Origin of the sequence: Photorhabdus heterorhabditis (genome assembly GCF_001280945.1) — a bacterium.
Taxonomy (GTDB): Bacteria; Pseudomonadota; Gammaproteobacteria; order Enterobacterales; family Enterobacteriaceae; genus Photorhabdus; species Photorhabdus heterorhabditis.
This window is the reverse complement of the sequence record NZ_LJCS01000036.1, coordinates 1-47907: the sequence shown is the minus strand read 5'-3', so window position 1 is coordinate 47907 and position 47907 is coordinate 1. Positions and strand designations below refer to the sequence as shown.

Genomic DNA, 47907 nt, shown 5'->3' with positions numbered 1-47907 from the left:
GGCATGGCTTAATATCACTGGTGGAACAGCAACGGCAGTTCCAGCGTTAACATGAACCGCCGTATGCGGAACCGCATGTACGGTGGTGTGAGAGGACGGCGGGAGTGATCCCGCCTCCTACTCGATCACAAAACTATTTAAGCAGGTGCATCATCAACATCAACTAGGAATTTTTGTCCAAAGTGTGCCACTGGTTGCCGTTTCTCGGGACTTTTCCAAACTCCTTGGAAACGCTCTGCATTACTGGCAGTATACCGCACAGTATGGCGAATATTGCTGTGTCCAAGATAGTCTTGTATCAGACGAGTGTCTGCTCCCCTGTCTGCAAGAGAAAAACCGCAGGCATGGCGCAGCATGTGTGGATGCGAATGAACAGAGATATTCGCTAACTTCCCTAGTTGTTTAATAATTTGATAGATACGCTGTCGTGTTAACGGCTTCCCCGAACGGGACAGAAATAACCAGTTGCTTTCTGCCCCTCTAAATGTTCTACGTACTTTGAGCCACGCTTGAATCGCATTGATTTCATATTCTAGGAGCGGCTGATTAGTACAAAGTCCACATTTTAAGCGCTGTACGTAAAGAGTTTTTGTTCCCAAATCTAGATCAGATAATCGTAAATGTCTGGCTTCGCTTACACGCAAACCGTGTATAAAACTCATATATACAAAACAATAATCCCGCTCCGGATTAGGCCCTTTTCTTGCCATTTCTAGCATTCGTTCTACTTCAAATTGCGTCAAATGTTTGCGTTGATCCATAATATAAGTTCCCCAAACCCCTGCCGAAATTAAATTCGGCAGGGGGAAAATAATGTTATACTGAGTAGCCGCGCACGCGTTCTAACGTGCGTAAGAATATCTCTAATTGATTGCCAGACATTGCCGGGATTCGTACAGACTGGCGTTTAGCGTGACGTTTTCTTAAATGTTTACTGAATGCGATGAGTCCAGATTGAGTCATAATTAACTCCGATTCATTTGTGAAAGCCATTGATTTAATAACTTTTCTACATCGGCTATATTAATATGAGATGGTACTTCTATATAAAATCGTCCTTGTGAGTCTTTGATGCAAATATCTTCCCCAATACTTTCAATATGTAATCCCTTGTAGTCAGCTCCCAGACCTAACGGAGCATCCCAATAATACGGACAATTTTTTCTAATTTTGGCTACATCATGTTCTAAAGCACCAGACAAACTTTTTTTACTGATGCTTGTTGTTTGTAATATTTCTTTAATAATTGATTTGTCATTCGTTTTTTCGGCAATATATACTAATCTGGCAACCACACTTTTATGATATTCACTCATGACATCTTCTTTCGTCTTGCCACTGTCACGTGATTTCAGAATTCCGTATTTTAATAAGTAGTATGTTTGTCCGATTATATTTTTTTCATTGATACTTGTTGCTGCATCATACATGTCACCGATTTTTTCAACTAAAGAGTGTTCTGCATCAGACTGAATTTTTCGGATGATGGTATTCGGATTAATACCTTGAAGTCTATAATCTTGATTATTCAATGTTGCTTTTTGAGTAATAACGCCGCAAAAAATATGGTTAATATCTTCATTCCAACCATCATCATTTGTACAGCGTCTATACACATTTATTTCATTATTTGCTGCTGTTATTGCTTCGTCATATGATGCATATATCTTAAGTCCAATTTCCGGGCTGTATGAAAAATACCCAACAGCTTCGCATGATCCGATAGCGGCATAATATTTAGATTTATATGTAGTGAATTGTTCTTGCAATTCTTCAATACTATCTGCTGTTTTACATAGAGCAACAGTAGTTGCGTTGTCATCATGATTAACTTTTTTTGCAAGTTCACAGAAATTATTAAATAACTCTTTTACTTTGTTAGCCATTACTTTACTCCTTCGTATTTTTATTTACTCAGAACGGTTGCCGCCGCTTTCTGAGTCTGTTTTGGTTAATAGTGATAACCAATGATTTAAGTATATTTAAAATCACTAATTTGTCAAATTTATGTCAAACTTAATTTTACATAAATTTGACAATTGTTAGGCATGGACTCAAATCCACAGTAGATTAGGAACTAAACAACAGAGCGGAGGTAAAATAAGTTGCGTCAGCAACTGGTTCGATTCTAAGACAGTTGGACTAGAGGAGCATTTAGTAATTGGGGTGGTGACCAGCTACCCGGTCACTACCCCTAATTGGTAGCTCTGGTAGGGTATGGAAGCTGTCAGGACTTGGCCGGGGGCCATTGCTGGGCAGCATGGAGCACACGCAGCACAACCACCGTACCACTGTCCTTGATGCGATAGACAATCACATAATTAGGCCGTACGACGATTTCACGTGTGCCACGCATGCGGCCGGGGCGGTACAGTTTAGGTTGCTGCACAGCGAGTTCGATTTTGGTATCAAAGTCTGCGTCAAGCTCAAGCGCGGCGTTGGGGTTGTTTTGTGCGATGTAATCAAAGATACGTTCCCGATCTGCTTCCGCGATCTTTCGCCAAATGATTTTCATGCGCGACCCTGTACAATGCGTTTACGCAAGGCTTCACGTTTGGCGGCAAATTTGGCCTTGACATCAGCGTGAGGGATACCAGGTCCCGTTTCGTCTATGGCTTGCTGCACTTGTTCACGAAACCACGCATCATATGCTGCGGCCTCGTGGGTACGCTTGAGCGCTTCGGCGCGATCTGGCCTTGAGGTATTGGGGGTGTCGGGGGAGTAGTTTGATGAATCTACGTCGAAGCGGGCAATGCCAATTTTTTTGAGGTAGGAAACCAGCGTCTCGAACTTGCGAAACAGCCGTACATTACGGCTGCGCTGTGCGGCCAGTTGTCGCTCATGCATTCCATAGCGCACCATCACGGCCCAGCCACCTGGCTGGCCTACGATGTGTGCTCCTCTGACGGCTCCGGCCTCCACAAGATGGGAAAGGGTGCCGTGGTCGATAGTTTCAGTCATGTTGTTACCTCGCAATTTCTGAATATTTCACAATAGGACTATTGTAATTTATAGTGCGAACTATAGTAAATTGCAAGGTATTTAATTATTAATTAACTCAATGGCTGAACATAACGCACGTTAGATGTAGCTTGAAGTGTTAAATAAAGTGAGTTTGATTTATACTAAGAGTGAGTATTTTACCCTTCGTAAAGTTTTAACTAGAAACCCGTACGTTGCCGCGTCGGATTTCTTCTCTATTTCAAAATGAAATAATTAGTAAAACGATAATTGACAATGATTTGACATGATGATGGATTTGAATATAATCCAGAATTTGTAAAGTACTTTAAGAGGTAAATGTGAAGATTAGACGTATTTCACAATCAGATTGGGATCTTATTTATCCAGCATTAGAACATTTGTCTATAAAAACCATTAAAACAGCACATGATATATTAGTGTGTGGCAAGACACTATCTGATGTGTCAAAAGAGCGCAATGTGACTCGACAGAATGTTCATGCTGCTGTAAAAAAAGTGACTACAATTATTGATGGACAAGAAATCAAGGGATTACAAGCCGTTAACGTTTGGTTGCCACCTGACATAGCTAAACAGGTCATAGAAATAGCCAAATATTATATGAAGAAAACAGAATAGCAAAATTGTCACTTAAAGTGAGCAATTGAGGCTTAACGTCGTCTAGCTACATTAAGATTGTTAAACGGGATATTAGGGATCGCCTCAGAATTCGGAAAATATAGCACTTTACATCAGTTGTTATTGTTGTAATGGTCTGAACTCTTTTGCGCTTGCGTCACACAATTTCCAATAAACTATATACATATGAAAGTATTTATCATTAATCTAGAAAAAGACACGCACAGACGAAAAAATATTCAGAAAGAAATTGAAAAATTTGAGTTATGTAATGTTGAATTCATGAATGCTGTTGATGGTTATGCAATGACTGATGAGCAACTCATGAATTCAGTATTTAACTACCCTGAGTGCCAATTAACAAAAGGTGAAGTCGGTTGTGCTTTAAGTCACTTAAAAATATATCGAAAAATTGTTGATGAAAAAATACCATTAACTCTTATTCTCGAAGATGACGCTTTGTTATCTCCAGAAATTAATGATACATTAAATGAAATAAAAAACTTAGATGATTGCTCCGCACCTAACATTTATTTATTGAATAAAGCTAAAAGTTATATAAAGAATAAAAAAATAGAATCAAAAAATCTTAATTTCTACTCTATTTACGAAGCTAGTTATGCTTATGGTTATGTTGTAAATTATCAGGCTGCTCAGAAATTGATTGAGAATATGTCACCAATTAGATTTGAGGTTGATATGTGGGGAATCTTTCGGATTCTTAATGTTGCTAACATTTATTGCCTGCCAAACCCTGTTATTTACAATGGAGATACGGCTTGTTTAACTTCATCAATTGAAGAAGATAGACAAAAAAATAATCGATTGAGGCCAAAACAACGCAGCAATGCGAAAAAAACTTATCGCTATTATCATCTTTACAAAATGAAAGAATTTTTGAATAAAAAATTTATATTTGATATTCAAAAAATATAGATAACAATAAAACTAATGTCCCATTATGGAGCATTTTTATGAGATTTTTCCTTTTCTTCATCGAAATTGGTAATAGTCGGCATCGAGCCGACACTACCAAACAAAGAGCGCGCAGCCTGCTATCTGGCACGCCATATGTGGCCTGATTTAGCGAATAGTCATGGTATTTTGCGCAGGGAAGTATCGATATGGCCGAAATTCGCTTGCTTGGCGAATCATGTCAAAGGAAGTCGCTTCGCTCCCTTTCTTATTCCTTTAGTAGATACCCTTTGTGGTGCATTCAGCCCACAAAGGCTTTGCGCCCGTCTGCGTTTGGCTCACGGCACAACGCCGTGACTCACAACCGTAACGGAGGAGATAAATTATGCCGAACTGGTGCGCTAATCGTTTGTATATTTCTGGCAATGAGGAACAAATCCGTCATGTTCGCGATTTGATGACAGGGAACGTGTATCCCCGCTGAGATCGTCACTGGCAACGCACTGACGATGCAGTTTAACCAAGTCAGATATACTCCTGCCTTTTATATCAATGGCTGGCGCGAGCGTCTGGCGTTCCGGCGACGCATCGAACGTATGCGAAAATTTTTACAATCAAAGGCTGCATAAGTTGGAGGGCAGGGAGAAATTCCTGTCTTTTTTATGCGCGGTCGGGCAGCGGCGGCATTGAGCCACCGCTGCCCGACGATAGCCCTGCTTGCAGCAGGCATTTTCCTGCGCTGTTCTCACTGGCCCGCAAGCTGGCCGATAAAACTGCCAGATAAATCTGGCTTCTTTCTGGTGTCTATCCTGATTTCTTGTTTCTGCACTGGATGTACTTCGCCGTGACAGACTTTGGCAGGGCCTGCCCACAAAACAAGGTAGGCTTTGCTGCCATCTTCATACGTTCGCGCGTGTTCCCTTTGGTCTCCCGCTTGCGCTGCGTCTTCGCTGGCACCCTTGTTTCGTGAGCTGATTGACCCTGCCGGTCTGTTGTCACAGCGCCAAACATCCCACGCTAGGCAAATCCTGAAAGGGATACACCAGAAAGAAACTAAAAGGAGAAACAGAATGATGCATATGTACCGTGGTTTTCGTCAGGCCAATATGCTCCGAAAAGAACGCCCATTGACTAATGATGAGCTTATGGCTGTTGTTCCAAGCATTTTTTCTGAAGAAAAACATGAGTCCCGTAGCGAACGTTATACCTATATTCCTACGATCATTTTGCTCGATAAACTTCGTAGCGAAGATTTTCAGCCTTTCTTTGCTTGCCAGACAAAAGTGAAGGACGAAGACCGCCGAGGTCATACCCGTCATATGCTGCGCCTGCGTCGTGATAGCTTCCGCGATACTGACGAAGTACCGGAAATTATTTTGCTCAATTCACATGACGGTTCGTCAAGCTATCAGATGATTCCTGGTATGTTTCGATTTGTCTGTCATAACGGTCTGGTCTGCGGCAAGACATTTGGTGACATTCGTGTTCCTCATAAAGGCGATGTTGTTGGTCAGGTGATCGAAGGGGCCTATGAGGTTCTCGGCTTTTTTGACAAGGTGATCGAATCGCGTGATGAGATGAAATCCATCACACTGGATGAAGACGAACAGCGCATTTATGCAAAACATGCACTTGGCTATAAATACGATGCATATGTGCCGGTGACACCTGAACAGGTGTTATTACCTAATCGACGTCAGGATGACAGAAATGATTTGTGGACGACTTATCAGCGTGTTCAGGAAAACTTGATCAAAGGCGGACTGATTGGAAGAACGGCGAAGGGACAGCGGACCCGTGCAGTTAATGGTATCACTGGTGACGTAAAGTTAAATAATGCGCTTTGGTCATTGGCTGAAGAAATGAAAGCACTTAAAAAGTGATGTCGTCACAGGGGGAATCATGAGTAAGAATATTGAATTTAAAAAATGTCTTGTTTGTTCGACAGGGCATATGACATCAGCTGATAACAGCTTACTTGAAAAACTGATAATCGATGAAAACTATTGGCTCTACTCATTCGAATATGGCTGGATTTTTAATTTGTTAGGAATTCGTAACAATATGAAGCATATAAAGAATCTTGGATTATCAAATGAACTGTATCGATTTGTCTTTAATATGTATCTGATTCATCACTGTGATTTGCTAATGTTTGACAGAGATGCTGATAGCATTGATGGTTATACCGTTTTTGATTGGTGAGTATTATTCATCCTGATCGTGCATAGAGCACGATCAGGATTAGTTTACATTAAAATTCTGTTTGCTGTCTGTTAGTCCTGATATCTTTTAATCTGGCTTCTAAAGTGTTTTATCTTGTGTAGAAGTACGGCGGATGACTTTCTTCTTATTGCCTTTTTGTGAACTCATAACGTCCTTTATTGCTCGCTCACTGACATTTATCTGACAGGTTTCAAGTGCAGATTTAATATCTTTAGCTGAGTATCCTTTTTTGGTTGCTAGCTTAAGTATCTGGGTTTTTAGGTTTTCAAGAACATCTTTCCCAGTCAGTCTTGTCTCAGTCAAGTCAGGCAACGCTTCGAGCTGATTTTTTGCCATCTCAATCTGTTCTTTTGTGTAGAAGGTGTTTGTCGCCATGTGCGAATTTCCTTGAACTAATTATGATTAGTTTGATGGCAATATTATATCTCAAATAGAAAATTTATTGCTATATAGCTCTTCCTTTCATGGTGTAATGACAAATCATGTTATGCAAGGCATAATAGACGAAAACTTGTTTAAAAGAAGGGACCAGATGTGTTTTGTAGCACCGCCTGCACGCAGTCATTGCTACAAAACTCTGGGTCAGGGCAAAGCCCCGACACCCCACGAGACTGCTATTGACGAAACCAAAGAGAAAACACACACAATGAGTAAAAGTGAAAGTCGGAACAGAACAGCCCTGCTTCCCAGTATTCGTTGTTTTCCAGAAGAGAAAGAAGCTGTCAGGATTAAGGCTGAAGCAGCAGGATTAAGTATCGGTGCTTTTATGTTGCGTAGTGCTCTCAGTCGTAGGATAGATGCAAGGTGTGATACTGAGTTAATTATGGAACTACGTCGTTTGGGGGGGCTTCAAAAACATTTGTTTAAAGAGGGCGGAGGAGTGCTAAGTAAAGAGTATTCTGAGGTTTTAGTTGCTATTCAGAAGGCCATTTTGAAAGTTGGTTTGGAGTGATTTTTTAACATGATTATTCGTATCCCGGAAAAGAGACGTGATGGTAAAAGTAGTTTTCTTCAACTTATTGCTTATTCCGTTATCCGTGATGAGGATAAACCTGATACACCAATTGATCCAGAGCATCCAGGCTGGCGTCGTCCTCGTTCTAAGGATGCGATCTTTAACCATTTAGTTAATTACATTAGCCGAAATGGTGAATCAGATATTCAACAAATCATGCATACAGATCTGAATGGATATACTCAGGTCTTGTTTGATGGTGTAATGTGCGAAACGAACTGTTTTAGCATTGCTACTGCGTCAGTAGAAATGAATGTTGTCGCGTTACAAAACATACGTTGTAAGGATCCTGTTTTTCATTATTTTCTGTCATGGCCAACAGAAGACAATCCATCAACAGAACAAATTTTCGAAAGCGTTCGTTACAGTTTAGGGACGCTTGGGATGGCTGAACACCAGTATGTCGCAGCCATTCATACGGATACCAATAATATTCATTGTCATATTGCGGTGAACCGTATTCATCCTGTGACGTATAAAACTGCAGATGATTCGTTTACTAAAATCCGTTTGCAACATACTGCCAGAGAGCTGGAACTTAAGTATAATTGGACGCATACGAACGGATTCTTTGTTGTTAACGAGGATAAAGAAATTGTACGTGCAAAACGTGATAATCAGCCTGTCCCTTCTGGAGCAAAAGCGCTTGAGTATTATGCGGATGTTGAGAGTCTTCATACTTATGCGACTACTGAATGTGGCTTCAAGATTGATGAGGCTATGTCAGATCCTAATATGTCCTGGAGTGATATTCATCGTATATTAGTTAAAGCTGGATTAGAGTTAAGACAAAAAGGGATAGGTCTGGCAGTATACTCCATTGATAATCCTGAATTGCCTCCGATCAAAGCAAGTAGCGTACATCCTGATTTGACATTGAATTGTCTTGAAAATGATCTTGGTCAATTTCAACCTCTGAATGAAGTGGGAACTTATACTAAAGATGATAGACATGTTGTGAAAGATGCTATTTTGCATGAGTTCCGTTATGAACCTACTCTGCATGCTCGCGATATAGGTGCTCGTTTGGAAAGAAGACTGGCAAGAGCTGTAGCAAGAGAGGATTTGAAAGCCCGTTATAGAGCTTATAAATCGGAATGGGTTAGACCAAAAATGGATAGAGAAGCGATTCGCTTACGTTATCAAAACGTATCTAAACGTTTTGCTTGGCAGAAAGCCCAGACTCGTATTGCTATCTCTGATCCGCTATTGCGTAAGCTGACATATCACATTATCGAAGTTGAGAGGATGAAAGCTATGGCCGCGTTGAGAATTGATCTTCGTAATGAGCGGATAGAGTTTAAGGCTGATCCTGCGAATCGTAGATTGTCATATCAGGAGTGGGTGTTGCAGCAAGCGTTGAAACAAGATCAGGCGGCGATTGCTCAATTACGCGGTTGGGCACATCGAATGAAAAGAGATGTCAGGACTGGTAAGATTTCACCCAATGCTATTATTTGTGCTGTAGCTGATGATACACCGACATTTAAACTTGAAGGCTATTCAGTGGCAGTAACTAAAGATGGAACTATACAATATTCCCGTGATGGTGTCGTTCAATTGCAGGATAAAGGTAGCTGCATTGAGATAGGAGATTACAATGCTAATGAAGGAGAACATATCGCTGGAGGGATGGCATTGGCTGAGAACAAAAGTGGTGAGTATCTGGTATTTTCTGGTGAACCTGCCTTTGTTAACCAAGCTTGTGACATGGTTGGGTGGTTTAATGAAGGTGGCGATAAACCATTGCCACTGACTGATCCACAGCAACGGACTATGGCAGGATATGATACTGGCTATCAGTCACAATCTACAGGTTTCCAACAGCAGAAATCTGAGGAAATTATATTGATAGAGCCAGAGAAAGCTAAACTGAACTCAGGTTATCGACCTAAGTAACGACAAGAAATTGCAAGGAAAAGCCGACCTTAAGTCGGCTGTTATCAGTCAGTTCATTTGCATTTTTCTTCGTTTCTCAAACTCAGGCTGGTAACACAGCCAAGCATTATGATCATTACCACAAAGCGTGCTAAATAATTCTATCAATCGGTTAAATAAAGCATCATGTTCAGCTAAATCGAATGATTCTGATGGTGAAATTGAGTGGAGCAATGTTCTACTTTCCTCAAGGATCCAGTCTATTTTTTCTTCGTTCAATAGCTGTTCGGATGATTGAGTCATAATTGTTATACCGCCGTTCTTAACATCGGTTGCTATCATGTTAAGCATTAACGTGCATAGTTTGACTAATTCAATATAACCCCGTCGATAGTTCTGGTTACTGTCACTCATACCTACGAGTCCTTAATAATTTGGGTCTAGGAGTTGGTTTTTTTGTAGTGTGCCACTATATTTCTAATTTCTTGCTGATAGATTGAAACTATTTGTAGTTTTACTACTACGGCATTTTTCAGCACTGCGTTTATCTGCACTGGATGTAAATTGAAGTTATCCCGTTTGCAGGGTGTGACCATCTCCAGAATTATTTTATAGTGCATTATAGCGTAACTGTTATTGAGTCGAACTGACACATTAACGTAGCAGTCAGACACTTTCTCCAGTATTTGCCAGTGTCTGAGCTATTTTTTTAGATACACGAATAGGTTTTGGTGGCGTTGGTATGGTTTGCCATTTCCGTTTGTTCTGGTGTAAGGTTTCTCTTGCTGCTTCAAACAGCAATATTCCACGTTGGACCGGTGTATAACTGATATCAGAGCGGTTATCTAGATCAAAAGCTACAGCGGCAACACGTTTAAGTACAGGATCCATAATACCCATCATTGCGGTAGTGGAAGAGGGCATACTCAGAAGTTGCAGAATCTCGTCAATTTCTTGTGTTGATGGTGGGAGTTTGCGCAGCAGATTTGGGTTCTGGGTAAAAAGATCTTCTTCTGTAGGGGATTGTACATCAATGAATCGATTGATACGCATCGGCAAAGTAGATGTCATTTTTTCATCATCGGGTATGTAAATTGCGTTACTTGGTATCAGAGCACTCTTAAATGAAATCATTCCTTCACCAGGATTTAAATCTTTTAAGTCAGAAAGGTCCAGACGGTCTTTTTCTCGGATATGGCTGCTGTTTGCGTCTTCATAATTTGGCATGAAGATACCGGGAGATTGTTCTACTGTACCAAGTTCGGAGTAATATGCTTTGCCGCCAGTTATCTTAGCTAATTCAAAAGTATCTTTTTCATCCTGTAGCGCCATAAACCACTTAGTGAGAAGGTTGGCATTGACTGTCATGTATTCGCCTTTATGTTCAGCGATGAATCTCTGAATATCTTGGGCTGATACTATCAACATATATCCGAGGCTACGCATTTGGCTCGCTAAGTTATCCATACCAGGGCCAAAGTAGGCACCTAATTCGTCCATGGTTATTGGGTATGGAAACTTGCCAGCATATTTTTTGACAATTAGTACATCATTAATCGTACCCTCAATTTCGCAACCTAGATCTCTGGCCATGGTCATGCGAATAGCAGAAATATATAATTTACCTATGTTCGCTGCTTCACCTTTTGAGAGTTCTAACGCAGGTATCATTGTTGTCAATATACGGTCATTATGTAGTATGTCTTCAATATCGACATCACCGGCATCGCGAGAAAACACATGACCATAAATGTCGTTAAACATAGTCAGCATACGGTTAAATTGCTGGATCAGGTAACCGTGCTGATCAAAGACACCTTGTTCCCATTCTGACGGGCGACTGATGAGTTCGATACGGAATCCTGCTAGTGTATTGAAGTAACTTTCCAGTGGGCTATAGGCTTCTTTATGCCAGTTATCTTTTTTCGCTTCCTGATAGAGTTTAGCTAGTTTTACTAAAGGCAAGTATTCCTGTATTACCGCTTGAGAGATTCTGCGATGTTCTCTCTTACATTTATAGTAGACAGCATATACAACAGCGGCTAGCATAGATTTAGCTTTGTCTTGCCAGCCTGCATCGCCACTTCCTGCTGTAGGTAACAGAGATTCCATCAATTGGATAATGAAAGTGGTATTTGCTGTACCAAACAGATTGATTGTGTTTGATTGTGGCCGTGTTTTATCATTCTTCAAAAGGGCTTCGAATTTATCAGTACCTCCAGTCATGAAGTTCAATACATAATAGTCATCCTCTCGTCCGAAACGACGAGCAAGCGACCACATGGCGAATGCTAATGTGTTCTGAGCTTTACCATCAGAGTAACAAATTCCTCGACCCCAACAGATTGCATTCAAAAAGATGGATAACAACGCTTCTGTTTTTCCCGAACCTGTAGTAGCCAAAAGTAACATATGTCGTAATGAGTCATCTAATGTTAACCACAACTCTCGAGCTAGAGATTTACCTCGCGCATATCCCAAACACATAATGCCAGCTGCAGACGTGTACTTACGTGTGCGTACCACATAACGGAACAGCCCTCCGACACCATTGCGCAATTTAGGTATTTCACGCTCTGTGGTTAAATCCATGCCTCCAATGTCTTTGGGCATACGTAATGGCATACGAAAAGGTTGATCACTAAATAAAACGATCAGGAGTAGTAATCCTGGGATGCTGAGTAATAAACTAACGGGATACAGCCAGCCAAAAATAAAGCTGGCAACCATTAGTATCTGTACTCCCAATGGAGATAGAAGTATGTCATTTATAAATATAAAGGTATAGCCGATTGGCCGGCGAACCCGGCTCGAATCGACCTCAACAGGTTTGGTCATCGGAAACTCTCTGATTGTTATTGGATTGGTGAGTTGAGAAATGCTGAAAGTGCATCATCACTTTTCAGTGATTCAAGTGGGATATAACGGCCATCATCAGCCAAAAGTGATGGAGTACCTGGAAGATTATAAAAATTAAAGGCGGCATCGTTCTTCTCTAACGCTTGTTCTCCTATCTCACAAGAAGCTGAAGCTAAGGATGCCTGTTGGTTGTTTGGAACCATACTAACATCAGCTTGATATAGTTGTTTCCAGAAAGGTTTGCGTTCTTGAGATGGAGTACACAGGACTGGCGTCACCAAGTTTGCTGTTTGCTGGCCCCCTATTATTGTTACAGGGAAAATCTCTACGTTATAATTGCGAGACAATTCTTCCAAAGCTGGCTCTATGATTTTGCAATTTGGGCACATTGGATCAGAAAAAACATACAATGTCCTGGCATGACCAGAAGATAATGGGATGGTGTATCTTCCGCTTTGGGCTGCTGTGCGTAAGCGTTGCGCGGTGTATTGATAGTCTTCCGTCTTTATCGTTGGTTTGGGCTGTTCTATCGGGACGTTAGTCATAGCTGAAGAAACAGGGACAGTAGTGCCAGGATGTGGAAGGGAGGAAAGCCTGTTTGGTGGATTGATAGGGTGATGTTTCTCTGTTGTATTAAGTGATGGTTGGATGTTTTGAGCTAAGTTACTACCTTCGGTTATTCCCATTCGCCAGGCTGAGGTAGCGATTAAAATAATAGCTGCAACTAAGATACTATAACCAGCCACTTTTTTTCTGTTTTTGAGCTTTTCTTTACTACGGATTATTTCCCTATTTATTGTACTAACAATCATTCTTGCTTCATCATTATTTTGTGCTGCATAAATCATTGCTGAATGCTGATCTGTGCTGTCATGGTAAACACTTCTATCATTGATATAAAAGCGGTAATTTTTTCCTAGTTCCATGACGATTACAGGTGTATTTTTGTATGGCTGATCAGAGATGACAGATAGAGTTTTACCCTGCAGTGATGCAGAATATGAATGAGACATAAGGCTGTTCCTGTTATTAAGGGCGTTTAGCTCTCGGGCGAGAAAAAGTTCGTTGTTTAGGGGCTTGATATTTTGTTTGTTGGCTATTGGACTGTACTGGATTGAATGACGTATCAGTTGCTGCCGGTTCGTGTGATTGAAGTATGATGATTTCACTATTATCATCATTTTCATCTCCTGGTTCTATTGCGTCTGTGTTGTCCTGTAGTTTGCGTTCGTTTAATACTAATCCAATACTTCTAAGGTCTTTTTCAAGTCCAATGATAGCTATATCTATCCAATTTTCTGGGCGAGGAATATTTACCTGTAATCTCAGAGAGATATCTGAAATTAGGCGCTCCCATTTAGCAGCTGCGATAACTCCAGCCCCTTCGACAAAGACTTTAGGGCGCCCGGAGGAAGTCAGTGTATACCATAGGATCCTATCAAGACCTTTAAGCCAGCGAAAACGGGCACAAGGTAAACGTAAATCTTGGTCATGAAGTGCAAATAGTGCTGTACGGGTAGTACTGTAATGGCGCAGCCAACGCTTAGCTTCGGGGTGTTGTGCAACTCGATTAAAGGAGCTATTGGCCAGACTCAGTACTGGATAACCCTTCTTTCCGTTATCACGCCGGCTTTTGATTAGGCAAGAGCGATTAAGGTCGTCCAGCAACTTTTCGGCAGATTTACGATCATTCAAAAAGATTTGCAGGCCGAATACTGCAAATAAGGCTCGTTCATAAGCATTGAAGGAAGAAAACTCAGTTAAAGGAGTCCCTAATTGTTTCATAAATACTTCGCGGGTCTTGTCTCGATTCAGTCGTTCCCCAATTGTAAGTTGGTGTTGTAATGCGAATTCATCTGGAGTCTGAGCACTTCGGTGCTCCGGTGGGTCACAATTAAGCAGTTGTGTTTTCTTATCACCGTAGCAAAGAACTGGAATAATCGCTGGTGAAAATTTGGCCATAATATGTGGTAGGGAATAAGCATCAATGTTCCTACGAGTGAGGTTACTTGGATGATTGCGAATTGAAAACAAACTTCCACTGACGATGATGCTCAAAGGAAGCATCAGAATACCGGCTGTTTTATTCATTATATCAATGAACTCACTCCAGCTAAGGTCATTAACTCGATTTGCCGCCCAAGCTAACAAGTGAAGTCGCTCTGCGACATAGTTATGTACCCTGGGGAAATCACAAAGCGCCCAGAGTTGATAAAGGAGCCAACAACATCCAAACATGATAGAGGGCTGATATATCCAAATCAGAAAACATAATAGGAAAAATACTAATAGAAACATAGAGCCACGTTCTTGGCCTTGTTGTGGCGGCTGTGTTGTTCTTGAATACATTAGTTGCTCCAGACAAAATAAAACAGCCCGCAGACAAGTCTGCAGGTTCTGTGAGACGGTTGGATTACACCAGAAATGGGTTTATCAGAGGACAAAAAAAGAACGCCGTTAAGGCGATCTTTTTGAGGGCTATACTCTATACAGTAAAATTAACAGAGTTGAGTTTTTTTCTGTACAAGTTCACTGAAAGAATTATTTATTTTTATCTTTGGACTGAATGATGGTGCTAATAGAACATCCAATTTTTGACAGAATAGTTTTATTTTTGCGTTGCTATTAATGTTAAAATATGGGCGACTAATGTGATTAAAATTTAGTGTTAGATTACATCCTTGAATATCATAACCAGCCCAATCATAAAACTCGTATCCTGTTAATATTGGTTTGTCTTTGTCATAGAGTGATATGGTTAGAATTCTTCCATTTTCCTTATCAATGCCGAAGTATTTTCCATTGGCTAAATCAAAATACTCTAACTCGTTGCAGGGCGAGAAGTCTTTATTGATCAGAGTTCCTTTTAGCTTTTTTAATTGTGATTTTGTTCTTGAAAAGATAAAAAAGTTAGACAAGAAAAATGCAGCTATTACCATTACAGCAATGTAAGGTATGGGGCTAAAAAATTCCAGTGAGTATAAATAATTTCCGATAACTACTATACAGATTGGAACAATTATTAGTTGTAAGATAAATACCACAGGAACGTATGACTTCCTTATGTTATTTATGAATGTCATGGCATGTCTCCTATATCCTGGATGATATTATTTATTTAATACCATCCCCATGTGGCGCTTTATTATCATTTGTATATTTTACACCCGGGCTGCGTTCTAGTCCACTACCAAAACCGGCAAAAATACTTTTTGTAGATTCTACTATTCCACCAAGAATACCAGCTGCTTCCCGGCCACCCAGCCATGAAATGATATAATCAGGCATAGTCACTTGTAACCCAAAAACTCTACTTACAGTAGTTGTACATATTCTTGCGTAGACCATTAATATACCGACCAACGAAACCAACCCAGTTATAGAGTTTGCTTGTACATTAGCAATTGTAGCACCGAACATAATATTTAATAATGTTCCAAGCGCAACGGTTACTATACTGGCAAAAACAAATCCAAATACCATTAACATAGGGCGAATCATAACGTCGATGAGAAATATATAGCCATATGATGAACGATTTCCTCCTTCATTCTCAGTACCGATATGTGTAGCAGCCCATAATGAACCGCCTGTTGCTCCTACAAATACACTAACGATCCAATTAGCTGCCGCCGCGATCCAATATATGAAAGGTATGAATGGTAGATAAATGGACAAGCTGAACCCGATACCAAACAATAATACACAAATAAATTGAACTAATGGGGTTATGGAATTCACCATTGCAGGCGCTGCTTGTACTAAACCTATGGAATTCACCATTGCAGGCGCTGCTTGTACTAAACCTAATGATGCAATATTTAACAGGAAGTTATTTCCAACGGTTTCACTTGCGATTTTGGCTGCTGCAAATATTGTATAAACACTTTCAGTGTAAATAAGGACATAATCACCTATATTTTTCATTTTCAATAAAGGATTGATCTGACCATTTTGATTGAATTCTCCATTGCCAATATTTTGTATTATATGGTTTGATAACCTTTGTCCTGGTGAATTAAAAATTCCAACAAATACGGCTGCTGGATCTGAGGCATCTGTTGCTTGTTGTGTGTTCTTGGGACTCTGAGTGCCTAATGGTGGCGTGTAGGATGAATTCTGTAACTGTGCTTGATAAGCGGTCATGATACTTTTATATGTGTCGCCAGCACCTAAGTCTCCTAAACCAGATATGCCAGTAATGATTGGTTTCAGTTGCACTGCCTCATTAACTTTATTATTTGCGGTAGCAAATGTTTGATACCAAGCTCCTAGAGCCAGCCAACCATTCTTTTTTAGCTGAGAAGATAAAACAGAAGCTAGCTCATTCGATTGCCCTTGAGATTTCAATGTTTGGTTAATGCGATCTTCATATGCCTGTGCTGCTTTTTGTATGTTCGTCTCTGCATCTGGTAATGTGCCGCTACCATTCATTTTTTTGTTGAGCAAAGCTGTCACAAATTCGGAAGCTGCTTGAGATAAGTTATTTTGCATTTCATTCATTGCACTGCGTTGAGCATCAATTATTCGAACAGTATCAACGGAGGCTGGAAACAGCCAATTTGTTGTTTTATCTTTTATAGATTCAGGCAATCGGGCAGAACCACATAGAGCACTACCGTTTCCAATCTCAAAGCCATCAGTGGCACTTTTTATGCTCATAAGGGGCGTCCCCCCTTGCCCATATTGCCGATACATGGTGTCTAGTTCATTGTTCATGCCATACATACACAAATTCATTTCATAGATAGCACGGGCCGAACTTAAAGTTTGTGATGTGGTAGGTTGCACAACTAATGAATACCCATCTTCAAGTAAATCAACTATGCGATCTGTTACTAGATTTGCGCTACCAATGCCCATCACTGAGGCTGCCCATAGAAAAAGTAGCTGTGCGATTGACCATCCTGAGATAGTTGGAACTAAGCTTAAGAAACCAGCCGCAGTGGTTACTGGACCTACCAAAGAGGTTCCATTGTTGAAGATTTTGCCTTGTTGTCCTGCTTTAGTTAAGTGCCTTAACGTAACAGCTAGGAACCATACAACGGCAATGGCCAACACTATCCCATTAAAAACAAAGAACAACTCTCCAATCATACTGGAGTCAGTTGAGAATGGATTTATTACAACGTCACCAAATATCATTACTAAAATTTGGCGAGAGAGATCACTGGAACGCTTAGCAGCCTGTTCGATAGTGTCAAAACTGATCGATGAATCAGCCCAGGCGTTGAGAGTAAACAGGCAAAGACATACGCTGGCCATTAATTTTAGAATGGTATTCATAGAAGTCTCGTATAAGGTGCTGATGCTCGCTGATTAGCTTATGTTAGTAGGGTAATAGGGGGACTGAATGTGCAATTAAGCTGTTCGGAATTATATAATGTCTAATTAAGCGCTTACTATTTGAGGCTTAGTGTTGTTTTAAGCCACGAGTTTTCAGATAAAAAGTCCGAAAATCCCCCGTGTTCTATTGGAGATGCTCGGTGATGACATAGTTGCCATAATCGCCAACTACATATTAATGCTTGAACAAATGGTAATGCGGCTAGAGAGAGTAAAGCCAGAATTAATACGAGTGTTTTAATCAACAATAACGGAGTATATATTCCACTTAATAGCACAACCAAAATGATGCTGATGACTAATAGTGACGGAATAGCAGCTAAAGCCAAGCATAACTTCTTACGACGTAGGAAACGTCGTTTTAATGTTTCAATTGTCATACCACTGGCTGTTACTGCTTCATAAAAACTAAGTATTGGTTGCTGGAGTTTCCTCTCAAGCTGAGAGGAAGGGAATAGATGTTTTACTCGCTTGATATTATTAAGGAAAGATGGACCTATTTTTGTCGCGGTGTAACGTATCTCAGATAAGGGTAAGAATATGTTAGAAACGTAATAAATACCTTTTACAGTGCGTTGACCCCAAGTAATAGATTTTTTTTCAGCCTTATTAGTCATGTCGTGCTGCTCCAGCGTTTACTTCTTGCATTTTTACCTGTAATTGAGGGCGGTAGGATTCGGTAGCATTGAGCGAAAGTAGCTGCCCTTGAAGGATGTTGTTTTTTTGTAATTGCTGCTTTATGCCCAGTAACAACCAATTCTGAAGGGATTGGGTTCGGATAGACTCACGTATTAAGTTATCGCCTTCCATACTCTGCAGATCTGTTTGATAATTTGTGTTAGCATAGCGTCTACCCACTTCAAATTGCTCAAACTCCCTTTCAGACATTATGCCGGCACGCTTAGCTTCATCTGATGCTGTACGATTGAAATATTCAGCTGCAGAAGAAGCCGTAAGTGTTTCTCTGAGTACGTCGTGTGTTGCTTCATTGGGTTGGCTTGCCGATAACATAGCCAACATAGGTTCGCGGGCTGCTGAATTGACAGCTTCGTATTGTGTCATTAATCCTACATATTGTTGACCTGAGGTTGTTTTGACTTCACCTTTACTTAATTGTTTGCCGGCTGATGTTGCGGAGCTATTTAATATGTATGCCATGGCTGCATCGGTCTGTTTTTGATCAAAAGTAAGATCAGGAGACTTCCCATCTTTACCAGCACCATCTAGTAATGACGTTAAGCGTTTGTCACCGCCAGGCAACTCAGAAATGCTTTTACATAGAGGCGTTCCGCCGTAGGCAGCAAAGTCTACAGCGTCACAATAATCAGCATGAATAGCTGCTACACGAAATTGTGCTTGTCCTCGTGCGGGAATGGGTGTGGTCACACCCTGGCGAATTTTGTTGTTACTAATTCCGTTACCACTGGCTAACGAGCTTTGTCGTGCTCGGGTTCCGTTCTGTATTTGTGATGCCATTCCTGAACCGGATTCAGTGCAAATACTATCAGGAACGGTATAAGTACGGCGCGCCTGCTCTAGTCTGTCTGTTTGGTGAGCAAAAATATCTTGATCGCGCTGCGCTTGCGCAGATTGCTCAATCTGTGTAGCAATTTTGCTACCATTTTGGTTAATGGCCGCACCCACCTGATGCTGAGTAGTGGCAATCTCACCTAAACTGGTATTCATTGTTCCAAGTAATGGAGCAACTTGTGTTTGGATCGGAATACTTTTAAGAACTTCAACAGGATATCCCAAGGATTGATTGGGTAATGCGATGTAAAGTATCAAACCAGAGAGTAGGGATACCTGGGGGGTAATAGGAGGATTGAATTTCATTATATCTCCGGGATAAATAAGGGTATTTTAGCCTGAGGGTGTTAAATTGAGTTACTTTGAATATATCCAGCCTTAGATAGCAATTCGTTAGCTAATATCCTGATAGCACCGTCTTCATCATCGTGATTGGCTTTTTTCTTTAACATATCAATATGTTTCTCCGCTGAACCACTAGGAAAAGTTGTGGCAAGTAGTTCTCGGGCTAATTTTCCGTCTAGCGCCTCATATAGAATGTTGCGGAGAGCGCGATTTTTGGGGGTAGAGTTGAGAGCCCATAAAAGACGTGGCCCAACTGTATTTTTCAAAAGTTGGGCAACATTACCGTTTGTGGTTTGAAAAACAGCCAGAAACGTCGTACCACTGCCATCTGGTGCAGGACCACGCGTCGTATTGAGTAATTTATTCAGTGTTGCGCGTGGGACGTGGAAAACTTCTTCCAATACTTTGAAATCGCTAGGGCGTACACGCATGAGGTATAGAGAGTTAGCTGATTCCAAAAGCTGCTGAGGATAATCATCCAGATACTGAGATGCGAAAACAGTGCGAACACCAAACTTGCGTTTCTCGCGATCTTCGGTCTGCAGAGCGGCCCACAGTGTTTCTATTCCTTTGATGTTGTGTAGCTCATCCATAAATATGAGCTTACTTTCCTGATCCAGTTGTTCGATGCGCTTTCTGTGTAGAGAAACATAACGGGAATCCAGATTGGCATATAATTCGTTTTGGTATTGAGGAAGGTAAAAATCGTTTGCACCGGCTAGGTGGCGTGCAAATTGATACATAATGCCGGTGCGAATTTTTCCTTCTGGGGAGTCATCACCAGAGACGTTGTTAACATCAACAACACGAATTCGTGTGTTAGGGCTGACAGTAAATCGGGTGCGTCCAGAAATCAGTGGGTAATCAGACAGCGCTTGTGTGAGACAACGTGAAATGTAATGCAACATAGATTCATCAGAGCTAGGGCGATTAACTTGTGCAAAGGTTGTCCGCATTTGTTCTGTGTTGAGTGCTCCCTGTAGATCATTGAGTTCTGGTACCGCTTGAGCTTGTGCAAGTGAGGCTTCATATACATAACCTTTATCAAACAGCATATCCCGAATTTCATACCATGTAGCCAATTCCCACCATTGCGCATCATGTTCAGAAAGACAGCCACTTTCTTTTATTGCCTTATCCACTTCTGGGATCAGCGAAGGACCATAGCGCAATGGTTCAGTATCACTATTTTTTTTGTAGGCGATATCTATGGCCATAGATATGATTTGTCGGCAAGCAGCAGCATCGGGAGGCATGTTAATTTGTGGATCGATACATAAACTAGTCAGTATTTTCAGCAGGTATTCACGTTCTGTGCTGATTGGGTATTTTAGACCTAGAGAGATATCGAATGGATTACGACAATGCTCTGAATCATTACGTAAAATGATACTAATAACTTTATCTAATTGACCTGGTGGTAAACTATCTCTCATTAGGTCATAAAATCCTTGAGCAGTGAAACCCTTATCAACCATAGCCATAAATGGAATTTCTGTACTGCCTGTGGATACTCCGTCTACATGCATTCTGTTGGCCAGTAGTGATTTACCAGAACCTGGGGCACCGGCTAATAATTCAGTATGTTTTTCTTGGATTCCACTGGCTAATTGCACTGGATAAGGCTTGCCGTCAATAGTTTGGAATATTACATTACCCTCGTTCCCCCAGGGACTTGCTGGTCGTTGTAACGGCATCAGTTTTAGACCTTCGGATAAAGGTGGAAACATAAGTGTAGGTGCGCTGAAACTGGATGCTAATGGCAGTGTATTAATCCATGCTCTAATCGGGTCCCCAAATGTTCGTGTGACACTAGTGACCCCCCATGATTGAACCGACTTTTGTAATAAGGTCAGATTACGTTGCATTCTGCTTTTATCTTCATCCCATGTACTAGCTGTAATGCTCATTATGCAAATGGGATCCTGTTTGTCTTGTGCAAGCAACCACGATATCGACTGATAAATATCACGTAAGGAAGGGACAAATGCGACAAAACTTAACAGGTTATTCTTGCTACGCAGCATTTCTCCTCCCCCGGGCATGAGGTCTAAACGTATACGCCATGGGATTTGACGGGGGACTTTCTTAAATAGTTGGCTGAACGGTTCCGGGCGTTGAGGGGCTAATGTCATCGCTAGTTGACCATGATATAACCCATCTACCTCAATAATGTTTCCTGAGGATTTCACCTCAGTGTCGCAATATTGGAAATTAAGGTGGGGAGCAAGACAAGCACTAATATCTTCACCACGCATTTTTCCATGAGGGATAACGCGATCTCCTGGAAGTAACGGTTGCCAAGTTTTGTCTGTACTGACACGTTCAATTTCATCGCGGATCACGTAGCCTGCCTCATGTGCGTCCAGTAGACGTACCATAACACCTTCATTGCCGTCAGCAAGATCAGTTACCAGTTTGTCAATAAAAGCATCGTGTCTTAGCTTCAATCCTTCGAATTCAGCATAAACAGGGTTTTGTCCATAGCGGGCTTCTGGAAGATCTTTAAATTGTTTATTTTGACGTTGGGTTTCTTCTTTTTTCTCTGCGTTTGGGAGGGTTGCAATCGCAGTGTATACCGTTAACCACACACGTTCCCGTGCGAGATAAGGTGTCATTTTAGCAATCTGCTCATCTACAAGGTCGTTCAATGCAAGTCCTAGTTTTTGGAACGATTGACGTTGTGGAGCAACTAATCGACTAATTTCTTCTTTACCACGTGTAGGATCTCGTTCGAATACGATACTTAATTTGTGTCCCATAGACTTGAAGTCACCCGTCAAGCTGTCACGCAGTTTCAAAATAAAACGCAAGAAACTATCAGGGGCTGGTGTTTCCATTGATGTTTTTGGTTCTGTTTCACTGAATTCACGAAATGCACCTAATACCTCAAAGCAGGAGGCATAATCATTGTTTTCGGTGACGTGGATATAGGGAGCGTCTAATGATGGATGGCGAATTTTATCGTCTGGGGTTAATCCAATAACAGTTCGTAGATCGCAGTACTGAGAAAAATCTCTCCCTAATGTATAGCGAGAAAAGTAGGCAAAGGCTTCTTCGATTTTATCGATAATCATATTTAGTTCCGAGAGAAATAGTCACGGTATAGGTGTTTCCACCAAGTAGTACTCGCTTCAAGTCCGGTTGTGGCGAGTTTGTCTTTAAATTGTCTTGGGTGTAGCACAAGTGCTAGATGACGCCAACGCTCCAACAATGTAGGCCGGTACTCATCAGCTATGTGCTTGATGGTTTCTCCAAACGCTTGAGGGTGAGATGTTCCCCAGACTTGTTGAACGGGTTTTTCATAAGATGTCAGCCAGTCGAGCAGCGCCTTAGCATCTTTTTGGTAGGATTCATCATTTGAATCTAATGCTTGAGCAATGGCACGTTGTAAGTGGTTAACATCTTCTGGGTTTAATGTAGGGAGATATACGATAGCTCCCGCCTCAGCAGTGATGGTGTCTAATTGTTGCCATGCTTGGCAGAGAGGATCTGCGACACCAAGGTTATTGGGCTGTGTGTTTAGAGGATTATTATCACGAAATATTGCGCTATTTTTTGGTGACTCATAACCACAAAATTCGCAGCAAAACCCGACTTGTCGAGCCGTATTATTCAATTTTTTTTGTTGGTTGGCTGATATTGTGTGTCCCGCTATACGTCGGGAAATGGAAAAAATCAACATGGAAATTCCCAATAAATCGAAGAGATAGAGCTGGAGAGTTTAACGTTCGAGATTGAAATCAATACAAAAATAGGAGATGTGGCCGACCTGAATAGGTCAGCCATCAACGTTAACCAATTGAGACTGGATTGAGGCCCATCTGTTTCTGGCTACGGTTAGCAATCTGCTCAAGAGCAATAAGGCCAGCACCAACTACGAAAAGAATAATGATGTGTGTTGCTTTAATTTGTGGGTTATTCTTTTTGGCGGACATACAGACAATACCAGTAGCAATAAAACCCATACCAATGACTAGACATGCTTTCACAATCGGCTCTTTTAATGAATAAACACCATTTAAGACATTGTTGATCATGCCAGTAATATCGTCGTCAGCTTTTGCAACAGGTGACAATAACAGTCCTATAAATCCAGCAATGGCACTGAGAGAATACCGACGAGCTTTTTCGGTCATTAGAATAGCTTTAACATAAATAAACAATGGAAAGTTTTTCATAAATTTCAGAATGTTCATTATTACCTCTTTATTTACCAATGAATTTTGAGTGTATTTTGAATGGCATTAATCAGCTGTGGATTACTGGCGAGCATTGCGCCAATAACTAGACGTTTAATGCCACTAGATATGTCGTTCCCAGCACTAAGACCAGTATGTCCGTCTTTCTGTGAGCGACGAAGGCGAAGCAGTCCTTGATAAGCATAAATAGTGCCTACCCATTGGAGTAATGTGAGGATTGCATTGATAGCTACTGCAGCTGGACCATATTTTCCCTCTGAGACATAAGCGATAGCTCCGAATGTGACATCTCCTAGTGCCATCTGGTTAGAGGTAGCACTCATTACGTTATGCAGTGCGATAAGGCAGCCGCATAATAAAATGACACCAACTATTTTCCCGGGTCCATCTTGTAATTGGCCTCGTCTAGCCCTGCTGGCAATATTGCTAAAGTGCCCTATGAGAATGGTTAGCCCAACGATAGCACCGAGGGCTAGAATCAATTGGATACCAACTTGGCTTAAGTTGTTGATTGCATTTGCAATCATTTGCACCAAATCCATAAATCTCCTTAGCGGATGATGCCTGCTGTGGTTACCACCTCACGTTTATGTGTATCTATGGTTTGAACAGTGGCGTTGCCGATGCGGTCGCCCTGACGTAGTGCCCAAGTGCTTCCTTTATAGTTCACCCATGCAAGTCCCGGATACAGACTGGCTATAGAGGCTCCCTGGAAATTGGATTTTTTACTGCCGGCTTGGTGAGTTTTCTTGGTAGTTGGTTTTGCCGTTGTTGGGGCTACTGAGGACAAAGACGCCGATTGATGTTGCTGCAGGGCGGCAAACTGCTGTTCAAGTGTGCGTAATCGTTGATCTAGTGCCTTGATTCCTTCTCGATTATTTTCACTATAGGTGCGTAGATTATTGATATCCTCTGTAATTGCTCCATTCTCTCCGTTAGTTGGGATATTTTCCGATATAACTGTGGCTGAGGTTTCCTGTTCCTGTGATACGGAGTGAGATGGCAATGTCTCAGCAAAGGAAGAAATAGGTTGTTCTGCCACGGGTTCTTGAGAAGCAAATTGTGGCGTATTGCTTGTTTGTTGTGGGGTATCACGAACAAAAACAAATATTACAAGACCTAAAAGCATTGTTACCATCATCCACAACTGCATAACAGTTACTTTTATCCCCATTGGTAAGGTGATGAGTTTAGGTCCATTAGTTTTTTGAGGAGTTGAAGGGATATCAACATCCGCGTCTTCCGGTAGAGGTTTTGTCGGAGGGGTGTCTAAATCGAAGCGAGAGCTCATTAATGTTCTCCTGAAGTTAGGCGATGTTCAGTGAGTACGATGGCGTTTTTATTAACCCGATCACTCTCATATACGCCTTTCATAAATTGGATTGCGACTACTTGTTTCCTATGGACTTTCACTTGTTTTACGGGGAGTTTGGCTGCATCACTAGCTATGACTTGACCTGCTTGTTCTCCAATCCCGCCGATAACGGTTCCGGCAACAGCCGAGCCGTCAACCTTACCTGTGCCACCGGTAATTGTTCCACTTGATGTGGATAAGATTTGTGTATTTTGGTCTTTGTATAGCTGACCGACACCGCCAATGCCACTTGCCATCGCAGGTAAAATGATGCGACTGAAATAACGATTGTTGACTTCACTTGCGACTGATGATTGTAGTGTATCGTCCTGTAACGCATACGCATCCACTTTGTATTCAACATCGTTTACGGTCATACGGGTGAAGTGAATCACAACTCCATTTCCAGCCAATTGCACTCCTCGTGCGGTGAAGATTGCGTCAGTTAAAAATCCTGTGGGTATATGAGCCGAAACAATAGAGTTCAGATTGTCTGAATCAATCTCTGTATCAATAACGCCAGGTCTACGAGTGTTTGGAGGTACGATGATCTTATCCTGTGAGATACTTCCCTCTATTGCTGTTCTGACCGGTGCCACCTGTTCGTTACTAGGTAACCCGCTTGTCCAAGTGCTAAATGCATTGGCTGGGCCGGTACCGTTTTGAGTTCCTTCTCCTTCTTGACCAAATGCACTAGCCAATTGCATTCCTCCAGGTTTCCAACGTTCATTAAGAACCTTTAAGTAACCTTTAAGAGCGGCTTTTTGATCCTCAGAAATTCCGTTAGGAGTTGGCGCTGAGTTCTGCGGAGCTTCAAAAGGGAGGGTATTGAGCTCTACATGTTGAGGGGCAATAGAAGGTGTTTCGTATTTAACATCACTCATTTTCAATGACGCAACAAAGCTAGTTCCGTTAATGTCTGCTGTTTGAGAACCTAATTTGTTGGCTTGGCTTTGTAGTTGTTGATACTGCTTGGTTTCAGTACTTCTAACTGGGGCGTTGTTAGCCACTTTGTTTAGGTTGATGTTCGAAGGAGTAAGAGCGGGTTTGCTAAGATATCCCCATAAAAGGAATGCTCCCCCGAATATGATCCCTCCCCCGAATAAAATCAGTAATCCAGATTTCTTACCATCACTGGCAACATCTTTTTCAATGGCCATGTTGTTACTCCAGATTGATGTTCAGAGTTACATTACGCCCTTGAACTGAGAACACGGCTTCTGGCGTGACAGGTAGTTTCCAAGTACGAGTACCATCTGCAGAGGAGGAGGTAGCGACAAAAGAATCCCTAATAATATGACGGGAACGAATATAAAGGTCATCTCCCATTTGCCAAACACTGGTCATCGGTACATCGCCGCTAGTTTTCAGGCGTTTAGCTTCTTTGGGAGGAACCCCATCTAAGAATGCCTGCAACAATGGATCTTCAAGGCTAATTTTTTCCCGGGTGACCGGAAGTGATTTAGCAGCAGGACCTCTTAGAGGGATTCGTAAATCAAGTCGGCTATCTGTGATCTGTGCTTTGTTTGTGTTGTCGGCTTCTCCACTGGAAAGTGAAATCACGATAGGAACTGGAAGCCCTTGGAGGTATACACTGACACTGGCTGTGTCGTAAGCGCGTTTAGCTTGAACTGACATGACAGGGCTATTCGGAATGTATTTAACCTCGAACCCTGCTTCATTTCCGTTAATCGGAGGTGCTCCGATATTCCATGGTGCCCCCGTTTCATCGGTGAATGATACTGTACTTGGAAAGTTCGGTAGAGCGCGTAACAACGGTAAAGATGCACCAGGAGATAAATTAACTGTCAGTGAGCTAATGCGTGGGACTGCAGTGATTGGGGTTCGACTTTCGCTACGCTGTAATTGGTCAAATGTTTGATATAGTCCTGAAACATCTTCTGGTGTTAGGGGGGCCACCTGATTGAGTGCATAAGTTAATGCAGGTGAGGGTAATGGTGCATTAGGTTCAGAGTTCTCTGTCGGCTGAGTCGGGACTTGCTGAATTGTAGAGGCTTGAACTGTAGGTGTTGGCTGCATTTGTGTGTTCATGCTTTCTGCTGGTTGCCAAGTGCTTGATATTGGCGGTACTGAGGTTATTGGTGCGGCATAACTACTAAAAGTTGCTAGTAGGATTAAGCCAGACAGTGGAGTTTTTAACATTATGGGGCCTCATAGGTAATTAACTGACTAACTTCCAAGCCTGCGTTTTTCAAGCGGGGATCAACTTGTTGGATTAATAGTGAAATAACAAAACCTTGTTCGGGTAAGGAGTTGACTTGCCCAACGAGTTTAAATTTTGAGGGGTATTGAAGTTTCCATGCATAGGCTCCGTTTTCTAGAGTTCCTTTGCTGATGACTACACCAGAAGATGTCATTGATGACATATTCATTTTTTTATCTTTTATCGCTGATAAAATATTGGATTGGGTTAAGGCTGTGTAGTAGCTCTGAAAACCAGAGTCAGAGAAACGAGGTATTAGGTTGTTCATCTGAGATCGATAGTTTACAAAGTCAAGTGTGAAGGCTTCGCGAATGACTCGGTTACCAAAATCAATCACATCAGCATCACTGTAAGCGGGTTTGTCCGTTGGATGTAGAGGGATTATTCTTCCATCTTGAGTAGCAAAATATTTCACTGGAGGGTGTAATACGGCGTATACCAAACACCCGATTATTATCATAGCCACGAGTTGGCTGGCACCTTGCCAGACATTAGCCGTGAGTGACTTGCGCGTAAATCCTACATTAAGTTGATTAGCTTTATGCTTAGCAATAGCTGATGCATATGGATCAGGCTCAGTTACCTGAGGGGTAACCTGTTCTTTTTCTTTCATGGGGTATCCATAGTTTACATTTGCTCGGTAGTCCGAGTTGGGAAACTAACGAGTGAAGAGATAATCGTTGCCGGATGGCTCAGAAACGGAATGTATTGGAGTTGGTGAAGTGCTTTGTGGCAAACTTCTGCCTATATTCATATTCACTGAGTGTGAATTTTTACCCATAAGTGGAGGCAAACTCCCCACCGGTGTATTTATAGAGTTTCCTAAACTGGGAGGCAAATCTCCCCATGGGTCGATTTTACTGGGGATATAGACCTGAATCTTATTGCGGGCTGCTTGACAGATTCTATCTTTAATCCCATTTAGGATACCGCTTAAGTCAGGAAACGTTGGTACTGTAATCGAAGTGCTGATACTACCCAAACATTGCTGCAATCCGCTGGATACTTGGTTTTCACGTTGTGACCAAGATTCGGCCGCTTTTCGATCTCGTTCATATCCTATTTGAGCTCCAGCTTGGGCCGCCGTTCCTGCACGACAGTTTGCAGATTGAGCGGGAAGAGTAAAACAGCTGGCTACAATCGTGACTAGTATCAAATGATGTAGTCGCATAGTCATAGTGATTCCTTTACGCACTAGGTCTTGGTGTTGATGGGGCAGGTTTAGCGGTATGTTCCACGATGTCTTTTTCCCGGATCTGCGAGGCTTGCGACGGTGGGATGTAGTCATTCGTAAACCCAAGTTGTTTATGCAGAGCCGGTGGGTACTTTACCGGATCAACTAATGGAGCATAGAGTCGTTCTTTTTCATCTTTCAGTTTGAATACAAAGGCGTTATTGGCACCGGCTTTATGATTGACAGCATTTCCATAGCCGATGACTTTTAGTCCATCAGGAGTGATTGAATTGAGTGATAAGTAACGACTGCCATTCTCCCGAGTACATAACTTGCCAAGAACGGAATGATATTTGCCCTGATAATGCACTATGCCTTGTATATATTCGCCTAGCCCTTTCACCAAAAGCAGCTTAAGTTGGTTTTCGCTATTCATGGCTCTCATTAGTACAGTACCTGCATCTTGAGTGTGAACAGGTAATTTTACATTGGTTGGACGTATTGCAGGAGGCTGTGTACCTTCGCCATTAGGTTTAAACCATAACAGACCATTCGCTGGTGATGGTAAATCAGGTATAATTACTCCAGTTTCTGTAGCGAATTGAATCACTTTTTCTTGTATGGCCTTAAAGTGTGCTATGTCATAAGCGAGCAAACTAGCAGGGGGAGCTGCTTGGCGTTCATTGCTGACAAGTAGCCGAGGATCAATTGCCGAAGTTATCTCCCATTGATTACGGTTAGTGATAATTTCATGTGTTTTTTCTAAACCGTTTTCGTCGATGACAACCTTTCCTTGAGCGTCTCGGACTTTTGTCATTATGGCGACCTTTTCGCTGCCAAGCCATTTAAGCGTGGCTACGTCGCCTTTACTTAATCCACTTTCGCTAATGGCATCCATCAATCCTTTACCCCAGATATATCGTTCACCTTGTGCAGTTCTTAGGTGTACGTAGTAGTTTTCACTCTCAGTAGGATCAAAGTTATATTTTGCAGGGCCATATCCCAAGATAGTCCCGGTTATACCAGCCTTACTTTCTTTATGGCTGGCATTTTGTGGATTTTTCCGAGGAAGAACATTTGGACGTAATTCAGGTGGTAGTTCTGACTGTAATCCTGATGGTGAAGCAACAAAAGCAGTTGTTTCATTAGGTTCCAAAACAATGCTTGCTACTGGGCTACCTACTGGTGTAGGTGTATCGCTTGGAGTAGGTTCGTCAGCAAGTTTCTTTATTGCTTCATCCAGCATTAATTGTTGCTGTGCATTCTTCATTTTCACATCGAGGTTGTATTCTGCGATGAGATTAATTGCACGTTGTTTGAATTCATCACTACCAGTTAATTCGATACGACCACGATAATGTTCCCGCGCGACGAGAAGGGCTGCAAGTATCATAGAATCGTTCTGACTGGATTGAGCGGTTGCCATCACGATACGATTGCTATGGTCAACAAATGCATCCTCACCGCTGAGCAGATATTTGACAGAACGACCGTCATCGGACATTTCATGTGTGATTTTTTGCATTAAGGTATCAAGGTCTATTGGTGCGAGTTGCCGTGACGTTTCAATAATAATTGCATTTTCTAACTGTTCATTCTGTTTTGCTGGCTCTACTGCAGTAGCTAAGGTTTCCTCTTCTTTTGCTGATTCAGCAGTTGCAGTTTCTTGAGTTTGTTGATCAGTTATTCGGGCATCTTGTTTTCTATTGCGGTAACGTTCTTCGTCTTCTGCTATCATTTCGGCAGTTGATACTCGGCGGGAAGTTAACCATGCTTTAGCGTCGTCATCTGCCTCTTGAATTTTTTCTTTCTCACTGTATGACTTAATACTACTTTCTTTAGTTAAATTATTAGATTCGTTTTTTTCTTTTATATTCTCACTAGGAGATTCTTCCTGAGGTGCAATATCTGCAACTTTATCGTCATTAATTAGTTCGTCATGAGCAGTTTGAATTGCCTCTGTTGTTACTGGTTCTACTGCAGTAGCTAAGGTTTCCTCTTCTTTTGCTGATTCAGCAACTGCCATTTCTTGAGTTTGTTGGCCAGTTATTTGGGCATCTTGTTTTCTATTGCGGTAACGCTCTTCATCTTCAGCTATCATTTCAGCGGTTGATACTCGGCTGGAAGTTAACCATTCTTTAGCGTCGTCATCTGCCTCTTGAGTTTTTTCTTTTTCATTGTATGGCTTAATACTACTTTCTTTAGTTAAACCATTAGATTCGTTTTGTTCTTTTATATCCTCACTAGGAGATTCTTCCTGAGGTGCAATATCTGCAACTTTATCGTCATTAATTAGTTCGTCATGAGCAGTTTGAATCGCCTCTGTTGTTGCTGGTTCTAATATCTCAGAAGATTCAGATATATCTTGCTTTGGTAGTTCAGATACGATGTTTGGGAATTGATATTCCGGTTGTTCCTGCTCCATCATTTCTTCGATAATATGGCTATAATCGGCATAGTCATCGCTGGAAATAGACGATACTGGAGTAACATCGTTAATATTTGATAGCGATTCTGAAATATCTGATTCAGGTGGTTCATTTAGTATTTTTATCGATTCTGATTGGTGTTTTGCAGGGATATCAACCATTTTAGTCGGCTCTATCTGGGAAGAGGTATGTATTGCTGTAAAGACGGTTTGCAACTGTTGTTTCAGTGCATCCAATCCTCTTGATTGATGAAGATCATTAAAGTCCGTAAAACCTTTCTGTCGTTCTTCTGACGTGAACGTTGGGAGAATGTAAGTTCCGCCAGTTAATTCGGCGGCTTGAGAGGCTTTATCCTTTCCGGGGTTACCAGGGCGTTTGGGTTTTGGGATATCATCATCCCCCAAAAACCATTTTTGACTATCTGGATAGCGCTCATGCAAAGCTTGAGCAACTTTCACTAAATTGCTGGCATCCACGGTCATAACGACAGGATGTTGAATGGCCATTGCTATACTTGCTGCGGTAGCATAGCCTTCAGCAAAGACGATAGGCACACCATTTTTTAACGTGCCGCCAATCACATAGAAGTTACCGACTTTTTCACCGCCTTTTGTTAAGAGTTTAGTTCCGTTAGGACTGATGGTTTGTAATGTTCGGATGGCATCGTCGGAATTTGAGAGTGGGATAACTAGATTATTTTGGGGGTCAATGTGTACGCCTTTTGCTGCCATAATCCCCTTACGTAGCAGATAAGGGTGATTGTGTCCTGCTTGAGGAAGGTTGTTATATAGAATTGTGACTTCTTTGGATTTGGCATCTTGTGCAATACGGAGTTCATTTTTCCGACGTAATCGCTCTTGGGCTGTGGCTGCTTTAATATGAAGAAGCGTTATGGGATCAAGTTTATCTGATGCCATAGACCACTTGTGATAATTTCCCTTTCGATGGTCTATCAACCACCCATTAGGGAAACCGTCTTTATGACCTACATAAGCTCCTGATTTTTCCCCTGGTTTATCATCTTCCATTCTAATCCGTTGTACAGATCCATCCATGATAGGATCGTCGTCTAACACACCTCCAAGTATGTAAATAAAGTCACCAAACTCTTTTTGGGGATTGCCCTCTTTCTTTTGAATTAGTGTGGAGTCCACTCGCCAATTTGCCAGTTTCTCAAGATTTGCACCGGGTTTGGCAAACCACATTTTGCTCTCGGAATCGAACGCTATGGCATTTTGACCATTTTCAAGTTTACCAGCTTGTTTCTTAGCTTTTTCGAGCTGATCGAAAGGAATTACTAGGTAGGTAGGTTCTGTTGCTTTCATCACATATCCTATTCAAAGAATTTTCGATACCACCAAGGGCGCCCCGTGATTTTGTTTCCACGTAGCCAGTGGTGAATCCTCTGGAGTAACACTGTTAGGGTGTAGCCGAATATGGCTAGTACTTTGTACAAAATGATCAGGGAGCAGCAGATAAAAAAGGTGGTTTTTGCCGGCCATATAAATAACAGTAGGAAAACGAGGAAGGCCAGAACGGGAATGCCATAAATGGTGGCCGGTTTTCCTGCATCTAACCAAGGGCTATAGTTATCATCATTCATTATGCCGCCCTTTGTTTATCCGAGAACTCCTGCCATCCCATGATTTTCTCAGCAATTTGTGCATTTATACGATTGTTGATAAATAATTGCCAGGTCCGGTCAACAATACGGCTATTACTGTCGCGTAAACTGGCATTGATCATTTCAGGCCAGCGAGTGTAATGATGCTGAGCTAATTTCCTGCGCCATTCATCGTTGAATATGACATACTCTCGTACTGCAGTACGTTTTCCATCTGTAGTTGGTATCAAACGTTGCACGATGATATAACGAAGTGCGTTCAGCAAATCGGATGCAATTTGTTCACGAGTTTCTTCTGGGGCCATGATGCAACAACGTGAAAATGCGTGTCCGGGTGAAAATGCGTGGAGGGTGCTCAATGCTAGCTGACCGAACTGAGCGCATGTTATTGCCGCTTGTAACGTTTCTAAATCACGAATTTCCCCAATACCAATGACTGTAGGTGCTTGGCGTAATGATAGGCGCAATCCATCGGCAAAACTTTTAACATCCCGGCCAATTTGGCATTGTTGAGGTTGTAGAACCCACTTGGGTCCACCAAGTAAATATTCAACGGGATCCTCATATGTAACGACTTTTCCATCAGGATGAGTTTCTCCATAATGTTGATAGGTAGATGCTAAAAGTGTGGATTTTCCAGAACCCGTTTCACCGCAGACTAATCCCAGGCCATTCAGTGGTAGCAGGCTTTTTCGTAGATCTTCCTCTAGTTCCAAACTGTCGAGTGTTGGAATTAAAGAGGGAATAACCCGGAGTGTTACGGCAACTGCAGTATTGAGGTTGCCGATTGTGCCCTGTATGAAGTTACAACGAAATCGGACACGCTCACCCCGAGCTAATTGATACCTGCCGTTACTATCCCCTTCTAACTGTAGAGACCTATCTACACCATTTCCGCTTTGTACTTGAGCTTTAATTTCAGTAGAAAAAATTTCATCAGTGAGTCGTATAAGATTGGAATGTTCTAATCTAAACTGGCTCACAATGACTTTACGGCCATAGTGATCTACAATCAGAGGACTCCCGCTTTGTATATGGATGTCAGATACACCGTGGCGGTAACAATGAACAAAAAATCCGCGCAAGTTGTCAGCATTCAACCCACGGCTGAAATCGTAGTGTATTAAAGGTGTCATGGTTTGTCCTATGAGTTACTTCTGAGAGGTAGTAATAACAGGTTTCCAGCGTTTTTTATCTAGTTCGAAACCAGCACGTTGTTTTAGATCCCGAACTTTGTCACCGATCATCAATTTATTGTGGGAACCTGTAACAGACTGCAATTCTTCACTGATAACAGGCGAGGTGATCATACCTTGTTGAATCAGAGTCGAATAACGTAACATTCCGGTATAATCCCTGGTTAATCGGTTGAAGTTACTTTCCAATATGCGATCTGCACTTTCACGGCCAGCTTGCCAACCTTTTTGAATTGCTTCCCGCCATACTTTTTCCTCAGCTCTGTTTTGAGGTTTGATTTCTGAGGAAATATCAGAACTAACAGTTAACCCAGAGAGCAAATATTGACGCCAGGTTGGGGGATTACTGACAAAATGTTCTGGTACTAAAATATCGTAGACTTTATTAGCTGTTCGAATTTGCTTATCAGTAATGTGCGCCAAAGATTCTGATACCACTATGACTGGAGGTAACCAACCCTGTCGGTTTACTAATGGTGTAAATTCATAGAGATGATTGAGAGTATCGCTTTGGTTATTTAGCTCTTGTTGTAATTCCCAAGCTCGCTGAGCTTTTCCTCCTCTAAAACCAACTGTTTGACCGGCATCATTCAGTAATTGCCATAACGTGTCGTTTAGCCCGTGTTTGTCAATTGATTGAGGATATAGATATGCGTTTATATCTGGGGGCGATGTATTCATTGTCGCCCCAATAGTTGGCATGGTGACAAGTGCCAAGCACAGAGAGAGCGTTTTTAGTGTCATGCTAATGTTCCTTTTTTCAGCGGTAACATAAAGTAAAGACGCAACTCGGTGGAATGCTGTTCAAGTTTGGCTCTCCAATCGGTTTGGGTGCGAATGACACGTAATAAATCTTCAAAAGAAATGTCCTTTTCATGGACAGTAATGGGAAGTGGCAATCGAACGCCGGTATACGCGAATGTTAAACCGCGCTGATATGCCAGTTGGCTGAGAAGTTCAATAGCATCGCCATCCCAGTTTACGGTAATGCGTTGAGAATTAGAGATAATCTTTTTAGGAAATTGAGTGATAGACTTTTCTAATACTCCCTTCTGGTGTAGTTCCTGACGCAGTTCCTGTAATTGTTGGATTGAGGTTAGGGAAGAGGGCGGTTGATGTTGAGAAACCATTGGCTTTTGCTGACATCCAGCTAATATTACGGATAAAGTAATAAAAATAATCAGTCGTTTCATCATTGATGTATTCCTGTTTTACTGCATATGTAAGTAGAGGTTGGGACTGTTTCAGATAGAGATAGGATGGAAGAAGTAGCTTTTGGCAGATTATTTCCAGTAGCCAATAATTGTTAGTGTTGGTTGTTCTTGCCACCAACCCCATGTGTACCAAGTAAAATTATGTGCACCAGGCGATGTGATGAAAGTGAATGCACTGTACTGATTTTCCCCGCTACTGCTTGTATCAAATCCTTGTCCGAATACATTGACGCTATCTACATTTAATCCCATTCTTGGGCAGCAATTTCCATTCGCATGAACTTGCCCTGTTCCTCGAATTTGCACTGCTTTGGCGTTGGGGACGAATTTGTTTAAGTCAATATAGCCACTCGCAGGAATAGCAATGCTTACTGGGATGTAATCACTTCCGCCGCCATTGCTTTTCCATTCACCAGATTGGCAGGAAAGTAGAGCTCCCTTGTCATCTCGGCCAACTAACCCATTGGGGGAACAGGGTGTGTTGGCAACGGAAATTTTATCAAGCTGTAAAAATTCACCTGTTGAAATTCGCCCATCAGCTTTAACTTGACCACCAGTATAAATACCTTTGTTGTTCAGACTCCGAATCCAGTTGTTGTCGGACATGTAAAAACCGCCACCGTAAGTGCTGTTCATCCAACCCTTATTGTTTTGTGTAATTATCCATCCATTATTACTTCTAATATCGTTACTTACAGTTAGAGCATCATTGAAATTACCATTTTGAGCATTAATGTTTCTGCCGTTGTTAATGTCATTATTATTTAAATCAATTGACGTATGCATACGATTCAAATCAGGTCTTCCATTAACTTTGAAACGATAGAGACGATCACTTTCCTCTGCATCCGTACCTAGCACTTCGGAAGATAAGTAAGAGACAATATGGCCACTCTGACCTTTAAGACCGAAATCGGCTAAATTTACTTGCCAGCTTCCGCCTGCTCCATTAGCAATATTTGTGGGATAAATATAACCTCCGAGTCCGGTTATTCCTTGTGAGATAAAACGTAATCCTTTAAAAGAAATTTCATGACCATCGATGGTGATAACAAAAGCAACCATACTATCTTTTTTTGCCGGATTTCTGGCCACCGATAGGGTATAGGTTTGATTGTTATTATTTGTTAAGGAAAACCCAAGGGGCAGATATCCTTTGTCACGCAGAGTTTGACCTGATATTGACACGGATTTTCCGTTTTTGACTTGGTTAAGCAGCGTCGTGTAATTGTCTTTTATATATCGGCGACTACCTTGACTAACTGTACTGAGATGTTCTGCTGTCACATTCCAAGCTCGTTGATCTGTATAATCAGCATATTTTTGCATCCCTATCGGGGCTGCAATTAATACTATGGCTAAAACAAAAGCCAGAGAAACTAATGATAAGCCCCGATTGATGGGCGGTTTGACTGTATCAACTGTCATAAAACACCTTGTATGGTTTGCAGGGGAAAAAACGTAGCTAAGATAGCGAGAAGTGCGAACAACCAAGGGGCATAAGCCTGTGTATGCTTTTGAGTAATAAGGGCACCAGCAATAAACATGATAAAACCAATACCACATAACAGACTGGCAAGTTGCCATTGAACCCAAGCACAGAGCGCCGCAATCAAATGTACGTCACCTAAACCAAATCTTTCTTCGGGATGTTTCCGGTTAACGCAGTAATGAAACAAGCGCATGAGTGCAAATATGGCGCAACTGCTAATAACGGATTCCGTAAATTTAATAGTGTTATCTGGTAGTAGAGAAAATAATATCCCAGTCAACCAAAACCCAGTAGTAAAACGGAAAGGCAACCAGAAGTTACGTATATCAAGCAGGACTAATGGAACCCCCCAAGCTAATAATACAAAACATTTCACAGTCCCTATTGGATGCGCATCAAAAAATGCCTCTGTCATGAATAGTGAGGTGCTGGCTAGAGTGAAAGCAGTTATAACACCATTGATTTGTAGGCGTGTCAGAGGTAAACCGTGATGTGTATGTATAAACTGTTTGGCAGGGACAACCAGTATTAGTGCAAGTAACGCCATAAATAGCGGTACAGTAACCCAGAGAGAAGACAAAACCATCAAGTTAAGTGGCTCCTCCGTAAAGTTTTAGATAAATGGAATACACTTTGCGTGCGTAGATCATTCTCCTACTACCGTTATTATCAGCAAACCCCGCGTTGTAGGAACCTAAGCATTCCCAATTAACTCCGCATTTTTTAAGATGTTTAGCTAATATCCAAGCCCCAATCTGGACATTAAGGCAAGTATTATTGAGTAAATCCTGTTCATCATGAATGATGCCAAGTGTTTGCAGCTCAGATATATGTAATTCATTGATTTGCATCAGTCCGTAATCACGACTAGTGATACGACCTGTTTTGTCACGATTTTTTCCAATAGCTTGGGGGTTAAGATTACTTTCCACGGTGGCCATTGAACGTAGTAACAAAGGGTCTACTTTGTAGCGTGCTCCGGCTTCGTTAAAACAAAATGCTTGAGCATGTGTTGACATAAATAACAGTAGCGTTCCTACGAGCACAATGAGTGTCAGGAACCGTTGTAAAATACATAGCATGGTAACGCGCTCCGACGAAATGAGGCCGATAGCAGAAATACTATCGGCAATGTGGTTTAGGTATTACTGGTGAATATCAGCGTATTCTGACCAACAGAACCATTATCTGGGGTGCATTGAGCACCAACAGCATTTGCGGCAACTGGGCCGTTAGTGGTCTTTCCGTTCACTTGAGTGGTTACAATGGAAGGTGCAGCACTTAATTTAGTGGCAAGAGTAATGCATGCTTCCTGAGGAACAGACGCGTAGGTCAAAGAAAAACTGGATTTCTGTCCACCGGCTGAGGTCACAGGTTGGACAGTGACAGCCCCTCCCCACAAATTTTGTAATTTAGCAGTGCCAGATGATTTGGTTCCTACGATCGTCATATTAGCGGGAGCGCCGCCGAATTGGATGATGGCACCCGTCATTGCATCAGCAGAATTAAAATTGTATATCCCTGATGTTTTCGTCATTGCGCGGGTATTATTCAATAATTCAGCTGCATTGTTGTACTCGGTGCTGGCATCATTACGATTAAATAATCCCCCTCCTTGTGTGACAGCGACAGCTAATACAACCAGAGCCAAAACGATATAAATGGATGCTTCAAGAAGCGTGATAGCACCTTTATTTATGGCACGACGAGATGAACTAATAGATAGTTTCATATTATTTTATTTCCTTTACTTTATATGTAGAGATGAGATTGTTGGGCTAGTGATTTCCAATGAGGTTATTGAGATCTTGAGTTGCTAAAAGAATTAGAATCATGTAGCCAGCATTAGTACCTAATGCGATATTAGAGAGTAATTTGGCTGTTTTTTTGATTTTGGAAACAGTCTGTTTGAGCCAGACTCGTGCAAAATTCTCAATAATGTTTTCGGCATTATCACCGTCGGTAAGCAATGCTAATTTATCAATAGCGCGTGGTGAAGGAAATCCAAAACCTGCATTTCGTAATGCTATTCCGAGATGATCTCCCTGACTAACTTGATTTTGAGTGGCAGCTAAACGCTCAAATAACCACGGCGGTGCATGATTGCTTAATATATCTATGGCGTTTTGAGTCGTTACTTGCGCCCGCATTAGAGCACTAAAATTCAGTAAAAATCCTACACCCAATACATCCCGATAGACACTCCATGGCATAACCCGATCAAGGATATGCTTACGCACTTTGCCTGTTAAGTTAGGCATTGACCAAGCAACAAAGCCGACAATTAATATTATTAATACACCAAGTAAGAGGGCATTGTTAACGAAAAATTCAGAGATTGTGTTTAACCACCATAATGCTCCCCCCCAATTCTCTTTACTTGATAACATCTCCAAGCGTGGTAAGAAATAGACCGTCACCATTTTCATCATGGCGAATGTTGTTCCCAATAATAACATTGGGTAAGCAAGTGTGGATATAAGAGCAGATTTCATATCATCCATGCCTTGAACGACGGTGATTGCTCGATAGAGGGCCGCCGCAAGGTTACCATCTTGTGCGCCGGCACTTAGAATAGCGGCCTCTTGTCTGGGGATCCATTCGGATAGTCCTTGGTCAACAGATTTGCCTCGGCTAATTGCAGAAAGAGCATCTTCTAAACAAAAAACAATGGGAGGGTGTTTTCCTCCATAACTGAGGATCATTGCATTTAGTGCTTTTTCAACGGGCAAGTTATTCTCTAGAAGAAATGCAAGGTCTTCATAAAGAGTTAAACGGTCAGAGGTGGAGAATGTTTTTTGAGCCAACCATCGACTTAATCGATCATTAATATTGTTAATTGAGAACTTATCAGACTGTTTCCTTACACCAGACAGAAGATCCTTTAATGCTGAAAAATCAAATTTCATACTTCTTCCTTTGGTAGCAAAGTCAGGCTGTCTTCATCCAATGGGCTTATGTAATCAGCGTTGATAGGATCAACTAAACCTGCGTGGAGATATTTCCGCAAATGTTGACCTCGAGTGATACCACCAAGCTCATGTACCCAGTAACTGCGTGCAGCGAGTTTACCTTTGGTTCGGTAAATGCTCATAAACTTAGCATCAGGGCGAATGATTTCGGCTATAACCTTACGTCCAGTAACGCCTTTGTAGCAGTGTTCGCATCCTGACGGATTGTGAAAGAACAGCTTTTCTGTATGACAAAATCTCTCTAAGAGAGCCTTTTTTTCAGGTTCCAAAGCTTCTTTGACGTCTTGCCAGGATTTTTTGCAATTAGAACAAAGTAGTTGTACTAAACGTTGTGAGATTAGGCCAATCATCACTTGCGGATCAGCAATTTGTCCTATTGGAATATCCAATGTATCTGTCAATCTATCTAAAATACCGACAGAATCGTTAGCATGTAGAGTCGTCAGTACAAGATGGCCTGATTTAGCTGCGGCTAATCCTGATTGCACCGAATGAGAATCCCGAATTTCACCAACAATCATTGCATCAGGGTCTAGGCGTAATGATGCTGATATAGATCTAACCCAAGCTCGACTGACAGTCTCAGGATTGTTTTTATCGGCAATAATAGGTGTTTGGACAGCACCACGAATAAGACCTTCTGGGGGATCTTCTAACGTTAATAAACGTTTGCGATAATTAGTGAAACTAAGATAGATTTCACTGAATGTTCGTAGAGAGGTACTTTTACCCGACCCTGTAGGCCCAGAAAGAATGATCACGCCTTCTGGTGTAGAAAGCATTCGGCGAATTAGGGGTTGTTGTTCTGGTAAAAAGCCGAGTTCATCAAGTGTTGGAGGTGCTTTCCCTTCATCAGGTAGTAAACGCATGACCACATAAAGCCCGAATTCTGCAGGAGTATGCGCATAGCGGGCACCAAATAATTTTGCAGCTTGAAGAAATTCTTTACGTATACGAGCATCTTGTGGTCGGTTCGCATTGAAACTTTTTTCTGCAACATCACACATGGACATCACGATTGTTGATGCTAACGTTCTACCGTCTTCTATATCCAACTTATCGATTGTTTCTAGGTCACCATGGATGCGGAACTGCACTAGGGTGATATTATTTACACCAATTAGAAAATGGATATCACTGGCCCTTAGTTCCTTTGCCTTTCGAAAGTATTCAATAACTTTCGTCTGCGGGTTAGAGGCTTTTTCGTGCTTTACTGGTTGGTTTTGTTGAATTTCTTTTAGTTTATCAAGTTGAATTAGCTCGATTTGTAAATTTGGATAACTATTACATTGTTCCGCGAGTATTGATTGTAGTCGAGGGTTACCACGATGACTTTCTGATACGTAGATTATAGGTTGCTCCACATTAGACTTATCTAGGTAAAAGTGTTCCCCACTATATCCAATGGACATTATTGTTACCCCGCAAAAGAGAGAGAGGTCAATGACCTATTAGGTGCTGTTATTATGACTTCGTTGATGCTAATACGCTGAACAACGTAGTCAGTGCCCGGTATTCGGCTTCCCGCTCGGATAGTGACTTGATTGCCGTTACTCAAAGTAAGTAGTGCCGTGAAATCTTTTCCTCTACCAGTAATTTCAATCACTTGTGGTAATGCTGTGTCTTGAGCTGCACCCTTAATATCAGTTTGATTACTATCTTGAATCGGCGGAACAGGATTGAAGGGAAGATCAAACGAACGGTCATAACCATTTTTTTGTAGCTCGTTTAAAGCCTTGGCCCGAGCTAATTGGGCTTCATAAAGAACTGTCTCAGCTTGAATGGATTCAAGCTGTCCCAAGTTTAAGGCGCGTCCCGCTTCTGCCCGGTTGAATGTTGTTAAAGTTTGGGTTGATGTAGTTACGGGAGATTCTGTGGGTGCATCGATAATTGTTGATGAAGATGGTAGATCAATGACTGGTGTTGCAGTCACTGTTGGCGTTATCAGCACCATACTTAAAAGCCAGGTTTTAAGGCTCTGCATACAAAACTCCTTCGATGTTGTATTCCAATCTGTTGTTTTTAAGCAACGTCCTTATGCTCATTGCTCGAATCCCATTGCTATTGAAACGAGAAGGAGCAAACAATCGATCAGGGGGGATATCAGTGATAAATTCAAAATTGTAGGTGCGAAACCGAAACTGCAAATTACTGGCCGTATCTTGAGCTAGTGGAGTTGTGACGTTATTTTCACTTAGTCTTAGTTGTGCGTTAATACGTTGTGCATAGCTGGTTAGATTTTGTATCTGTTGATCTCCGGGTAATAAAGGTTCTGGGTATACCAGGGGAACAAGAGTAAATGGAAGGGCGAATGATGCTAAATTTGCTCCACCAAGTATGTTGAAAGTTGGTTTTATTGCGCCATAGAACAACGGCAAACGGGCAGTAAGATCACCTATTGTACCTCCATTTGGCAATGAATAATTCAGTGTGATGTTTCCCGAATTGTCACAGCTGCTTGAGTCGAAAATCCATCCTGCTATAGATATAGGGGCTTTTTTCCAAACCTTGCTACAGGCTTCCATCATGTCAGGAAATGAAGGAAGCGAGCTCCATGGTTTCAGATTGTCGGCTATTTCCTGTTGGTTTTCTTTGCTGGCCTGCTGTGCTAATAGAGCAGCTTGAGCTGCTTCAATGCGCATCTGTGATTGATGAGTTTGCCAAGCATTATTAGCTAAGTACCCCCCACATAAAATGATGGTTGCACTTCCCAAAATCCACAATGATTGCTGGTTATGTGTTTTATAAAGACGAGCCCGACGAAGATTTACCCTATTGGTGAGCAGTGGAAGCAGTTCTAATCCTTCTGTTGGAATATCGTTGAAGAAGTTAGCTGGCGCATATATTTCCCATCCATTATCAGGTGTTGGGGTTACTTGTAGAAATGTTTTTACTGCTGTCAGAATCGAGCTTTTGTTACCGACTACATCACCAAATGGAGAGAGTATTTTATCAATGACTGCGATAAACCAATATTGTTCATCAGAAAGCTGAAAAACAGCGTAGCAATCTTGTGGCAAAGCTGGGAGAACTGCAAGAGCCATTGATGCAAGGATATGGTTACTTCGTTTTATTGTTTGTGTATCAGTGACATTCACTGTACCCAATAGTGTTCCTTGTGCTTGGCCATCTCCTGCGGTTAGTGCTGTCCAATAATTAGTTTTTTTCTCTTTAGCACGTAGGCGCATGTTCCTCCGTCCGCGTATAGATAAATACTGCCATTGTAGACCAGCAATCAACCAAGCATTGTCCGTTTGTAACAGGTGATATTTTGGCATGGTTTTTTGAGTCATGTTTTATCCCAAAATAACTGGTGTAATGAGGATGACTAGCATTGTTTTGTTGTTTTCACCTTTGGCTCCACCGCCAAGTCCAAAGAAGCGGAAACTTCCTACCCCTTGGCGATTAGCTGTGTTGCTTAGTGATTGATAACCGCTTAACACTAATGTCTGACCTGATTGCATGATGACGCGTTGAGTAAAGGTTTTGAGTCGAGTTCTCATCAGTTCTACCGAAGTTTTTTCACTGGTAAACGTTCGCATCGTTGGATCATCAGACATGTTGATGGCAAATTGCAGCTGCATTTTTGATGAATCAGGCATCAAGAATGGCAATACTGTCATGTTGAATCCAGTGGTAATAGTTGATTTGGTAATGCTACTGGATGATCCAACGTTGGCGGTATTCTCAGTGGTAACATTTGAGGCATAGTCTTGTTGTAACGCAACTTGAATAGGTACTGCTGACAAGTTTGTTGTCATGCTTGAGGCTTCGGTCATTACGCTGACGTTGGCTTGTTCTGAAAGTGCTTTAATAAATGCTTTTGAGCCTGCACCCTTACCGTCCAGAATTGAGATGCCGCCATTTAAAGCATCAGAGGCGGCCCCAGTAAAAGCATTGCTCAAGGACATCCCGACACTGCTAGTATTAAGTACAGTTTTCCAATCTATGCCTAACTGATCTTGTTGGCGTTTTTCCACGCTATATACTTGGACGTTTAAAACAACTTGTCGGTTTAATTGCTTATTGCGGTCATCCAAATAATGGCCAATTTGTTCAAGTACCCTAGGAGTGTCTGTGACTACAAGTACTCCAGCAGACATATTCATTCGGCCGACACGTGGTGTTAACATCGATTTGATCGTGTTGGTGACGTCTTCATATAGACTGGATTTAATTTCCATCTCTGTAGATTGAGATGTATTTGAATCACCACTTAGCCCACTGCTGCTACCATCACCGGTGGCTCCTAGCGATGATGTTGTGCCACTGACGGTTTTAGAACCAAAGGCTGCTTTACTGTCCATAAAATTTACCGGGAATGTGCGTGTATCTAGGTAAAAAATAGCAATTCGGCCTTGTTCATAACGCCAAGACAAACCAAATCGAGTTGTTACATTGTCTAACATTCCCCCCAATTCACCTTGCCAGAATAAACCACGAAGAGAGGAGGAATGGGGTGCAGCCTGTACAGGTTGAGGAGTTTCACCGCCCATTATTGAGAGGGGCAACATTCCATTTTGGTCAGGGGCTGGTATTGGACCATTAATTCGTTCAGTTTTACCACCGTTTGACGGTGCAAGCATGGCCTTTGCATCAGGTGTCACTATCACCGATAGACGACATTGTTTGCTAATAAAGGCACTGACTTCAGCCAAGGTAATGTTGCCTGGACGATTGATTGCCACAGCACAAGGCGGGAGCGGTGTATTGCTGTCAGATTGTGTGTTTATAGGATAAGGATTAATCCACTGTGTGGTCAGGTTACGAACGACTGAGCCGTTTTTTATTGTCTGTAAATTTTTGTCAGCTTGTTTTTCGTCTGACATTACTTTGTCATCAATTTTGTCTATACGCTCTAATGGCGCACAACCGGACAACAGCAGACACAGAGCTGCCGCTATCCCTGTCAAGGGAATTCGATTTTTCATAGGAGTCTCTTGGATAAGAATGAAGGAAGTAGGGGGAAGACACGAAGTCAGTTGAGGTATACTAAACTACCGTCGGTAATGCTAGCAGGGACAGTGATTTGCATATCATTACCCGAGCTATCGATTAAACGGCGACCAATGACCTTGCCAACTAGTGCTGAATTATGTGTTTGAGACTGTAAGGCCGACATTAAACCTGGTTGATTGTCTTGATACACAAATACACGGTTGGCTTGTAAAATATTGTGTAATCCTGGGACGGTTACCCAACCGAGAGTACTATCGGGAATAGCCCCCTCTGTTTGCACGGGATTTTTGTAACGCCAGTCATTGATTTCATTAATGTAACGTACCGTTTGGATTGCACGTTGGTTAAGATTGCTCTCTTGTCGTTGGGTCTCTATCGGAATGTTGCTAGAGATGTCCCCTATAACGAGAAAACCAATAAAGAATGACAACAACCAATAGAACATTAATGGATCTCCTTATCATCCACGCTAAGCACACACTGCTTACTGCGAATACCTGCATATAGCGGAACTTTAGCCGTACCATATAACGTGAACAGGTTATTGAGTGCGTCATGGTAGCTACCTTCAAATTGGAGAGGAGCATCAATGCGGTAGTTGATTGGAGTCATCCACGCTACCGTCCAATTATTTATGCCTGGTGTGGCACATTTTTCGCTGGCAGACCAATTGAATATTGTATCTTTTAAGGTATTACCTGCTTTGATACGCCATATTTTTTTATGGATGATAGGTTTAGGCACGATGACGGTTGCTGTCGTCTTTTCTATGCCGGAAACTGCCTGAGTAGACTTCTGATCAAATGAATCACGGTTTGTTACTAGTGCTTTTACCTTTGGTGTAGCTGCCGCCAATATAGATGGTTTGGATATCGACACGCGTTGATTTGTCCAGTCTATTGTGGCAATCAATCCTTCTTTCAGCATTAGTTGATTGAGTACATAAGGCCATTGGACATTACTTTTCCATTGTAATGGTATTAGCCTGAATACTTCTGGTTTGAGGTTTTGCTTATAAGTTTGTTGCCATTGTACAGGAAGTATCTGTGTAACAGCTTGGCGAAGCGTTTGAGATTTACCAGCGCTAGCTGGCATCAGTAGGTTCGGGTGTTTACCAATATAACGAATAGCCTGTAATTCAAAGGCTGGTTGTTGTGTCAATGAAGAAGAATTCAATATATACGGAATGTTTTTTGTCTTTTGATTGACTGGTAAAACAATTGATGAAGGTTTGTTAAGTTTCACGCGGCTGACTTGAGCGAGTTCGGCATGTGCCTGTTCTATTATTGGCAACTGATCCTGAATTAGAGTCGTGACAAACTTGTGTGCAGGAACAGTGGAAGAAGTTTGAACTGTTATAGCACATCCACTCAACATCACCGGCGCTAAGGAGACGGTGATGAATTTTTTCATTTGTTTTTTTTTCTGCTTATAGGGTGCCGCCCGCGTCGGGATGTATTGGCACTATCAAGTACTTTTTGAGCCAGTACAGTGCTGTCTATAGTTGGTAATAATCCGATTACAGCTTCAAGTATATTACGGCAAGAAACAGGACGGTTCAGAATAAGTGTTAAATTAACGGCTTGTTCGTTAAGAAGTTGGTCGTGTTTAGCACTCAAGGAATAGTTCTTTGACTGTGATTGTCGTTGAATCATTAAAATCACCTCGGTTACGCAGTTGCGTAAGTATTAAAATATTCCCCAGAGAATTGGGAGGTTATGGAGTCAGTGTTCGCTGACAGTTTATAGGGTTACTGGAAAGTGGGATATTTGCGTGAGTGACATACTGCCACTTTGACTAGATTTAACTTGTTCGCTAGAAAACAGAGTAATACTGAATTTTGTATTTTTTATTTTGTAAATAGGTAATCTTTCTTGACCGTTAACGTAACGCCTCTGCAAATGCGAAAAACATCGCACTGCGGGTTACTCCATTATTTTCTTCAACTAGAGATTGGATTTGCATTCTCTGTTGATTGTTCAATGGTCTTATATTTTTCCCCCAACTACGTTTACCTGGATGCTTAGCACTAAACGTTTGAACACAAACAGGTAACTGCATGATCTCATCCACGACGGAATCACGGATAGGGGTTATTTCACCAGCGAAACGAACCAAATTGCTTATTCCTGGGCAGAGTTCAATTTTTGAAGTGTGATGTACCTCAGGATCAAAGAAAATAAAGAGATAGCCTGGGAAAAGTTGTTCCATTACTTGTCGGAATTGGCCTGGTCTATCCGGTCGTGGGCGACAACTGCGGATTATAGGGCTAAACGCCATTATATTCATCCTTTCCAGAGTTATCTGGGCCTTGAATATGTTGTCTTTACCAGCTTTATGGCAAGCGAGATACCAGCGTTCCATGATGTTCCCCGATGATGAATTGATGAACTACAGAAGAATAATAAAGCACAGTATGGGGGTAAGCTCCGCCAAAATCGTACCCAAAGGATACAACTGGAAAATACTTAATGTAGAGGAGATAAATATAAGTTTCTCCTTCAATGATGACTGCGCTTTAGCCTGGATTGCACCCGACAATTGAACACAGAATCCCCAATACATAGTCCACCTAGCGAAAAATATCAGGTGCAGTCCAGGCTAGAGAGATTAGACACTGTTTTCAGGGGTAGAAATTAAAGTATTTACTATCCGAGTCAACGTGTGTTTATATATTCTATAATAGTATTTTTAATTTAATGTGTTGTAAAATAGTTTATTTCGATCATATATTCTGTAAACTTTATGTAAATTAGTGATAAAAATCTGTTTAAGGCAATTTTAAAATTGAAAGATCTTTAAAAAATCACTTTTACAGATCAATTGATCGTTAAAAGTAAAAATACAGAATAATTAGCTTATGTTAATTTTGGTTTGTTTGGTTGTTTTGTATGCTACTTTAACCTGAGATTTGCTTAAGAAGGGAACTAAAGTGCCTGAAAGACCAGCGGGAGCATTTAAACCGTAATTTCCTGCATGGAATCTAAGAATGCTTTGGTGCCGGCAACCAACGGTACAATGTTGGTATAGAAACACCGAGATCTTTAGCTACATCTCAGGGAGGGATACCGCTGGCCAATAATTTTTTAGCCGATTCAATTTTACTGCTGGTCATTTTGGGTTTTCGCCCACCTTTACGGCCGAGTTGCTTTGCTGCATCAAGTCCGACTCGGTACGTTCGATAATCAACTCTCGCTCCATCTCTACGAGGCTGGGAGACCATAAAAATCTATGGTCGCCCTCGTTTTTGCAACACTCATTTTGATGAATTTTGGGCTTGCTTAAATCTATCCGGCGTCACTATAGGCAAGGAACCTGCGCCTCGATGAGTTCCGCGCCTGATGAACCTTA

Annotated in this window: 48 protein-coding genes and 1 pseudogene; 7 read left to right on the top strand and 42 right to left on the bottom strand. The window is 41.7% G+C overall.

Translation table 11 applies throughout. From position 1 onward, the window contains the following. Positions 1-137 precede the first annotated feature (137 nt). The 5 genes from AM629_RS13265 to AM629_RS13250 form a co-directional block, all read right to left on the bottom strand. The gene (locus AM629_RS13265; RefSeq protein ID WP_054479681.1) at positions 138-761 is read right to left on the bottom strand and encodes a tyrosine-type DNA invertase; all 624 of its coding nucleotides are present in this window, start codon (positions 759-761) and stop codon (positions 138-140) included. Between the two features lie 55 nt (positions 762-816). Beyond that, positions 817-963: a hypothetical protein gene (locus AM629_RS23970; RefSeq protein WP_161804231.1), complete on the bottom strand. Its 147-nt coding sequence runs from the start codon at positions 961-963 to the stop codon at positions 817-819. A 2-nt stretch (positions 964-965) separates the two neighbouring features. After that, complete coding sequence (locus AM629_RS13260) at positions 966-1886, bottom strand: hypothetical protein (protein ID WP_054479680.1); 921 nt, start codon at positions 1884-1886, stop codon at positions 966-968. A gap of 341 nt (positions 1887-2227) precedes the next feature. After that, positions 2228-2515 (bottom strand): type II toxin-antitoxin system RelE/ParE family toxin, encoded by a 288-nt coding sequence (locus AM629_RS13255; protein ID WP_054479678.1) that lies wholly within the window; start codon positions 2513-2515, stop codon positions 2228-2230. Continuing rightward, positions 2512-2961, bottom strand: coding sequence for a ParC-related protein (locus tag AM629_RS13250; RefSeq protein WP_054479676.1), 450 nt, complete (start codon positions 2959-2961; stop codon positions 2512-2514). The genes AM629_RS13255 and AM629_RS13250 overlap by 4 nt, the downstream gene beginning before the upstream one ends. Positions 2962-3302: 341 nt before the next feature. Here AM629_RS13250 and AM629_RS13245 point away from each other — a divergent pair, with 341 nt between their 5' ends. The 5 genes from AM629_RS13245 to AM629_RS13225 all read left to right on the top strand — a co-directional run bounded on the left by AM629_RS13245 (position 3303) and on the right by AM629_RS13225 (position 6722). After that, positions 3303-3602, top strand: coding sequence for a TrfB-related DNA-binding protein (locus AM629_RS13245; RefSeq protein ID WP_054479673.1), 300 nt, complete (start codon positions 3303-3305; stop codon positions 3600-3602). 186 nt (positions 3603-3788) lie between these two features. Next, positions 3789-4538, top strand: coding sequence for a glycosyltransferase family 25 protein (locus tag AM629_RS13240; protein ID WP_054479671.1), 750 nt, complete (start codon positions 3789-3791; stop codon positions 4536-4538). 66 nt (positions 4539-4604) lie between these two features. Continuing rightward, the gene (locus tag AM629_RS23465; RefSeq protein WP_152912002.1) at positions 4605-4874 is read left to right on the top strand and encodes a hypothetical protein; all 270 of its coding nucleotides are present in this window, start codon (positions 4605-4607) and stop codon (positions 4872-4874) included. Between the two features lie 716 nt (positions 4875-5590). After that, a complete protein-coding gene (locus tag AM629_RS13230) occupies positions 5591-6400 on the top strand; it encodes a DUF932 domain-containing protein (protein WP_152912004.1) in 810 nt (269 codons plus the stop codon). A gap of 19 nt (positions 6401-6419) precedes the next feature. Next, positions 6420-6722, top strand: coding sequence for a DUF5983 family protein (locus AM629_RS13225; protein WP_054479665.1), 303 nt, complete (start codon positions 6420-6422; stop codon positions 6720-6722). A 99-nt stretch (positions 6723-6821) separates the two neighbouring features. Here the strand turns inward: AM629_RS13225 and AM629_RS13220 are convergent, their stop codons facing one another. Continuing rightward, the gene (locus AM629_RS13220) at positions 6822-7118 is read right to left on the bottom strand and encodes a hypothetical protein (RefSeq protein ID WP_054479663.1); all 297 of its coding nucleotides are present in this window, start codon (positions 7116-7118) and stop codon (positions 6822-6824) included. Between the two features lie 271 nt (positions 7119-7389). Here AM629_RS13220 and mobA point away from each other — a divergent pair, with 271 nt between their 5' ends. Then, complete coding sequence (mobA, locus tag AM629_RS13215) at positions 7390-7695, top strand: plasmid mobilization protein MobA (RefSeq protein WP_054479690.1); 306 nt, start codon at positions 7390-7392, stop codon at positions 7693-7695. Between the two features lie 9 nt (positions 7696-7704). Continuing rightward, positions 7705-9657 (top strand): TraI/MobA(P) family conjugative relaxase, encoded by a 1953-nt coding sequence (gene traI / locus AM629_RS13210; protein WP_054479660.1) that lies wholly within the window; start codon positions 7705-7707, stop codon positions 9655-9657. A 48-nt stretch (positions 9658-9705) separates the two neighbouring features. Here the strand turns inward: traI and AM629_RS13205 are convergent, their stop codons facing one another. The 36 genes and pseudogenes from AM629_RS13205 to AM629_RS22260 all read right to left on the bottom strand — a co-directional run. Next, positions 9706-10050, bottom strand: coding sequence for a hypothetical protein (locus AM629_RS13205; protein WP_054479658.1), 345 nt, complete (start codon positions 10048-10050; stop codon positions 9706-9708). Between the two features lie 252 nt (positions 10051-10302). Next, positions 10303-12474 (bottom strand): F-type conjugative transfer protein TrbC, encoded by a 2172-nt coding sequence (gene trbC, locus AM629_RS13200; protein ID WP_054479656.1) that lies wholly within the window; start codon positions 12472-12474, stop codon positions 10303-10305. A gap of 17 nt (positions 12475-12491) precedes the next feature. Continuing rightward, the gene (locus AM629_RS13195; RefSeq protein WP_054479653.1) at positions 12492-13508 is read right to left on the bottom strand and encodes a DsbC family protein; all 1017 of its coding nucleotides are present in this window, start codon (positions 13506-13508) and stop codon (positions 12492-12494) included. A 16-nt stretch (positions 13509-13524) separates the two neighbouring features. Next, positions 13525-14844, bottom strand: a complete 1320-nt coding sequence (gene trbA / locus AM629_RS13190) for a conjugal transfer protein TrbA (protein ID WP_200905768.1) — start codon at positions 14842-14844, stop codon at positions 13525-13527. Positions 14845-14993: 149 nt separating this feature from the next. Further along, positions 14994-15578, bottom strand: a complete 585-nt coding sequence (locus AM629_RS13185) for a hypothetical protein (protein ID WP_054479652.1) — start codon at positions 15576-15578, stop codon at positions 14994-14996. Positions 15579-15609: 31 nt separating this feature from the next. Continuing rightward, on the bottom strand, positions 15610-17781 hold the full coding sequence (locus AM629_RS13180; RefSeq protein WP_054479650.1) for a DotA/TraY family protein: 2172 nt from the start codon (positions 17779-17781) through the stop codon (positions 15610-15612). 116 nt (positions 17782-17897) lie between these two features. Then, on the bottom strand, positions 17898-18458 hold the full coding sequence (traX, locus tag AM629_RS13175) for a conjugal transfer protein TraX (RefSeq protein WP_054479648.1): 561 nt from the start codon (positions 18456-18458) through the stop codon (positions 17898-17900). Then, positions 18451-19677 carry a conjugal transfer protein TraW gene (gene traW, locus AM629_RS13170; protein WP_054479646.1) on the bottom strand — a complete coding sequence of 409 codons (1227 nt, stop codon included), beginning with the start codon at positions 19675-19677 and terminating at the stop codon, positions 18451-18453. Before traW ends, traX begins: the two co-directional genes overlap by 8 nt. Before the next feature lie 41 nt (positions 19678-19718). Then, entirely contained in the window at positions 19719-22793 is a 3075-nt protein-coding gene (locus tag AM629_RS13165) for a putative type IV secretion/conjugal transfer ATPase (RefSeq protein ID WP_054479644.1), read from the bottom strand. Between the two features lie 2 nt (positions 22794-22795). After that, a complete protein-coding gene (locus AM629_RS13160) occupies positions 22796-23401 on the bottom strand; it encodes a hypothetical protein (RefSeq protein ID WP_054479642.1) in 606 nt (201 codons plus the stop codon). Between the two features lie 109 nt (positions 23402-23510). Continuing rightward, positions 23511-23915 (bottom strand): DUF6750 family protein, encoded by a 405-nt coding sequence (locus AM629_RS13155; protein ID WP_054479640.1) that lies wholly within the window; start codon positions 23913-23915, stop codon positions 23511-23513. Positions 23916-23929: 14 nt separating this feature from the next. After that, a complete protein-coding gene (gene traQ / locus AM629_RS13150; protein WP_054479638.1) occupies positions 23930-24460 on the bottom strand; it encodes a conjugal transfer protein TraQ in 531 nt (176 codons plus the stop codon). An 8-nt stretch (positions 24461-24468) separates the two neighbouring features. After that, positions 24469-25209, bottom strand: coding sequence for a hypothetical protein (locus tag AM629_RS13145; protein ID WP_054479636.1), 741 nt, complete (start codon positions 25207-25209; stop codon positions 24469-24471). Then, on the bottom strand, positions 25209-26432 hold the full coding sequence (gene traO / locus AM629_RS13140) for a conjugal transfer protein TraO (protein WP_054479634.1): 1224 nt from the start codon (positions 26430-26432) through the stop codon (positions 25209-25211). Before traO ends, AM629_RS13145 begins: the two co-directional genes overlap by 1 nt. 4 nt (positions 26433-26436) lie before the next feature. After that, on the bottom strand, positions 26437-27435 hold the full coding sequence (locus AM629_RS13135) for a DotH/IcmK family type IV secretion protein (RefSeq protein WP_054479632.1): 999 nt from the start codon (positions 27433-27435) through the stop codon (positions 26437-26439). After that, a complete protein-coding gene (locus AM629_RS13130) occupies positions 27435-28109 on the bottom strand; it encodes a DotI/IcmL/TraM family protein (RefSeq protein ID WP_054479630.1) in 675 nt (224 codons plus the stop codon). The genes AM629_RS13135 and AM629_RS13130 overlap by 1 nt, the downstream gene beginning before the upstream one ends. Before the next feature lie 45 nt (positions 28110-28154). Beyond that, a complete protein-coding gene (locus AM629_RS13125; RefSeq protein ID WP_235525476.1) occupies positions 28155-28673 on the bottom strand; it encodes a hypothetical protein in 519 nt (172 codons plus the stop codon). A 10-nt stretch (positions 28674-28683) separates the two neighbouring features. Beyond that, positions 28684-32424, bottom strand: coding sequence for an LPD7 domain-containing protein (locus tag AM629_RS13120; RefSeq protein WP_054479628.1), 3741 nt, complete (start codon positions 32422-32424; stop codon positions 28684-28686). Between the two features lie 8 nt (positions 32425-32432). Next, positions 32433-32702 carry an IcmT/TraK family protein gene (gene icmT, locus AM629_RS24355; protein WP_054479627.1) on the bottom strand — a complete coding sequence of 90 codons (270 nt, stop codon included), beginning with the start codon at positions 32700-32702 and terminating at the stop codon, positions 32433-32435. After that, complete coding sequence (gene traJ / locus AM629_RS13110; protein ID WP_054479625.1) at positions 32702-33859, bottom strand: plasmid transfer ATPase TraJ; 1158 nt, start codon at positions 33857-33859, stop codon at positions 32702-32704. Before traJ ends, icmT begins: the two co-directional genes overlap by 1 nt. A 15-nt stretch (positions 33860-33874) precedes the next feature. After that, positions 33875-34663, bottom strand: coding sequence for a type IV secretory system conjugative DNA transfer family protein (locus AM629_RS13105; protein WP_054479623.1), 789 nt, complete (start codon positions 34661-34663; stop codon positions 33875-33877). Then, positions 34660-35115 carry a DotD/TraH family lipoprotein gene (locus tag AM629_RS13100; protein ID WP_083451927.1) on the bottom strand — a complete coding sequence of 152 codons (456 nt, stop codon included), beginning with the start codon at positions 35113-35115 and terminating at the stop codon, positions 34660-34662. The genes AM629_RS13105 and AM629_RS13100 overlap by 4 nt, the downstream gene beginning before the upstream one ends. Before the next feature lie 87 nt (positions 35116-35202). Further along, positions 35203-36561: a shufflon system plasmid conjugative transfer pilus tip adhesin PilV gene (gene pilV, locus AM629_RS13095; RefSeq protein ID WP_054479622.1), complete on the bottom strand. Its 1359-nt coding sequence runs from the start codon at positions 36559-36561 to the stop codon at positions 35203-35205. Continuing rightward, positions 36558-37211: a prepilin peptidase gene (locus AM629_RS13090; RefSeq protein WP_054479620.1), complete on the bottom strand. Its 654-nt coding sequence runs from the start codon at positions 37209-37211 to the stop codon at positions 36558-36560. Before AM629_RS13090 ends, pilV begins: the two co-directional genes overlap by 4 nt. A 4-nt stretch (positions 37212-37215) precedes the next feature. After that, complete coding sequence (locus tag AM629_RS13085) at positions 37216-37707, bottom strand: lytic transglycosylase domain-containing protein (RefSeq protein ID WP_054479619.1); 492 nt, start codon at positions 37705-37707, stop codon at positions 37216-37218. Between the two features lie 56 nt (positions 37708-37763). Continuing rightward, a complete protein-coding gene (locus AM629_RS13080) occupies positions 37764-38357 on the bottom strand; it encodes a type 4 pilus major pilin (protein ID WP_054479617.1) in 594 nt (197 codons plus the stop codon). Positions 38358-38403: 46 nt separating this feature from the next. Continuing rightward, positions 38404-39534, bottom strand: coding sequence for a type II secretion system F family protein (locus tag AM629_RS13075; RefSeq protein ID WP_083451926.1), 1131 nt, complete (start codon positions 39532-39534; stop codon positions 38404-38406). Next, positions 39531-41009 carry a GspE/PulE family protein gene (locus AM629_RS13070; RefSeq protein ID WP_054479615.1) on the bottom strand — a complete coding sequence of 493 codons (1479 nt, stop codon included), beginning with the start codon at positions 41007-41009 and terminating at the stop codon, positions 39531-39533. Before AM629_RS13070 ends, AM629_RS13075 begins: the two co-directional genes overlap by 4 nt. 5 nt (positions 41010-41014) lie before the next feature. Then, entirely contained in the window at positions 41015-41581 is a 567-nt protein-coding gene (gene pilP, locus AM629_RS13065) for a type IV pilus biogenesis protein PilP (protein WP_054479613.1), read from the bottom strand. Then, positions 41568-42890: a type 4b pilus protein PilO2 gene (pilO2, locus tag AM629_RS13060; protein ID WP_054479610.1), complete on the bottom strand. Its 1323-nt coding sequence runs from the start codon at positions 42888-42890 to the stop codon at positions 41568-41570. The genes pilP and pilO2 overlap by 14 nt, the downstream gene beginning before the upstream one ends. 3 nt (positions 42891-42893) lie before the next feature. Continuing rightward, the gene (gene pilN, locus AM629_RS13055; protein ID WP_054479608.1) at positions 42894-44528 is read right to left on the bottom strand and encodes a PilN family type IVB pilus formation outer membrane protein; all 1635 of its coding nucleotides are present in this window, start codon (positions 44526-44528) and stop codon (positions 42894-42896) included. A gap of 47 nt (positions 44529-44575) precedes the next feature. Beyond that, the gene (gene pilM / locus AM629_RS13050; protein WP_054479606.1) at positions 44576-45001 is read right to left on the bottom strand and encodes a type IV pilus biogenesis protein PilM; all 426 of its coding nucleotides are present in this window, start codon (positions 44999-45001) and stop codon (positions 44576-44578) included. Then, positions 45001-45969, bottom strand: coding sequence for a TcpQ domain-containing protein (locus AM629_RS13045; protein WP_054479604.1), 969 nt, complete (start codon positions 45967-45969; stop codon positions 45001-45003). Before AM629_RS13045 ends, pilM begins: the two co-directional genes overlap by 1 nt. Further along, the gene (locus AM629_RS24640) at positions 45966-46211 is read right to left on the bottom strand and encodes a hypothetical protein (protein ID WP_054479602.1); all 246 of its coding nucleotides are present in this window, start codon (positions 46209-46211) and stop codon (positions 45966-45968) included. Before AM629_RS24640 ends, AM629_RS13045 begins: the two co-directional genes overlap by 4 nt. A gap of 226 nt (positions 46212-46437) precedes the next feature. Beyond that, the gene (locus tag AM629_RS13035) at positions 46438-46920 is read right to left on the bottom strand and encodes a transcription termination/antitermination NusG family protein (RefSeq protein WP_054479600.1); all 483 of its coding nucleotides are present in this window, start codon (positions 46918-46920) and stop codon (positions 46438-46440) included. Between the two features lie 619 nt (positions 46921-47539). Further along, positions 47540-47769, bottom strand: a pseudogene (locus AM629_RS22260) (helix-turn-helix domain-containing protein); the annotation flags it as partial. Positions 47770-47907: the final 138 nt, after the last annotated feature.

What these genes read in the sequence shown, in the direction of transcription:
- AM629_RS13080 (WP_054479617.1), bottom strand. Translation starts at nt 38,357, where the DNA reads ATGAAACTATCTATTAGTTCATCTCGTCGTGCCATAAATAAAGGTGCT.
- AM629_RS13090 (WP_054479620.1), bottom strand. Translation starts at nt 37,211, where the DNA reads ATGGTTTTGTCTTCTCTCTGGGTTACTGTACCGCTATTTATGGCGTTA.
- AM629_RS13220 (WP_054479663.1), bottom strand. Translation starts at nt 7,118, where the DNA reads ATGGCGACAAACACCTTCTACACAAAAGAACAGATTGAGATGGCAAAA.
- AM629_RS13260 (WP_054479680.1), bottom strand. Translation starts at nt 1,886, where the DNA reads ATGGCTAACAAAGTAAAAGAGTTATTTAATAATTTCTGTGAACTTGCA.
- pilN (WP_054479608.1), bottom strand. Translation starts at nt 44,528, where the DNA reads ATGAAAAATCGAATTCCCTTGACAGGGATAGCGGCAGCTCTGTGTCTG.
- AM629_RS13100 (WP_083451927.1), bottom strand. Translation starts at nt 35,115, where the DNA reads ATGATGAAACGACTGATTATTTTTATTACTTTATCCGTAATATTAGCT.
- AM629_RS13225 (WP_054479665.1), top strand. Translation starts at nt 6,420, where the DNA reads ATGAGTAAGAATATTGAATTTAAAAAATGTCTTGTTTGTTCGACAGGG.
- AM629_RS24640 (WP_054479602.1), bottom strand. Translation starts at nt 46,211, where the DNA reads ATGATTCAACGACAATCACAGTCAAAGAACTATTCCTTGAGTGCTAAA.
- traX (WP_054479648.1), bottom strand. Translation starts at nt 18,458, where the DNA reads ATGACTAATAAGGCTGAAAAAAAATCTATTACTTGGGGTCAACGCACT.
- traQ (WP_054479638.1), bottom strand. Translation starts at nt 24,460, where the DNA reads ATGGATTTGGTGCAAATGATTGCAAATGCAATCAACAACTTAAGCCAA.
- pilM (WP_054479606.1), bottom strand. Translation starts at nt 45,001, where the DNA reads ATGTTCTATTGGTTGTTGTCATTCTTTATTGGTTTTCTCGTTATAGGG.
- AM629_RS13045 (WP_054479604.1), bottom strand. Translation starts at nt 45,969, where the DNA reads ATGAAAAAATTCATCACCGTCTCCTTAGCGCCGGTGATGTTGAGTGGA.
- AM629_RS13180 (WP_054479650.1), bottom strand. Translation starts at nt 17,781, where the DNA reads ATGAATACCATTCTAAAATTAATGGCCAGCGTATGTCTTTGCCTGTTT.
- AM629_RS23970 (WP_161804231.1), bottom strand. Translation starts at nt 963, where the DNA reads ATGACTCAATCTGGACTCATCGCATTCAGTAAACATTTAAGAAAACGT.
- AM629_RS13070 (WP_054479615.1), bottom strand. Translation starts at nt 41,009, where the DNA reads ATGTCCATTGGATATAGTGGGGAACACTTTTACCTAGATAAGTCTAAT.
- icmT (WP_054479627.1), bottom strand. Translation starts at nt 32,702, where the DNA reads ATGAATGATGATAACTATAGCCCTTGGTTAGATGCAGGAAAACCGGCC.
- AM629_RS13155 (WP_054479640.1), bottom strand. Translation starts at nt 23,915, where the DNA reads ATGAACATTCTGAAATTTATGAAAAACTTTCCATTGTTTATTTATGTT.
- AM629_RS13135 (WP_054479632.1), bottom strand. Translation starts at nt 27,435, where the DNA reads ATGTTAAAAACTCCACTGTCTGGCTTAATCCTACTAGCAACTTTTAGT.
- AM629_RS13120 (WP_054479628.1), bottom strand. Translation starts at nt 32,424, where the DNA reads ATGAAAGCAACAGAACCTACCTACCTAGTAATTCCTTTCGATCAGCTC.
- AM629_RS13130 (WP_054479630.1), bottom strand. Translation starts at nt 28,109, where the DNA reads ATGAAAGAAAAAGAACAGGTTACCCCTCAGGTAACTGAGCCTGATCCA.
- AM629_RS13125 (WP_235525476.1), bottom strand. Translation starts at nt 28,673, where the DNA reads ATGACTATGCGACTACATCATTTGATACTAGTCACGATTGTAGCCAGC.
- trbC (WP_054479656.1), bottom strand. Translation starts at nt 12,474, where the DNA reads ATGACCAAACCTGTTGAGGTCGATTCGAGCCGGGTTCGCCGGCCAATC.
- AM629_RS13145 (WP_054479636.1), bottom strand. Translation starts at nt 25,209, where the DNA reads ATGAGCTCTCGCTTCGATTTAGACACCCCTCCGACAAAACCTCTACCG.
- mobA (WP_054479690.1), top strand. Translation starts at nt 7,390, where the DNA reads ATGAGTAAAAGTGAAAGTCGGAACAGAACAGCCCTGCTTCCCAGTATT.
- AM629_RS13105 (WP_054479623.1), bottom strand. Translation starts at nt 34,663, where the DNA reads ATGACACTAAAAACGCTCTCTCTGTGCTTGGCACTTGTCACCATGCCA.
- pilP (WP_054479613.1), bottom strand. Translation starts at nt 41,581, where the DNA reads ATGCAGAGCCTTAAAACCTGGCTTTTAAGTATGGTGCTGATAACGCCA.
- AM629_RS13230 (WP_152912004.1), top strand. Translation starts at nt 5,591, where the DNA reads ATGCATATGTACCGTGGTTTTCGTCAGGCCAATATGCTCCGAAAAGAA.
- AM629_RS13250 (WP_054479676.1), bottom strand. Translation starts at nt 2,961, where the DNA reads ATGACTGAAACTATCGACCACGGCACCCTTTCCCATCTTGTGGAGGCC.
- AM629_RS13255 (WP_054479678.1), bottom strand. Translation starts at nt 2,515, where the DNA reads ATGAAAATCATTTGGCGAAAGATCGCGGAAGCAGATCGGGAACGTATC.
- traI (WP_054479660.1), top strand. Translation starts at nt 7,705, where the DNA reads ATGATTATTCGTATCCCGGAAAAGAGACGTGATGGTAAAAGTAGTTTT.
- AM629_RS13035 (WP_054479600.1), bottom strand. Translation starts at nt 46,920, where the DNA reads ATGGAACGCTGGTATCTCGCTTGCCATAAAGCTGGTAAAGACAACATA.
- AM629_RS13165 (WP_054479644.1), bottom strand. Translation starts at nt 22,793, where the DNA reads ATGATTATCGATAAAATCGAAGAAGCCTTTGCCTACTTTTCTCGCTAT.
- AM629_RS13265 (WP_054479681.1), bottom strand. Translation starts at nt 761, where the DNA reads ATGGATCAACGCAAACATTTGACGCAATTTGAAGTAGAACGAATGCTA.
- AM629_RS13205 (WP_054479658.1), bottom strand. Translation starts at nt 10,050, where the DNA reads ATGAGTGACAGTAACCAGAACTATCGACGGGGTTATATTGAATTAGTC.
- traO (WP_054479634.1), bottom strand. Translation starts at nt 26,432, where the DNA reads ATGGCCATTGAAAAAGATGTTGCCAGTGATGGTAAGAAATCTGGATTA.
- AM629_RS13240 (WP_054479671.1), top strand. Translation starts at nt 3,789, where the DNA reads ATGAAAGTATTTATCATTAATCTAGAAAAAGACACGCACAGACGAAAA.
- AM629_RS13160 (WP_054479642.1), bottom strand. Translation starts at nt 23,401, where the DNA reads ATGTTGATTTTTTCCATTTCCCGACGTATAGCGGGACACACAATATCA.
- AM629_RS13085 (WP_054479619.1), bottom strand. Translation starts at nt 37,707, where the DNA reads ATGCTATGTATTTTACAACGGTTCCTGACACTCATTGTGCTCGTAGGA.
- AM629_RS13075 (WP_083451926.1), bottom strand. Translation starts at nt 39,534, where the DNA reads ATGAAATTTGATTTTTCAGCATTAAAGGATCTTCTGTCTGGTGTAAGG.
- trbA (WP_200905768.1), bottom strand. Translation starts at nt 14,844, where the DNA reads ATGTATTCAAGAACAACACAGCCGCCACAACAAGGCCAAGAACGTGGC.
- AM629_RS13185 (WP_054479652.1), bottom strand. Translation starts at nt 15,578, where the DNA reads ATGACATTCATAAATAACATAAGGAAGTCATACGTTCCTGTGGTATTT.
- pilO2 (WP_054479610.1), bottom strand. Translation starts at nt 42,890, where the DNA reads ATGACTCAAAAAACCATGCCAAAATATCACCTGTTACAAACGGACAAT.
- traW (WP_054479646.1), bottom strand. Translation starts at nt 19,677, where the DNA reads ATGAAATTCAATCCTCCTATTACCCCCCAGGTATCCCTACTCTCTGGT.
- traJ (WP_054479625.1), bottom strand. Translation starts at nt 33,859, where the DNA reads ATGACACCTTTAATACACTACGATTTCAGCCGTGGGTTGAATGCTGAC.
- pilV (WP_054479622.1), bottom strand. Translation starts at nt 36,561, where the DNA reads ATGACAGTTGATACAGTCAAACCGCCCATCAATCGGGGCTTATCATTA.
- AM629_RS13195 (WP_054479653.1), bottom strand. Translation starts at nt 13,508, where the DNA reads ATGTCTCATTCATATTCTGCATCACTGCAGGGTAAAACTCTATCTGTC.